Source organism: Bacillus sp. CFBP9009, assembly GCF_036541465.1.
Taxonomy (GTDB): Bacteria; Bacillota; Bacilli; order Bacillales; family DSM-1321; genus Peribacillus.
Window position 1 is genome coordinate 1 of record NZ_JAZHFU010000022.1, and the last position, 53870, is coordinate 53870.

42 protein-coding genes, 3 pseudogenes, 1 riboswitch and 1 other annotated feature are annotated in these 53870 nt (G+C 40.5%); of the genes and pseudogenes, 36 read left to right on the plus strand and 9 right to left on the minus strand.

Annotation, left to right across the window (positions count from 1 at the left end):
- A partial coding sequence (locus V3595_RS25900) for an SH3 domain-containing protein (RefSeq protein ID WP_485910585.1) occupies positions 1–1472 on the plus strand: 1472 nt, incomplete at its 5' end.
- Between the two features lie 44 nt (positions 1473–1516).
- On the opposite strand, the gene V3595_RS25905 is transcribed toward V3595_RS25900, so the two are convergent.
- Positions 1517–1951 (minus strand): Rrf2 family transcriptional regulator, encoded by a 435-nt coding sequence (locus V3595_RS25905; protein WP_485910587.1) that lies wholly within the window; start codon positions 1949–1951, stop codon positions 1517–1519.
- A gap of 314 nt (positions 1952–2265) precedes the next feature.
- Here V3595_RS25905 and V3595_RS25910 point away from each other — a divergent pair, with 314 nt between their 5' ends.
- The 7 genes from V3595_RS25910 (at position 2266) to galE (ending at position 12156) form a co-directional block, all read left to right on the plus strand.
- Positions 2266–2955, plus strand: a complete 690-nt coding sequence (locus V3595_RS25910) for a DsbA family protein (protein ID WP_402906118.1) — start codon at positions 2266–2268, stop codon at positions 2953–2955.
- A gap of 2 nt (positions 2956–2957) precedes the next feature.
- Positions 2958–3368: a disulfide oxidoreductase gene (locus tag V3595_RS25915; protein WP_402906120.1), complete on the plus strand. Its 411-nt coding sequence runs from the start codon at positions 2958–2960 to the stop codon at positions 3366–3368.
- Between the two features lie 225 nt (positions 3369–3593).
- Positions 3594–4235 (plus strand): NAD(P)-dependent oxidoreductase, encoded by a 642-nt coding sequence (locus V3595_RS25920; RefSeq protein ID WP_485910590.1) that lies wholly within the window; start codon positions 3594–3596, stop codon positions 4233–4235.
- Between the two features lie 206 nt (positions 4236–4441).
- Positions 4442–6184 (plus strand): phospho-sugar mutase, encoded by a 1743-nt coding sequence (locus V3595_RS25925; protein ID WP_485910592.1) that lies wholly within the window; start codon positions 4442–4444, stop codon positions 6182–6184.
- A gap of 255 nt (positions 6185–6439) precedes the next feature.
- On the plus strand, positions 6440–7327 hold the full coding sequence (gene galU / locus V3595_RS25930; RefSeq protein ID WP_101224801.1) for a UTP--glucose-1-phosphate uridylyltransferase GalU: 888 nt from the start codon (positions 6440–6442) through the stop codon (positions 7325–7327).
- Between the two features lie 156 nt (positions 7328–7483).
- Positions 7484–11086: a CDP-glycerol glycerophosphotransferase family protein gene (locus V3595_RS25935; RefSeq protein ID WP_485910595.1), complete on the plus strand. Its 3603-nt coding sequence runs from the start codon at positions 7484–7486 to the stop codon at positions 11084–11086.
- A gap of 98 nt (positions 11087–11184) precedes the next feature.
- Positions 11185–12156, plus strand: coding sequence for a UDP-glucose 4-epimerase GalE (gene galE, locus V3595_RS25940; protein ID WP_485910597.1), 972 nt, complete (start codon positions 11185–11187; stop codon positions 12154–12156).
- 406 nt (positions 12157–12562) lie between these two features.
- Here the strand turns inward: galE and V3595_RS25945 are convergent, their stop codons facing one another.
- Positions 12563–13387, minus strand: coding sequence for an ATP-grasp domain-containing protein (locus V3595_RS25945; protein ID WP_485910599.1), 825 nt, complete (start codon positions 13385–13387; stop codon positions 12563–12565).
- Between the two features lie 63 nt (positions 13388–13450).
- Positions 13451–13703, minus strand: a binding site (T-box leader).
- A 147-nt stretch (positions 13704–13850) separates the two neighbouring features.
- On the opposite strand from V3595_RS25945, the pseudogene V3595_RS25950 reads away from it, so the two are divergent.
- The 4 genes and pseudogenes from V3595_RS25950 to V3595_RS25965 all read left to right on the plus strand — a co-directional run bounded on the left by V3595_RS25950 (position 13851) and on the right by V3595_RS25965 (position 18033).
- Positions 13851–14740 (plus strand): annotated as a pseudogene (locus tag V3595_RS25950) (PhzF family phenazine biosynthesis protein).
- A 375-nt stretch (positions 14741–15115) separates the two neighbouring features.
- The gene (locus V3595_RS25955) at positions 15116–15736 is read left to right on the plus strand and encodes a class I SAM-dependent methyltransferase (protein ID WP_485910601.1); all 621 of its coding nucleotides are present in this window, start codon (positions 15116–15118) and stop codon (positions 15734–15736) included.
- A gap of 394 nt (positions 15737–16130) precedes the next feature.
- Positions 16131–16835, plus strand: coding sequence for a methyltransferase domain-containing protein (locus tag V3595_RS25960; protein WP_485910603.1), 705 nt, complete (start codon positions 16131–16133; stop codon positions 16833–16835).
- Positions 16836–17199: 364 nt separating this feature from the next.
- Positions 17200–18033, plus strand: coding sequence for an STAS domain-containing protein (locus tag V3595_RS25965; protein WP_485910605.1), 834 nt, complete (start codon positions 17200–17202; stop codon positions 18031–18033).
- 122 nt (positions 18034–18155) lie between these two features.
- On the opposite strand, the gene V3595_RS25970 is transcribed toward V3595_RS25965, so the two are convergent.
- Both V3595_RS25970 and V3595_RS25975 read right to left on the minus strand, forming a co-directional pair.
- Positions 18156–18815 (minus strand): potassium channel family protein, encoded by a 660-nt coding sequence (locus tag V3595_RS25970; RefSeq protein ID WP_485910607.1) that lies wholly within the window; start codon positions 18813–18815, stop codon positions 18156–18158.
- A gap of 23 nt (positions 18816–18838) precedes the next feature.
- On the minus strand, positions 18839–20176 hold the full coding sequence (locus tag V3595_RS25975) for a TrkH family potassium uptake protein (RefSeq protein WP_485910609.1): 1338 nt from the start codon (positions 20174–20176) through the stop codon (positions 18839–18841).
- A 174-nt stretch (positions 20177–20350) separates the two neighbouring features.
- Positions 20351–20493, minus strand: a riboswitch (cyclic di-AMP (ydaO/yuaA leader).
- Between the two features lie 332 nt (positions 20494–20825).
- Here V3595_RS25975 and V3595_RS25980 point away from each other — a divergent pair.
- A complete protein-coding gene (locus V3595_RS25980; RefSeq protein ID WP_076370632.1) occupies positions 20826–21017 on the plus strand; it encodes a hypothetical protein in 192 nt (63 codons plus the stop codon).
- Positions 21018–21375: 358 nt separating this feature from the next.
- Positions 21376–22635 (plus strand): MFS transporter, encoded by a 1260-nt coding sequence (locus tag V3595_RS25985; protein WP_485910612.1) that lies wholly within the window; start codon positions 21376–21378, stop codon positions 22633–22635.
- 45 nt (positions 22636–22680) lie between these two features.
- Here the strand turns inward: V3595_RS25985 and V3595_RS25990 are convergent, their stop codons facing one another.
- A complete protein-coding gene (locus V3595_RS25990) occupies positions 22681–23280 on the minus strand; it encodes a TetR/AcrR family transcriptional regulator (protein WP_485910614.1) in 600 nt (199 codons plus the stop codon).
- A gap of 118 nt (positions 23281–23398) precedes the next feature.
- Here V3595_RS25990 and V3595_RS25995 point away from each other — a divergent pair, with 118 nt between their 5' ends.
- The 6 genes and pseudogenes from V3595_RS25995 to V3595_RS26020 all read left to right on the plus strand — a co-directional run bounded on the left by V3595_RS25995 (position 23399) and on the right by V3595_RS26020 (position 29734).
- Positions 23399–24124: an ABC transporter ATP-binding protein gene (locus V3595_RS25995; RefSeq protein WP_485910616.1), complete on the plus strand. Its 726-nt coding sequence runs from the start codon at positions 23399–23401 to the stop codon at positions 24122–24124.
- On the plus strand, positions 24121–25137 hold the full coding sequence (locus V3595_RS26000) for an ABC transporter permease (RefSeq protein WP_485910618.1): 1017 nt from the start codon (positions 24121–24123) through the stop codon (positions 25135–25137). The genes V3595_RS25995 and V3595_RS26000 overlap by 4 nt, the downstream gene beginning before the upstream one ends.
- Positions 25138–25396: 259 nt before the next feature.
- Positions 25397–26050 carry a VanZ family protein gene (locus tag V3595_RS26005; protein ID WP_485910620.1) on the plus strand — a complete coding sequence of 218 codons (654 nt, stop codon included), beginning with the start codon at positions 25397–25399 and terminating at the stop codon, positions 26048–26050.
- Positions 26043–27445, plus strand: a pseudogene (locus V3595_RS26010) (aminoacyl-histidine dipeptidase). The gene V3595_RS26005 and the pseudogene V3595_RS26010 overlap by 8 nt, the downstream one beginning before the upstream one ends.
- Positions 27446–28154: 709 nt before the next feature.
- The gene (locus V3595_RS26015; RefSeq protein WP_402906154.1) at positions 28155–28853 is read left to right on the plus strand and encodes a GntR family transcriptional regulator; all 699 of its coding nucleotides are present in this window, start codon (positions 28155–28157) and stop codon (positions 28851–28853) included.
- A 323-nt stretch (positions 28854–29176) separates the two neighbouring features.
- Positions 29177–29734, plus strand: a complete 558-nt coding sequence (locus tag V3595_RS26020) for a hypothetical protein (protein ID WP_485910621.1) — start codon at positions 29177–29179, stop codon at positions 29732–29734.
- Between the two features lie 52 nt (positions 29735–29786).
- On the opposite strand, the gene V3595_RS26025 is transcribed toward V3595_RS26020, so the two are convergent.
- Entirely contained in the window at positions 29787–30371 is a 585-nt protein-coding gene (locus tag V3595_RS26025; protein ID WP_485910623.1) for a TetR/AcrR family transcriptional regulator, read from the minus strand.
- A 154-nt stretch (positions 30372–30525) separates the two neighbouring features.
- On the opposite strand from V3595_RS26025, the pseudogene V3595_RS26030 reads away from it, so the two are divergent.
- Both V3595_RS26030 and V3595_RS26035 read left to right on the plus strand, forming a co-directional pair.
- Positions 30526–31442: pseudogene (locus V3595_RS26030) on the plus strand (ABC transporter ATP-binding protein).
- Positions 31442–33046, plus strand: coding sequence for an ABC transporter permease (locus V3595_RS26035; RefSeq protein ID WP_485910625.1), 1605 nt, complete (start codon positions 31442–31444; stop codon positions 33044–33046). The pseudogene V3595_RS26030 and the gene V3595_RS26035 overlap by 1 nt, the downstream one beginning before the upstream one ends.
- A 78-nt stretch (positions 33047–33124) precedes the next feature.
- On the opposite strand, the gene V3595_RS26040 is transcribed toward V3595_RS26035, so the two are convergent.
- Positions 33125–33874, minus strand: a complete 750-nt coding sequence (locus V3595_RS26040) for a sulfite exporter TauE/SafE family protein (protein ID WP_485910627.1) — start codon at positions 33872–33874, stop codon at positions 33125–33127.
- A 315-nt stretch (positions 33875–34189) separates the two neighbouring features.
- Here V3595_RS26040 and V3595_RS26045 point away from each other — a divergent pair, with 315 nt between their 5' ends.
- Positions 34190–34975 (plus strand): PhzF family phenazine biosynthesis protein, encoded by a 786-nt coding sequence (locus V3595_RS26045; RefSeq protein WP_485910629.1) that lies wholly within the window; start codon positions 34190–34192, stop codon positions 34973–34975.
- 232 nt (positions 34976–35207) lie between these two features.
- Here the strand turns inward: V3595_RS26045 and V3595_RS26050 are convergent, their stop codons facing one another.
- Entirely contained in the window at positions 35208–35792 is a 585-nt protein-coding gene (locus V3595_RS26050; RefSeq protein ID WP_485910631.1) for a LysE family transporter, read from the minus strand.
- Positions 35793–35895: 103 nt separating this feature from the next.
- Between V3595_RS26050 and V3595_RS26055 the strand changes: the two genes are divergently transcribed.
- The 10 genes from V3595_RS26055 (at position 35896) to V3595_RS26100 (ending at position 49132) form a co-directional block, all read left to right on the plus strand.
- A complete protein-coding gene (locus tag V3595_RS26055; protein ID WP_485910633.1) occupies positions 35896–36450 on the plus strand; it encodes a helix-turn-helix domain-containing protein in 555 nt (184 codons plus the stop codon).
- 186 nt (positions 36451–36636) lie between these two features.
- Complete coding sequence (locus V3595_RS26060; RefSeq protein WP_485910635.1) at positions 36637–37110, plus strand: MarR family winged helix-turn-helix transcriptional regulator; 474 nt, start codon at positions 36637–36639, stop codon at positions 37108–37110.
- A 70-nt stretch (positions 37111–37180) separates the two neighbouring features.
- Positions 37181–38032 (plus strand): pirin family protein, encoded by an 852-nt coding sequence (locus V3595_RS26065; RefSeq protein WP_485910637.1) that lies wholly within the window; start codon positions 37181–37183, stop codon positions 38030–38032.
- A gap of 293 nt (positions 38033–38325) precedes the next feature.
- Positions 38326–38451 (plus strand): hypothetical protein, encoded by a 126-nt coding sequence (locus V3595_RS26070; RefSeq protein WP_485910639.1) that lies wholly within the window; start codon positions 38326–38328, stop codon positions 38449–38451.
- 448 nt (positions 38452–38899) lie between these two features.
- Positions 38900–41710 carry a bifunctional metallophosphatase/5'-nucleotidase gene (locus V3595_RS26075; RefSeq protein WP_485910641.1) on the plus strand — a complete coding sequence of 937 codons (2811 nt, stop codon included), beginning with the start codon at positions 38900–38902 and terminating at the stop codon, positions 41708–41710.
- A 54-nt stretch (positions 41711–41764) separates the two neighbouring features.
- Positions 41765–46096, plus strand: a complete 4332-nt coding sequence (locus V3595_RS26080) for an endonuclease (protein WP_485910643.1) — start codon at positions 41765–41767, stop codon at positions 46094–46096.
- Between the two features lie 300 nt (positions 46097–46396).
- Positions 46397–47059 carry an L-serine ammonia-lyase, iron-sulfur-dependent subunit beta gene (gene sdaAB / locus V3595_RS26085; protein WP_054399153.1) on the plus strand — a complete coding sequence of 221 codons (663 nt, stop codon included), beginning with the start codon at positions 46397–46399 and terminating at the stop codon, positions 47057–47059.
- Positions 47060–47098: 39 nt separating this feature from the next.
- On the plus strand, positions 47099–47974 hold the full coding sequence (sdaAA, locus tag V3595_RS26090) for an L-serine ammonia-lyase, iron-sulfur-dependent, subunit alpha (protein ID WP_485910645.1): 876 nt from the start codon (positions 47099–47101) through the stop codon (positions 47972–47974).
- A gap of 316 nt (positions 47975–48290) precedes the next feature.
- Positions 48291–48449 carry a YuzK family famiily protein gene (locus tag V3595_RS26095; protein WP_230177757.1) on the plus strand — a complete coding sequence of 53 codons (159 nt, stop codon included), beginning with the start codon at positions 48291–48293 and terminating at the stop codon, positions 48447–48449.
- A 164-nt stretch (positions 48450–48613) separates the two neighbouring features.
- Entirely contained in the window at positions 48614–49132 is a 519-nt protein-coding gene (locus V3595_RS26100) for a DinB family protein (RefSeq protein WP_485910647.1), read from the plus strand.
- A 201-nt stretch (positions 49133–49333) separates the two neighbouring features.
- On the opposite strand, the gene brnQ is transcribed toward V3595_RS26100, so the two are convergent.
- Positions 49334–50674, minus strand: a complete 1341-nt coding sequence (gene brnQ, locus V3595_RS26105; protein WP_063596029.1) for a branched-chain amino acid transport system II carrier protein — start codon at positions 50672–50674, stop codon at positions 49334–49336.
- A 278-nt stretch (positions 50675–50952) separates the two neighbouring features.
- Between brnQ and V3595_RS26110 the strand changes: the two genes are divergently transcribed.
- From V3595_RS26110 to V3595_RS26120, 3 genes are all read left to right on the plus strand, one after another.
- Positions 50953–51477, plus strand: coding sequence for a hypothetical protein (locus V3595_RS26110; protein ID WP_485910650.1), 525 nt, complete (start codon positions 50953–50955; stop codon positions 51475–51477).
- A gap of 609 nt (positions 51478–52086) precedes the next feature.
- Positions 52087–52989 (plus strand): alpha/beta hydrolase, encoded by a 903-nt coding sequence (locus tag V3595_RS26115; protein WP_485910652.1) that lies wholly within the window; start codon positions 52087–52089, stop codon positions 52987–52989.
- 146 nt (positions 52990–53135) lie between these two features.
- Positions 53136–53681, plus strand: coding sequence for a TetR/AcrR family transcriptional regulator (locus V3595_RS26120; protein WP_485910654.1), 546 nt, complete (start codon positions 53136–53138; stop codon positions 53679–53681).
- Positions 53682–53870 lie beyond the last annotated feature (189 nt).

The window sequence follows — 53870 nt, forward strand, 5'->3', positions numbered from 1 at the left end:
TCAAGGTAAATGGGAAGGATGGGTATGTCAGTACTGACTATCTTTCGACGACAAAGCCTGGAATGGAATCCAAACCATCCATACCTGAAAAAACGACAACGAAATATGTAAATGTCAGCACGGGTTCACTGAATATGCGGAATAAGCCGTCAGAAAGTGCTTCTGTCATTGTGAAATTGGCAAGGGGTGTAGAGGTAGAAGTCATCTCGGAATCAAATGGCTGGTCTAAAGTTAAAGCGTATGGCGGGGAGGGTTATGTCAATACGCAATATCTATCAGCAACGAAGCCTGGTCCTTTACCGGGGCTGAATCCAGACGAAGAAGGAAACACGTCAGTTAAATATGTAAATGTGAATGATGGCTCCAGTCTAAATATGCGATCTGCTGCATCAGCTTCCGCTTCAATTATAGCCAAGCTTGTAAACAATACGGCCGTAACGGTTTATTCAGAGTCTAATGGCTGGTCAAGAATCACGGCCAATGGAAAAACCGGATATGTCAGTACGCAATATTTAACGGCCAAAGCACCGGAAGGTCCGGGAAGTTCGAATGGATCGATAATCAGGATCGATAAAGAGTATAATCTTACGATGGAAAAGATGGTTGAAATTCAAATGGCCGTAAACGGTCAGACGGATAAGAAGTATAAAACCTACATACGTGAAGATGGATTAACTTTGATCAATTCAACAAAAGGTACGGTTAAAGGAACCGGATGGCGTGTCAGGGGCGGAGCTGGTTCTAATTATTGGGTAGTCGGTCCTGTCAGCAATAATCAATCATTGAATATTAAATCGAAAGTAAAGGGCTCTGATGGATACTATTGGTATGAGGTGGACTATAACAAGACATGGGTAAATGCCAGTCCGGAAGATATAGAATATAATCTTAACCCAAATAATTTTGTGAATGATCCAGTAAATTCATTCCAATTCGTCAAGCTTTCCCAAGTCACCAACATGAACGTTTCAGAAGTGAATAATAGAATCCTTTCAGGTAAAGGGATTTTACAAGGCCAAGCTGCAACCTTCACTGCGGCAGGGGAAAAATATGGGGTCAATGAAATCTACCTGATATCACATGCTTTGCTGGAGACCGGGAATGGAACATCACCGTTAGCGACTGGCGTAAAGGTGAACGGGAAAACGGTCTATAATATGTATGGAGTGGGAGCATTTGACGGAACGGCGCTAAGCAGCGGCGCTCAATACGCCTATAATGCAGGTTGGTTCACTCCGGAAGCGGCCATCATAGGCGGTGCCGAATTCATCGCCAAAGGATATATCTCTGCTGGACAGGACACGCTTTACAAAATGAGATGGAATCCTACAGCTGCAGAGAAATATGGATATGCTTCACACCAGTATGCCACTGATATTGGCTGGGCAACAAAACAAGTGAAACAGATTTATAATTTGTATAGTTTACTAGATTCCTATAAATTGAGGATTGAAGTTCCTAAGTATAAATAAGAAAACAGGAAAAAACACATGAGTCCGACTCATGTGTTTTTTTGCTAATTAGTTTTATCCTTTTCCAGAATACCCCTGACGACATCCTCGATCGTCACCACTCCCAATGCCTTTTCCAAGGCAAGTTCAGCGACTGAAAAGATAGGCTCTATTGTATCTTGTATATTTCTTCCAACAGTGCATGCTGGATTAGGATTTTCATGGATTCCAAATAATTCTTTATCGGAGACAACGTTGACAGCCTGATAAACATCGAGCAAAGTGATATCCGATAATTCCTTGGCCAATGTCGCTCCGGCGATACCCGGCCGAACATTCACTAAACCAGCATTCTTCAGCATGCCGGTGATTTTTCTGATTAAGGCTGGGTTGGTGTTTACACTTTTTGCTATAAAATCAGAAGTGTTAACGCCTTCTTTGTTTATTTCTAAAAGAGATAATATATGGATTCCTACGGAAAAGCGGGTACTGATGGACATCTCTTTTTTCTCTCCTTTAAAATCTCTATTCTTATATAGTATAAATTATTTAACATGTAATTCAAGTGGTTACAAGTTATAATGGCCTGCAAGAATAATATTTATCCATTAACCGTTTCCTTGTCAAGTCACGCCGTTTCTGCAAAGGCGAAAATAAAAGGTATGTGTAATTGACAAACCAGCATGGTGAAACTTATATTATAACGTGTAAATGAATCAGTTACAGGTGACAGGTGCAGGAAGGGGGAACTTGAAATCGGCCGCTATGGCTGGATAAGGAATATCGACACAACTACAAGTAATGGAGGTATATGATGGCTAATAAAAAAAAGGGTAATCAAAAACAATCTTCTGCATTCACGTTTTGGATCATCGGGCTAATCGCTGTAATCATTATTGGCTTTATATTTTTAGCAAATGGGAAGGACGAAGATACAGCCGTTAATGAAATCGATTATAAAGCACAGCCTTATTTGGGAGAAAAATCGGCTCCTGTCCAAATAGTGGAATTTGGGGATTATAAATGTCCAGTCTGTAAGACATTCGAGGAGCAATTCTTCCCTTCTATACAAAGTGAATTGATTGATACAGGAAAAGCGCAATTTTATTTCATGAATTATTCGTTTATTAACGTCGATTCAACCAGATCCGCTAAATTCGCGGAAAGTGTTTATCAGGAATTAGGTAATGATACCTTTTGGAAATTTCATGAGCTTTTGTACGATAAGCAGCCAGCTGACCTGAAATATGAAAAGGAAGATGTCTTTACGGACAAATTCTTGGAAGAAACATTGAAAGAAATCGCAAATGACAAAGATGTGAAAAAGGTCGTTACCTCGTTTAAAGACGAAAAGTCCGAGGACCAATGGAACAAGGATATGGAGCTGGCAGACGAATTGGGCGTTACTGGAACTCCTTCCTTATTTGTCAATGGCAAGAAGTTTGAAGGAAATACAATCGATGATTTAGTGAAAATGGTTGATGATGCAGCGAAGGAGAAATAGTGATGAACAAGCCACTATTATTTTCTTGGATCCTGTCCATCATCGCCACTGCTGGAAGTCTCTACTTTAGTGAGATTCTCCATTATGTACCCTGTACCTTTTGTTGGTATCAAAGGATCTTGATGTACCCGCTCGTTATCTTATTGGGCAGGGCCTTTTATGAACAGGACTTGAAAATTTATCGATACATCCTTCCATTATCGATTTTGGGCATGTTGGTGTCAGGGTATCACTATAGTCTGCAAAAAATTCCAGCACTACAGCATTTCGAAATGTGCCAAAGCGGTGTTCCCTGCTCAGGTGAGTATATAAATTGGCTAGGATTCATCACGATCCCGTTTTTGGCCTTTATCGCCTTTACTCTCATCACAATCTGCATGGCACTGCTAATGAAAAAGAAAAAAAGCATGTAATTAAGCGGCGCACCATTCTAAAAGGAATGGTGCTTTTTTATATATATCGACGAAAATTGGATTATATCTCCGAAAATTGCAATATATCGACGAAAACTCCAATATATCTCCGAAACTCCCCAAAATAATAATGTTGACAAGATGCATCCTGTAACTTATATTATTACATGTAATCAATTAAGTTACAATTAAAGTTTTTAAAACAATATATAGGAGGAATTTAATATGAAAATCGGTATTATTGGTGCGAGCGGAAAAGCTGGAAGTCTGATTTTAAAGGAAGCATTGACTAGGGGACATGAAGTTACGGCCATTGTCAGGGATGAAGCCAAAGTCCAAATTCAAGGAGCATCCGTACTGGAAAAAGACGTATTCGATCTGAAAGCAGAAGATATTAAAGAATTCGATGTGGTTGTGAATGCCTTTGGCGCTGCTCCGGGGAAAGAACATCTGCATGTCGATGCAGGAAAAATCCTGATTGACGCAATGAAAGGGGCGCCTCAAACTAGACTGATCGTTGTTGGCGGAGCTGGAAGCCTTTTCGTTGACGAGGCAAAAACGATCCGTGTACTGGATACGCCTGAGTTCCCTAAAGAATACTTTGCAACAGCCTTTAATCAATCCAAGAACCTTGGAGATTTGCAAAATGCGACTGGGATTCAATGGACGTTCATCAGTCCTTCCGCCTTCTTTGATCCGCAAGGAAATAGAACAGGTGGTTATAAACTTGGTAAAGATAACCTTCTTGTAAATTCAAAGGGTGAAAGCTATGTAAGTTATGCCGATTTTGCCCTTGCAGTACTTGATGAAATTGAAATTCCAAAGCACATCAACCAACGCTTTACCGTTGTTGCCGAAGCTGAATAATTAAGTGGACGTCGCTCCTTGTGGTGACGTCCATTTTTTCGACCTATTATGTACAACAAATTTTTTCCAAAAATATTGACTGATGTCCATTTTTTGCAGATAATATAGCAAGAAAGTCCTATAGATGCTTTTTTTATTAATTTGTATTGTTAGATTTTAGTAGAAACATCTAGATTTCCCAACAAAGAAAGAAGGACTATGCGAAGATGAATTGGAAATGTTCTTACGACTCATGGGTGAATTTCGAAGCCCTTGATAATGAAATGAAATCATTACTTAATGAGATGCAAGATGATGAAAAAAATATAGAAGATGCGTTTTATAAGAACTTGGAATTCGGCACAGGCGGTATGCGCGGGGAAATTGGGGCAGGTACGAATCGGATGAATCTATATACAGTCCGTAAAGCAACATTGGGATTAGCCCATTATCTGCAATCGATGGGTGATGAAGCAAAACGCAGAGGTGTCGCGATTGCCTACGATTCACGTTTTAAATCGCCTGAATTTGCCTTGGAAGCAGCCAAGACCCTGGCTACAGAAGGAATCAAGGCTTATCTATTCGATGAGTTAAGACCAACGCCGGAGTTATCCTTTGCCGTTCGTGAACTGAATGCATATGCTGGGATCGTTATTACAGCAAGTCACAATCCCCCTGAATATAATGGCTATAAAGTGTACGGGCCAGATGGTGCACAGCTTCCTCCGGCAACGGCTGATGTAGTGATAGAATTCGTGAATGCGATTGAAAACGAACTTGCCATTTCGGTAAAAGATGAAGAGACATTGAAAGCGCAAGGCCTCATTGAGATTGTCGGAGAGGAAATCGATACCGCTTATAATGATAAATTGCTTACTGTGCCCGAAAACAAAGATTTAAGTGAAGAAGTGGATGTGACAGTTGTATTCACACCGCTTCATGGCACGGCAAATAAGTCTGTCAGACGTGCTTTACAAGATCTGGGATACGACAAGGTACACGTTGTAAAAGAGCAGGAATTGCCTGATCCCAATTTTTCGACAGTTCAATCCCCGAACCCGGAAGAGCATGCAGCTTTTGAAATGGCCATTGAATTAGGAAATGAAGTATCGGCAGACCTTTTGATTGCAACAGATCCGGATGCAGATCGACTCGGTATCGCCGTTAAAAATAAAGATGGCGAATATGTGGTGCTTACAGGTAATCAGACAGGTGCACTAATATTGGATTATCTTTTAAAAGAAAAGAAAGCGAAAGGCACTTTACCTCCCAATGGAGTTGTCCTAAAAACGATAGTAACTTCTGAAATCGGGCGCAGAATCGCTAAGGAATATGGTTTAGGGACCGTTGATGTATTAACGGGTTTTAAATTCATCGCTGAAAAGATCAATGAATATGAGGATAGCGGCAAGCACACGTTCATATTCGGATATGAAGAAAGTTATGGCTATTTAATCAAGGATTTTGCCCGTGATAAAGATGCGATCCAAGCGGCCGTTCTTGCGGTGGAGGTTTGTGCCCACTATAAAAAACAGGGCATGGATCTATATGTAGGATTGCTTACCATCTTTGAAAAGTACGGATATTATCTGGAGGGACTTCAGTCATTGACCTTAAAGGGGATTGAAGGCGCCGGGCAGATTCAAGGGATACTGAATCAGTTCCGTGAGGCTCCTCCAAAGCAAATTGCCGGAAAAGCTGTAACGATGCAGGAGGATTATCAAAGAGGTGTGAAGTGGACGGTGGGCACCAATAAGGAAGAAGTCATTGATTTACCTAAATCAAATGTAATTAAGTACTTCCTTGAGGATGGCACATGGGTATGCTTGCGGCCATCTGGTACAGAACCTAAAATCAAATTTTATTTTGGGATCCAAAGTGAAACGATGGAAGAAGCCGAGTTGAAATTGAAGCAGGTCATGAATGCTTTCATGGAAAATATTCATGGTATGATCAATAGTGCTAAATAAATATTTCTAAGTCCTTGGACCTACCAGTCATATAATTAAGAAAAATAAGGCCTTTTCCTGGAATATCGGGGAAAGGCCTTATTTTTCGGGATATCGCATTGGGTGGAAGTTTAATTTATGGATGCGTTTACAAATGAAGGAATTTTTTCTGTTAAGATATTTACAAAAAACGAGTCTATGTTACTATAAAAAGGATGATTCAGAAAAAAATGGGGTTTTTTGTAGATTTATCTTAATATGAAGGAGTTACAAAGAATGAAAAAAGTTAAAAAGGCCATAATACCTGCAGCGGGATTGGGCACTAGATTCTTGCCCGCAACGAAGGCTATGCCTAAAGAAATGCTGCCAATAGTCGATAAACCAACTATACAATATATTATAGAAGAAGCCGTGAAAGCGGGAATTGAAGATATAATCATTGTCACAGGAAAGAATAAACGAGCGATAGAAGATCATTTTGATAATGCTTACGAACTAGAGAATAACTTGAGTGAAAAAGGGAAATTCGATTTATTGGAGAAGGTCCGATACCCATCCAATTTAGCTAATATTCACTACATTAGGCAAAAAGAACCGAGAGGCCTCGGACATGCAGTTTGGTGTGCACGTAACTTTATTGGTGATGAGCCATTTGCCGTCCTTTTAGGCGATGATATCGTAGAAAGCGATGTGCCTTCACTACGCCAATTAATCAACGAATATGATGCGACAGGTTCGTCCATCATTGGTGTGCAGCCTGTAAATGAGAGCGAAACGCATAGGTATGGCATCATTGACCCGCTTACGCAAGAAGGCAGAAGATACGAAGTGAACCGTTTCGTCGAAAAACCAAAACAAGGAACGGCACCATCCAATCTAGCCATCATGGGAAGATACATACTGACTCCGGAAATATTCGATTTCCTGGCCAAGCAGGAAACAGGGGCTGGCGGTGAAATCCAGTTAACGGATGCCATCCAAAAACTGAATGAAATCCAAAAAGTCTTCGCTTACGATTTTGAAGGAAAACGCTATGATGTCGGAGTTGTCGATGGCTTTGTGAAAACGACAATTGAATTTGCCCTGCAACGTCCAGATTTAAGAGACGACATCATAAAAGTAATGGAAAATATCCTCGAAATGCATAAGGCAGTGGACAAATAAACTCTTACTGCCATTCATAATCTTTTAATTTAATGTAGTAATCATCTTTAAAAAATCTCCAACTATTGATCATTCATAGTTGTTATTTTTGGTTAATGAAAGGCAAACATAATTTTGAATGGTGAATATAAATCCATAAAAGGGGATGCCTATTTAGTGAATAAGAAGGTAATAAAAAGAAAAGTCGATTTCCTTAAACAACCTATCGCTAATTTCCTATTAAAGGAAAATCATCAGCGCGTAAATAGATATGCAAAGTATTATGAGAAATTAAGCGTGCAAAAAAACACAATTCTATATGAGAGTCGTGATGGAAACAGTATGACTGACAGTCCATATGCGATGTTTAAATATATGCTGGAAAATCAGGACTATCATGATTTTATGCACATTTGGTCCATCCAGGATTTCAGTGTCCTCTCAGGTGTAATAGCGAAGTACAAGGATATGCCGAATGTTCAATTCGTTCAGCGTAATTCAAAGGAATATTTAAAATGGTTGGCAACAAGTGAGTATTTAATCAATAACTCCACATTCCAGTCTTTCTTCATCCCTAAAAGTGAGCAAATTTACATCAATACCTGGCATGGAACGCCCCTTAAGAATATGGGCTTTGATATACCGGGTAATCCTTCGGTCTCCCAAAACGTTGTCAGGAACTTTTTGAGTGCAGATTACATTTTGAGCCCTAATGCCCATACTACCAACATTTTTACACATAGCTATAAGTTAAATGGATTGTATAAAGGTGAAATTATAGAAGAAGGATATCCGAGGATCGATTTGACGCTGAATACGAATCCGGGGGAGTATAAGGATTATCTAAGGACTCTAGGGTTGAAAGTCAGTGATGCTAAGGAAAATATTTTATATGCCCCGACTTGGAAGGGGACGAACCTTGCCAAAGTGGATAACGATCTTCTTCAAATCATTGCCGATATTAATTATTTACAAAGTCAAATCGGTGAACAATATAACCTATTTATTAAGGTACATCCATTTCTATATAAAGAAGCGGCCAAGCATTCGGAAATCAAGGATGTGCTAATACCTGACTATGTGGATACAAATGAATTGCTTGCTGCAGTTGATTTGCTTATCACGGATTATTCCAGCATATTCTTTGATTACCTTGTTACCGATAAGCCTATTCTATTTTACACATGGGACACGGACGTTTATGCAGAGCAAAGGGGACAATATCTCCAAAATGACGAACTTCCGGGACCGATGCTTTTTAACTCAAAAGAACTGGCACTAGCCATTAAAGATATTAAAAATGTGGAATTAAGATATTCCGATAAATATAAAAAAATGCAGGAAAAATTCACGAACCATGAGGATGGAAAAGTAACAGAAAGAATAGTCAATAATATTTTCAATAAGTCTACGAAACAACTAAATACAATTACTGGGCTGGATTCCGCAAAGGAAAAAATATTGATTTATCCGGGCGGATTGAGGGATAACGGAATTACATCCTCTTTCCTTAACTTAATGAATAATATTGATTATGATAAATATGATGTCAGCTGTTTTACTGCCACCCCTCACTCGTACGAGGTTTTGAAAAATATGGGCAAGGTCAACAAGAATGTGCGTTTTCTATTCAAACCTGGCTTGCCTGTGTATAAATTTTTGGAAGTCTACAAAGACAAATTCATCCATAACAGAGGGGAAAGAGGTTTCTTAGGGAAGAAGCTTTACCCGGAAAATGCTTATATTAGGGAGCATGCACGTTTATTCGGTAAAACAAAGTTTGATTTTGTTATCGATTTTAGCGGTTATAGTCATTATTGGGCTAAATATCTGCTGGCGGCAGATGCAAAAAAGAAAGTTTGTTATATGCATAATGATTTGCTTTCTGATAGTGAGCGCATCATTAATGGAAAGAGACCTCACCGTATTAATCTAAGAGGGATTTTTTCGGTATACAATCGATTTGATAAACTGGTAAGTGTTTCTGAGGGAACGATGGAATTAAACCGAAAGAATCTATTGGAGTATGCAGACTTCGATAAATTCGATTATGTAATGAATTCTATCAACCCGGATAAAATCCTTCAAATCGAGTCAAATGAACCTGAAGTTATCGAAAATGATGAAAAGGCAATGATCACAGAAAACTTCAAAGCAAGGGCGATATTAAACGATGTCAAGGATAATCATGTTTGGAATACCCTTCCGGGAATTTCGAATGCCATCCGATTTCCACTGGAAGAACGTTTTGAAGGTGCTGAAATCGTGATTTCGAGAAAAGCCCATGCTGATCAAAAGACATTTTACAAATTCAGTCATGACAATCAAATAATAGGCTGGATTAGTGAAGAAGCTGTGGAGCTGTTGCCAGACAGCATCATTTATGAAAAAGAAGTGGATAAAATTGCAAGGTTAGTAAGACCTCGATCGAACTATATTTGGTCCTTGCCGTATAAAGTCGAAGGAACGTACAAAGTTTCCGGCAGTCATGATTTTAAAGGAATCATTGTAAAAGTAGATAGGGAAGCAAAAACCCAGCATTCGATTTATAGCAGAATATCTGTAAAAAACAAGATAATAGGCTGGATAGATAATTCAGCTTTATCCATGCTTGAACATTGTACAATCAATGAAGACATGAGCTTTAATGACAAGCTGCAAATCATGATGAAAAGAAAGTATATAATATCCAGAAACTATAAAAATAATAAAAAGTTCATTGATAAGATTGAGAATAGAACGCTGAAGGAAATAAACACCGGTAATCAGAAGTACGGAAAAATAACTAACCCGGAAGACCATACAATCTGGACGAAGGCATATCCGAACTACAAGGCTAAAAGAGTGAGCAAGGCAATCGATTTTGAAGGGCAAATCGTCAGAATCATAAAATATAATAGAACCAACAAAGGCGGCTATTACCTATTCGAAATCGATAATAAGAAAATTGGCTGGTTAAATACGGGGGCATTCGAAATCATAGAAGAGCCAATCCTGTTAAAAGAACAGGAAGTGCGCGGCACTGCCGAAATTAACTTAGGCGACTATAATATTTGGGATAAGCCGTATGGATTGCAGGATGCCATGGTCTTGGAAAATGGGCCAACCTTTAATGGGCGGATTGTGGAATTCGATAAAGAAGCGGTTACTCAACTTGGTACTTATGCCCATATATTATTGGACGGGATATCTATAGGCTGGATCGATAAACAGGCATTAATCGTACAAGAGGTCCATGGATTGGAAGTGAATGATCAATTCGTTCCATATCCTGATAAAAATGATTTTAACTTTGTCAATATGGGAAGATTATCTCCTGAAAAAGGTCAAGATAATTTGATTCGCGCATTCGCAGGCTTTCATGAGAAACACAAAAATAGTAAACTGTATATTTTGGGACAAGGACCTTTAAAGGAAGATTTGCAGGCAATCATTGATGAGCTGGAATTAAATCATTCCATTCATCTTTTAGGCCAGCTTGAAAATCCATTTTCGTTCATGGAAAAGTGTGACTGCTTCGTTCTCTCCTCACATTATGAAGGGCAGCCTATGGTATTATTGGAGGCAATGACTTTAGGAATGAAAATCATGGCTACTGATATAGTGGCTAACCGAACCGTTTTGGAAAATGGTAAATATGGTTTACTTGTCGAAAATAGCATAGATGGACTGGAAAAGGGCTTATCTACTATGGTTAATAATGATAATCCTGAACTAGCGAAGTTTGATTACACTCAATATAATGGATTGGCCATGGAAACTTTCAATAAATGCCTATAAAATGAGGGAGATTCTTATAATTAGAAGAGCCTCACATATATAGGTTGCGAGATTTGGCAATGATTCATTTAAGCTTAAAGTAAAAGGAGAAATTCTATATGATTTTGGTCGTTGGCGGTGCAGGATATATTGGAAGTCATCTTGTAAAAGAGTTAGTGAATACTGAAGAGGTAGTCATTCTGGATAATCTCTCAACCGGTTTTCGTTCGCTGGTTGATTCGAAGGCCATCTTGGTGGAAGGGAATTTAGGGGACGAAGAAGTTTTGAATGAAATATTCCTTAAGTATCCCATTAAAGCTGTTATGCACTTTGCCGCTAATAGCTTGGTTGGGGAGTCTGTTAAAGATCCTTATAAATACTATGATAATAATGTAGGTGCAACTCTTACATTATTGAATACCATGCTCAAGCATGATGTTAAGAATTTCATTTTCTCATCAACGGCAGCTACGTACGGGATACCAAATGTTGATATGATTGATGAAGATCAGCCAACCAATCCGATTAATCCATATGGCCGCTCGAAATTGATGGTAGAGCAGATCTTAGGGGATTTTGCAAATGCATATGGACTTCATTATGTCGTCTTGCGTTACTTTAATGCGGCTGGAGCACATACGTCGGCAGAAATCGGTGAAAGTCATGATCCGGAAACACACCTGATTCCTATTATTTTACAGCATTTATTAGGTCAACGTGAGAAGATTTCCGTGTTTGGAACGGACTATGACACAGAAGATGGCACTTGCATTCGTGATTATATCCATGTAACGGATTTAGCCCAAGCTCATATAATCGCCCTTCAAGCCCTATTATCCGGGAAGAAGGATACGGCCACCTACAATCTTGGGAATGGAAAAGGATTTTCGGTTAAGGATGTAATCGACACTTGTGAAAAAGTCACAGGAGTGAAACCGACCATAGAGTATGCAGACCGTCGCCCTGGAGATCCAGCCCGCTTGGTTGCTTCGGCAAATAAGATATATGAAGAGCTTGGATGGAAAGCATCGATAAATTTGGAAGAAATCATTGAAAGTGCGTGGAAATGGCATAAATCTCAAATGAATTAATGGTCCCTTGGGACTCGGTAGTCGTTTCAGACTGTAGACAAACTCAAAGAAAAGCGAGTTTGCCTGCAGTTTTTTTATTTAAAGAACGTTGCAGGTGATTTCTTTAATCCATTGAGGTTTTTATCATATAAAACAGTAAAAAAACATGTAGTATAACCAAGTCTTGTTTTAAAATCCTGGTACGCACCTTATTCGACCATTTCCGCCAGTTATTCGACCTACCGCGGACTTTATTCGACCATTCCCGCCAGTTATTCGACCTACCGCGGACTTTATTCGACCATTCCCGCCAGTTATTCGACCTACCGCGGACTTTATTCGACCATTCCCGCCAGTTATTCGACCGTCCGTGCACTTTATTCAACCTACACCACACTTAATTCGGCCGTCCACGAATTTTTTCATTCTAAGCTTGCAAAGCTTTTTGGATTGATTTTTTCATGGCTTCTACAAAATTCTGACGTGTTTCATTCTTTAATTCCAGCAGGGACAGATAGGGGTTTAAATCTTCCAGTTCTACTAATAAAAGTTCACCTTGCTCATTCCGGCAGGCATCAACTCGTTGGATACCCCAATCAAGATTGTTCCATTCAATAAATCGTTTAGCAAAGGCCAAGTCTGCTTCAGTAGGTATATATTCTTTTAATTCCCACCTTTTCTCTTTATTAGGCGCATAAAGGGCATACTGAAATTCCATATCGATAAAATAAAAAGAGACTTCATACTCAAAGTTGATAAATGGCTGTACCAATGTGTTCTTTGATTCTGAATCCATTTTATCTCCCAATTCTTCTTTCGTGGCAAATTCCAAACCGATGGAATCTGCGCCGTCCTTCGGCTTCACTATAAACGTTTCCACATTAGGAAGTTTATTTAAAGATTCAAGTGTATCGATGGTCGGAATGACGGGGAATTGAGCATTCGTCAGTTCAATTAAGTATTCCTTCCCGTTCATATCAGCCTTTCCAACAAATGAATTGTATGTTTTCAAATGACCAGCAGCCACTCTATTACGGAATGCTAGATACTTATCTTTAAAATTGGCTACTGGACCGGCATTTCGAAAGACGATCAAGTCAAAATCCTTTTCAAACGTTTCAATGTCTTCAGGATGGCAAAGTACTAACTGAAAATCTTCTCTAAGCTTCGAAGTAAGAAACAAATCCTCCTCATAATAATTTCTTCCTTTTGCTTCATAGTATAAATCCGTTACGAATAATAGTGTCTGCATGACTCCTGCACCTGCTTACCGTTATTTTTATTGATTAGGTTAAAAACAAAAAATCCCGTCTCATTAAGAGACGAGATTTGAACTCGGGGTACCACTCTTGTTTAATAAAATGCTTCGAGAGCATATTACTACCCTTTACAAACGCACAATAATACGTTGTCCCATATAACGGGGGAAACCGGTAAAGCTTACTGAAGATTCGGCTTTACTTCTCGGGGATGATCTTCGGTTATATTCTGGACACTGGCTTTCAGCAAAGCACCAGCTCTCTTTGGAACAGAAACGATAACGTACTCCTTCCCTTCATGGAATTTTACATTTTGGTGAATTTGAGTAATTGTACAATAGTCAGAAAATAAAATCAATGGTTGTTTCACTTAGTATAGGACGAAAAAGGGATATTGATAGAGATATAGAATTACTATTCAAGAGAAGCACCATTATTTAATAGGAGATGTTAGATTTGAAAATGGTAAGGGTTTTTCATTACGATGCGTTCAGTATTAAACCGAATAAAGGAAATCCGGCAGGTGTTGTTTTAGATGCGGATGGGCTGACGGAAAAGGAAATGCAGGATATAGCGCTGAATGTGGGGTTCAATGAAACCGCTTTTCCCATGGAGTCCGATATTGCCGATCTTAGAATCCGTTATTTTACACCGGGACATGAAATGAATCTTTGCGGACATGCGACAATGGCTACTATCCATGCACTGAAGACCAGGGGATTATTGGATAAAGATGAGCTGATGATTGAAACAGGAGCGGGAATATTGCCAATCAAGATCCATTCGACGGCGGATCAAGAGATATATATTACGATGAAGCAGGCCGCCCCGCAGTTTGAAGCGTTTAGCGGAGATAAGGGTGGCTTAGCCAGTTCCCTCGGACTTGATATAGAAGATCTGGAAAATGAATTACCTATTGTTTATGGAAGTACAGGTTTATGGACTTTACTGGTTCCGGTAAAAGAGCGCAATTCATTCAAAAAGATGAAGGTGAACAATAGACTGTTTCCGCAATTATTAAAGGAAATGCCAAGAGCTTCCGTTCATCCCTTTTGCCTGGAAACGGACGATAGTGATGCCCATATGTATGCCCGGCATTTTTCCTCGGATTTTCAGGTACGCTTGAAGACCCGGTTACAGGAACGGCTTCAGGTGTAATGGGCGCTTATTATGCAAAATACATAAAGGATGATCTTGAAGATGAGGTGCATCTGTTAATCGAACAGGGACATGAAATCGGAAAGGATGGCAGGGTTCGCGTTACGGCTACCAAAAACGATGAAACATACGATATTGAAATCACCGGGAATGCTGTCTACGTTAAAGAATTTGAAGTGGAAGTCTAAATGTTCATGCAAAGGAGGATGGGCGGTTGAATGATAAGCATAAATGAAAAAGGTATATTGAACACGTAAGAACCCTGTGCTAAGACGTTTCATGTCTTAGCACAGGGTTCTTGTGAATCATTCTCCCATGCTCATTCTTTTTAAAACGACCGCAGTCAGAAACACGGTCACGCAAATGATTGAGGTGGATACGACAATCGCTGTCGGTATAGTCATTGGAAATTCTTCCTTTAGATGATGGTCACGCCGCTAAGATCACTTTTGCTCCATGTAAAAAGCATACTATTTTTAATTTTACTAATTTGCCAGATATAAAATCCGCTTGGAAGGGATTTATCATGCTTCATGGAAGTAGTATGTAAGGGGGTGGGAATGTTGAACAATTCGTGGAATAAAGTGATTTATAAATTTTGGTCTCCAATTTATGACAAAATCTTTAACTCTCATTTCTTTTTAGATGCCAGGAAAAGAATGTTTGAAGAGATGCATTTTCATGATAATGCAAAGGTTCTGTTTGTGGGCGTAGGTACGGGGGCCGATTTGGAGCTGATCAAGAACCTTGACCTTGAGATAACGGCGATAGACCTGTCAGCCGATATGCTAAAAAAAGCGATGGGGAAATTTGATGATGCATCGATCAATTTCCTCGAGATGGATGCACAGCATATGGAATTCGATAATGAATCGTTTGACTATATAGTGGGAAGTTTGGTTCTTTCCGTCGTACCTGATGCCAATGAATGCCTTCGGGAAATGATCAGAGTTTTAAAAGGGGATGGAAAAATAATACTATTCGACAAGTTTATTTCTAAAGATGAAGTGCTTTCACTACCCAAAAAGCTTCTGAGGCCCATCATTCGATTTTTAGGAACGGATATTGGCTTGAGGTTTGAAGACTTGTTCAGTAGGCATGTTAAGAATATGAAAATTGAAGAAGATCGACCGATCATGCTGAATGGAATGTATAGAAAGATAATCATTAGTAAACGGATGTGACAGGAAGTTGGCGGAGGGATGTTTCAGAAGTGGATTGGGAGTCGGATTCAAAGACATCTGGATACATCACAGAGCTGAGTTTTGTTGTTTGGAAGCTTAACCTAATTTGCTGTAAAGAGCATGTAATATTTTACATACTTATATAAAACCCATGTCCTTTCTAACATGGATAATGAGCCGATCATCGGGTTATTAAGTAAGAATGTAACATACTATCAGAAGGCTGTTCGAACGCATCTTTGATACCTTTAAATTCCAGTGATCATCATATAATCAACAAGTCCAATCGTGTCTGAACGTCCTATGTCACGCATTTTTGATGCAGCTGTTACATAGGCACAGGCCAAAATCAGTATAATTAAATGGTGGGATACAATGGGAAGAGGTGATGGTTTTGTCCGAGACGATAACAACCTATGAAGATCTATTGAATATGCTCGACTCGTTATTGCGTGAGCCAACTGGATTCTGGAATGGTTTTTATGAAGACCGCTCAAAAGGGGTTCCCTTTTTCGGAAATTTCCCTGATGAAAATTTGGTTACATATTTTGATGGTGGGTTAATCCGGCCAGGAAAGGTTCTTGAGCTTGGGTGCGGACCTGGAAGAAATGCCATTTACCTTGCTCAAAAGGGCTGTTCCGTTGATGCGGTGGACCTTTCGAAGGAAGCCCTTGAATGGGGGAAAGAACGAGCGGCAGAAAAGAACGTGCACGTGAACTTCATTCAAAGGAATATATTTGATTTGGACATTGAGGAAGGGCGATATGACTTCGTCTATGATTCAGGTTGTTTTCACCATATTGCCCCACATCGAAGGATCAATTATTTGGACATGGTGGAAAGGGCGTTAAGGCCTAAGGGATTGTATTCGATTACTTGTTTTGTCGAGGGCGGCATATTGGGTGGTGCCGATATTTCAGATTGGGAAGTATATAGGCAAAGAAGCCTTAAAGGCGGATTAGGTTTTACGGAAGAAAAACTCAGAAAGATCTTCACGGATTTTGAAGTGATGGAAATACGGAAAATGAGGAAAATGGAACAATCGGATGAAACCTTTGGGGTTCAAGGTTTATGGACGGCCTTATTTATGAAAAAGTAATTCTTATAAGAAAGTCGAAATGGGGTTTAAACGGAGGATCAGGAATCAGGTCCTTTTTTTTGTAAAGGGGTGATTTGTTAACAAAAATTAAAAATGGTAAACTATAATAATAGATGAACCAGAATAGTAGATGAAGGTTTTACTGAATTTTTTTTGAAAAACAGTGGTTGTATGGTTTCAAAAACAGCTGGGAAGGTATATGGAAAGAGGGGCCATTGGGCTTTTAGATCATAAGGTTTTTTAAGTATGGAAGAGGTTTTCTTCGATGCTTACTTTGTTGATAATTTTTCAATACCCTGACAATGCTGATTTCAGCGTTAGATTTATCGACTGCTTTTTATAAAAAACTAAATAGGAGGAGTTTATGCACAGAAATAAAGAATTATATTCCTTTTTATTGGGTGTGGCAGCACAATTGACTGAGGAATGGTACGCAACGTTGAATAAAAACGATAAGGCGGGGGTTTACAGCTCACTCGATCCCAATGTGATTAAAAAACTTAAGCAGCAAAATAATGAATTCCATTTACGTTTCTTTCAGGTCTTTGATACAGAGGAGAGGGAATTCTTTGAGCAGCTTGGTGAGTGGATTGAAGAAATCGGTCAGGATGAGCAGCATTTAAACACACCTATCTATTTTATATTGAGGGAGTTTTTTCGAACGCAAGAGCAATACCTGGATTATATTGACCGGTTTGTGGGATTGCATGGAGATAAATATACGCAGGCGGAAATAAATTCCTGGTATCGGATAGTGGTGAAGGTGTTCAGCGAAGTGATGGAGAAGTTTACGGAAGCGAATCATAGGTATGCTAATAAAATCATGAAGGCCCAACAGGCAACGATCGATGAATTGAGCACGCCCATCATTTCCCTTAAAGATAATACGGCGTTACTTCCCCTGATAGGCGATATTGACACGGCGAGGGGCATGTCCTTGCTTGAAAACACATTACAAAAGTGCGCCGAAAAAAATGTCACCAGGCTTTTCATTGACCTCTCGGGCGTTCATGCAATAGATAGTGCTTCCGCCCACCAGCTGTCGCAATTGATTGAATCCTTACATTTGATCGGAATTCAAACAACCCTTTCAGGACTTCGGCCGGAAATAGCCATGACTGCCGTTAAGCTTCAACTGCCTTTTGATAAAGTGACGATAAAGTCCACTCTTGCCCAAGCGATCAGTACGATAAAATAATACATACATATTCAGGGCATGGGGATACTCGTTATAAATTTCATCGAGAAGATCGCCATATGGCGGTCTTCTCGCATGTATAATGCTTGCATTCAAATGAAGAAGAGCCGGAACCTGCCGGGTTATTCAATATTGGCAAAGAAGGCTAGATCTTCTTTATTGCCAACCACTAAAAGCATATCTTTTTCATGGATATCCTGATCCGGTGAGGGTGCTATGATAATTTCCCCATTACTCACGATGGCAATGACGCTGATATTATATTTTGCCCGCAAATCAAGCTCCCTGAGGCTTTTTCCCTTCATGCTCATGGGGAGGAGGATTTCCTCGATATTGTATTCTTTGGAGAGCTCTATATAGTTCAGCATGTTAGGGGAAAGAAGCTGATTCGCGACCCGTTCCCCCATATCCCTCTCAGGATAGATGACCCAGTCGGCACCGACCTTAGTGAGCACCTGACCATGATTTTTATTAAGTGCTTTGGCAATGACCTTTTCGACCCCAAGCTCTTTTAAAAGCAAGGTAGTTAAAATGCTGGATTGCATGTCATTTCCGATGGCTACGATGACACAATCGAAATTACGGATTCCGATTGATTTCAATGTCTCTTCTTCAGTCGTATCCGCCATGACCGCATGGGTAACGCTAAGTTCCGCATTCTCGACTCTTTCCTCGTTGACATCAATACCCAATACCTCTTGGCCGGCCGTATATAATCTATGGGCCACACTGGTTCCGAATCTGCCTAAACCGATCACGGCATATTGTCGTTTTATTCCCATCCTGTACACTCCCTCATTTATGATTAACCAATCATGATTTTCCCTTTTGGACGGCGGAAAGGATCTGGTTTGCGCCTCATGGCGATAGCAAAGGCCAAAGTCAAAGGACCCACACGGCCTGCAAACATCGTGAAAATGATGAGCATCCGGCCAACCGGTGATAATTCTGGGGTCAAGCCCATTGAAAGTCCCACTGTGGCAAATGCTGAAGTGGCTTCAAATAAAATCATCAAGAAATCAGTTCTGCTTTCAGTGATGGTCAGCAGAATGGAGATGATTGAAACCATGAATACGCCAATGAATGTAACGGATAATGCTTTAAAAATCGTTTCATTCACAATGCGGTGACGGAATAATACCACATCACCCTTTCCTTTAATCTGTGACCAAACCGTACCGACAAGCGTCGCCAATGTAGTCGTTTTAATCCCGCCGCCAGTCGATCCGGGTGAAGCCCCGACGAACATCAGAAAAATGATGAGCAGTAATGTTGGCTGAGTTAAATCAGGGATATTCAGCGTATTGGAGCCTGCCGTCCTTGGTGATACCGATTGAAATAATGATGACAGCGTTTTACCCATGAGAGATAAAGGCTGCAATGTCTTGGCATTACCGAACTCGAATAAAAAGATTAAAATTGCACCTGTGATTGTAAGGGTCAAGCTAGTCGCGAGAACTATCTTCGTATGTACGGATAAACGATGGGTGTCACGATATTCGTATAGTTCATTCATCACGATAAAACCTATTCCACCAAACGTGATGAGGAAGACGACGGTAAGGGTTACGAATGGATCCGATACATATGGGGTCAAACTCCTGAATTCCCCCATTAAGTCAAAGCCGGCATTATTGAAATTCGATATGGAATGAAAAACCCCGTAATAGATCGCTTTGCCGAATGGCATGTCAAAAGAGAAGCGAATCGATAAGATAAGAGCACCTATGCCCTCAATGATGGCCGTGAAAATTAGTAGCCGTTTCACTAACCTGACTACACCTGCCATGGATAGATTATTTAAGGACTCCTGCAAGAGTAACCTGCCTTTTAAAGAAATCTTTTTGCCTAAAAGGAAAAAGAAAAACGTCGCAAATGACATGAACCCTAAGCCGCCTATCTGAATCAGTGTTAAGATGACCAACTCACCAAAAGTGGTGAAGGTCGATCCCGTATCCACTACGACCAGCCCTGTTACACAAGTAGCGGAGGTTGCGGTAAATAAAGCATCCAGAAAAGAAAGGCCATTCCCACTTTCAGTGGAAATCGGCAGGGTCAATAAATAGGACCCGATAAGTATCAGGATGGCAAACCCGAGTACAAGTATTTTTGGCGGATCCAACAAATTTTTTGCTTTTATCAAATTGATCATCCCTACCTATAAAAATGAAATGTGTAAAACTGTATGAATATCTTAACCATCAATCCTCATTCCGAATCTTTTTAAAGGCATAATAAAAAGACCTGCGAAAAACCTCGAACGGCTATTTTGTCACAAAAAGCGTGCAAAATAAGCTCCCGAAATAGGCGGTCTTATGACCTCCTTCGCTTTAGCCGACGAAGTTAGCTGACGGGTAGGATGGCGAAAGAGCTGATCTCATCCCTTCTGCAAGGCAGAATTAACCCCAAATGATTGGGTCCTCCGTACTCAAGTCCCTTGAGTTTAGGCCGAAATATATTAAATTGATAAACGTATTCTACTCCCATCATTTAGCAGTTGTAAACCCCTAAATCGTAAAAAAATATTTCTTTAACAAGACTGAAAATTTACGTTTTATTTACATTTAAAAAACGTATTGACAAATATTAGTTAGCACATTATGATAGGTTCGATTAATCCGATTATGATAACCGGCATCGATGTACTTTATTCAATACTTTCAAGCAGAACAAGCTATTGCCAATCAAAATTTGTAATATATATATTATGTTTCTTTTGTAAAACATAAAGAAAAAAGCATTGCATTTCGTATTTAAAGATTCAATACATTTTATTAAAAAGGCGGGCAATTATGGAGAAGACGTTCAATAGATATGTTATTAATGCTACAGGCAAGGGTGGCCAGACATATTTAACACAATGCCAGGATAAAGATGCACTAAGGAAATGGATAGCCGATCATGAGGATCAAATCATCATGGATGAGTTAAGGATAACGGATAAGAAAAAGAATCCGTTTTTAAAATTGTTTTCCCTAAGGTAATCAACTGAATCCAACATTCATTAGCGGTATTCAAATTATGTATTCCCTGTGTTCTATCCGGAACGCTGAGCGAAAAATCCATATCTTGTTTTGCTTTGAAACTCATTTATTTTGAATGAGTTTTTTTGCGTTATGTACATTATAAAACCATTAATGTTAAAATTTAGTAATGGAGAATGTAGACGTAAAGAGGAGAAAAGTAAATGAAATAACCACTTTCCAAAAGAGCCTCGAAAGCAGCCGAGGATAGTTTGGGATGTATGGTGACGCATAGAGGTGGCACCGCAAATTGACCTCGTCCCGAGACGCATTGCTTGGGGACGGTTTTTTTTATTGTTCGGTCAAAGGGGGAGAAGCGATGACATTAAGAAATAAATTAGTATCCTGGAAATACCCATCCATTCTATTGTGCGGAATTGGTATCTCCAACTTCGGTTCTTGGGTTTATTTCATTGCACTTAATTTAATCGTTCTGGATATGACTGATTCAGCCTTGGCGGTAGCTGGACTTTATATCGTTAAACCGATGGCTGCCATATTTACGAATGTGTGGGCAGGCAGCGTGATCGATCGGATAAATAAGCGGAATCTTATGGTGGCACTTGACCTATTTCGCACGGTATTCATAGCCTTGCTGCCATTGACTTCTTCTATTTGGGTCATCTATTCCCTTGTCTTCGTGATCAATATGGCAGGGGCCATGTTCGTAACAACATCAAGGTCGTATATTACAAAATTAATTCCCGTTGAACAGAGGAAACGATTTAACTCATTACGAAGCTTAATGGATTCTGGAGCTTTTTTGATTGGACCGGCGCTAGCGGGGATCCTTTTCTTGATTGGTACGCCCGTTTTGGCGATTTATATTAACGCGGCTGCCTTATTACTATCCGGTATCATCACTCTATTCATGCCTAATCTTGAAAAGGATCATCCCCTTGAACAATCCAGTCACTACCTGTCTTGGACCATCATGAAAAAGGATTGGGGCATCGTCCTGGACTTCAGCCGGAAATCTTCCTATATCATGCTTATTTATTTCTTATTCAGCTGCATGGTGGTGATGGAAACGGCGATCGATTCCCAAGAAGCTGCGTTTGCCAAGGCTGAGCTCCTTTTGTCGGACAGCGATTACGGATTCCTTGTAAGCATCGCCGGGGCAGGCATCATTGCGGGTGCCATAGTCAATGCCGTATTCATCAGTAAAGTGCAAATCTCGCACCTAATTGGTCTTGGAACTTTATTTGTCTCGATAGGTTATATGATCTATGCCTTTTCGAATTCCTTTTCACTGGCCGCCATCGGATTTTTTATCATTGCCTTTTCATTGGCTTTTGCCAACACAGGCTTTCAAACCTTTTATCAAAATAATATTCCGGTGGAAATCATGGGCAGGGTCGGAAGTGTTTTTGGTTTGTTAGAAGCTTTGTTGATCATCATGTCTACCGCAATTGTTGGTGTTTCAGCTCATTTCATTTCGATTAGGTTCGTGGTGATTTTAGGTTCCATGATCATGTTCGCTTTATCAATTTTATTGTCGTTGCTTAGTATGAAGTCCTCGAAGAGCAGATATTATTCCGTTGGTGATGTAGAGGTAGAAACGAAGGAAAAGTTGTAATCTGATTTAAAGGCATGTTGATTGAACATGCCTTTAATGAATCGTTCATTGGATGAATGTGCGCAATTGACTGATGAAGTTCAAGATTTGAAAATGGATTTTCGCCATTTCTTCCGCCGTTTGTTCTTCACAATTCTCCAGCCACTCCTGAATCACCCCTAAAATCGCCGATGTCAGGAAGGCGTGCATATACATGCGGAATGCTTCATCTTTAGCTGCTGGATGCAGGCTGATCAAACGCTCCAACAGTATTTCACCGAATACGCGCTTAATTTTTTTGGCAAAAGAAGGATCGCCCTGATCACCAAGAATGGCCCTTAATGCGTTGGCATGTTCACTGATGAATTGAAAAATCGCTACGAAAGGCGGGTAAAGTTGCTGTTGATGAAGAGCCAAAAAAGCCTCTTTCGGCAAAATGGCAGTAATGCGGGTTTGAAGTTCATTTAACAATTCCTGCTGTAAGTGATCCATCAATTCATATTTATCTGTGTAATGCAAATAGAATGTGCCCCGATTAATGTTGGCACGCTCTGCAATTTTCTTCACTGATACATGTGAGAACCCCTCTGCATCAACGAGTGCAATAAAATGATGTTGTATCTGCCTTTTCGTCTTTTGTACCATATCCTCATGAATCGATGCCATGGAATGTCTCCTTCACTAAACATTTTTCCAAATGTGTTGATTGTATTAGAACAAATGCTACCTTAGAATGATGTTACACTCAACACCGTGTTAATTAAAGAGGGAGGATGTGTGTGCAATGAGAAATGCGATTTCCATTGAAGGAATTGCTAAGGGTTTTCATCAGAAAAAGGTCATTCAGCCATTGTGCCTGAATATTGAAAAAAACGGAATTTTCGGCTTATTAGGTCCATCCGGATGCGGAAAGACGACCTTGATTAAAATGATTGTCGGATTGATTAAGCCTGATGCGGGTAAAGTCATGGTTCTGGATCATGAAGTGCCAAATGAAGCACTGTTAATGGATGTCGGCTATATGGCACAGTCCGATGCTTTATATACAGAACTGACGGGAGCTGAAAACCTCGAATTTTTTGCGAAGCTATACCGTTTTTCGAAAAAGGAACGAAGGGAACGCATTCAATATGCAGCTGAAATCGTACAGCTGACGAATGATTTGAAGGTTCGGGTTGCGCATTATTCCGGGGGAATGAAACGCCGTCTGTCATTGGCGGTTGCACTCATCCAAAATCCGGAGATTCTCATTTTGGATGAACCGACAGTAGGAATAGACCCTTTACTGAAACAATCGATTTGGCAGGAACTTGAGCGGTTAAGAAATGAAGATCATAAGACGATCATCATCACGACGCATGTGATGGATGAAGCTGAACGATGCGATAAACTGGCAATGCTGCGTGAAGGTGAAATCATCGCGGCAGGAACCCCCGCAGCTTTAAAAACACAATTTGCCGTGGATACGCTTGATGATGTTTTTTTAAGGATTGGAGGCGGCCTAAAATGAGAATTGCCTCTCTTGTTACTCGAATTACACAGCAGATGCGCCGGGATCGAAGGACGCTCGCTTTATTCTTCCTAGCTCCTTTGCTCATTTTAACGCTCATGTATTTTATTTTCGATACAGAAGCAAGTGATTTGAAAATCGTTGTTACAGGCAGTGATGAAGCTATCGTTAAAGCATTGAAGCAAGCGGATTTTCAAGTAACGGCTGCTGAGGAATTTTCACAGAAAAAAATGATAGAAAATGATACGGATGGCTGGCTGCATGTTGAAAATGGGAAAATAAAGCTGACACTATTGAACGACGAACCGACCCGTGCAAAGGCTGTTCAAATGCAAATGATGCATGGCTTGCAAGGGAATGAAAAAAACACTCCTTCCATTGAGGAGCAATATGTATACGGAGATGCCAACACCAAGAGTTTTGATACTTTCAGTCCGATGCTCGTGAGCTTTTTCGTTTTCTTCTTTGTATTTTTAATAGCGGGGATCGCGCTTTTGAAGGAGCGCACAAGTGGTACGTTGGAACGGCTGCTTGCCACCCCGATTAAAAGATACGAAATCGTAGCGGGCTATGTGATTGGATATGGCTTATTTGCTCTCGTTCAAACCACAATTGTCGTACTATATGCTGTCAATGTATTGGATATCGTCCTTGTTGGCTCCATTTGGCTCGTTTTACTGACGAATATACTGGTCGCGCTCGTTGCATTATCGCTTGGTACATTACTATCGAGTTTCGCGACTTCTGAATTCCAAATGGTACAATTCATTCCGCTGGTCATCGTGCCGCAAGTCTTCTTTACAGGGATTTTCCCATTAGATGGCATGTCAGACTGGCTGCAAAAAATCGGCAAGATCATGCCTCTCTATTACGCATCTGATGCCATGAACGGCATTATGTACAAAGGCTTCACGTTCAATGAGATTTCACTGGATCTGCTCATTCTCCTGGCCTTTGCCGTCGTTTTCATCACCATCAATATCATTAGTTTAAAAAAATACCGTGCACTATAACTCTTTAAAAAAGAAGCCGGATTCCTGGAACATGAGGAACCGGCTTTTTTGTTTTACTGGAGAAGATCCGATTTTAGTTGAAGGTCGAATTATCTGGATGCAGGTCGAATTATCCTACGAATCGGTTGAGTTATTCGAAAAAGCTTCTCCTTGCCGGGTTTCTAATGACAGGTTAATGCAGTTTGTTGACGGGTTGTTAAAGTTGTCCTAGGATATAAGGATATGAATTGATTTGGTAATAAATAGAAGGGGGAGTTATATGTCTCTAAAATCGGTCATGCTTTCCCTTTTGCTGTCGCAAGCAATGTTTTTGTGCTGTTTGCCTTTTTTTCTTCAGCTTCTATTATATTTGAATCCTTTGGTGATCATGGTTGTCTGGTTTTGTATACTTCTTTTCGTTTCGTTTGCGGTTCTTTATTTTCGAGGTGAAACGATCAGAATTCCGCGCCTTTTATGGCAGTCAGTATTGTTTGGCTACAGTTTATCATTATTGGTTTTGCTGTTCTTTCGACCAGAAGGGCAGGTATATTCGTATAATTTGATTCCTTTTTCTACGATTCTTTCATATTTAACGAATGAAATGAATGGGCTTGTATCATTTTATAACCTTAGCGCCAATGTGGGGCTGTTCATTCCATTCGGCCTGTATTTGTTGTCAAGGGAAGGGAAAGAGCCCTCCGCTAAAAGGAAATTTCTATATCCATTACTTTCGATTTCAGTCATCGAAATCTGTCAGTTTGTTTTTCGGCGCGGAAGTTTGGATGTCGATGACCTGATCCTGAATGATTGGTGTTTACCTGGGGTATATTCTGCATCCTTTGTTCAAGAAAGTCGTAGTGTTCCGTTCTGGAAAAGTAAAAGGATGAGAGGCCGTACAAATATTTTAAATGAAAGGGTGTATTTCCATGTATAGCACGTTAGAAGAATTATCGAGCCATCCGGTGTTTCATTATTTTGCAGCGATTTCCAAAATCCCGAGAGGATCGGCTAATGAAAAAGCGATCAGTGACTATCTGGTTCGCTTCGCTAATGATAGGAACCTGGAGGTGATCCAGGATGAGGAGCTGAATGTGATTATCAAAAAGCCTGCCACAATCGGATATGAAAGTGCACCTACAGTCATTATCCAGGGGCATATGGATATGGTTTGCGAAAAGAACAAGGGAACGCTTCATGATTTTGAGAAAGATCCGCTTCAATTAAGGATTGTGGGAGATATGTTGTATGCAACGGATACAACATTGGGGGCGGATAATGGAATTGCTGTTGCTTATGCTTTGGCATTATTGGATGCCAATGATATTCCGCATCCCTCTCTTGAAATAGTCATAACGACTGAAGAAGAAACGACAATGAACGGTGCACTTGCCATTGATCCGGCTCACTTCAAGGGGAAAATGATGATCAATATCGATTCGGAGGAAGATGGAAAGCTGCTGGTCAGCTCTGCTGGAGGAATACGCGTGCGGCAGGTCCTGCCAATCGGATGGGAAACGGCTTCTATTGTTGATGCTGTATCTTATAACATCAGGATTAAAGGGTTGAAGGGCGGACACTCCGGTATGTCCATCCATAAGGAAAGAGGGAACTCCAATAAACTTTTGGGCAGAGTATTACATGAATTAACGACAGACTTCCCTTGCTGCATACAGCAAATGAACGGGGGCTTGAAAGGGAATGCGATTCCTCGTGAAGCAGAGGCCACTGTACTGATTTCTGTAGTAGATGTTCAGAAGATAACGGAGAGACTCCAGAAATGGGAGGATATTTTTAAAAATGAACTGCAATCTTCCGACCCTGAAGTATCGATTAGGTTTGAAAAGATTGAAACAATTTCTTCAAACGTTTTTTCCAAAGAGACGGTGTCTAAAGCCATTACCTCCTTACTGGTAATCCCGCATGGCGTTCAAGGAATGAGCATGGGGATAGAAGGATTAGTGGAAAGTTCGACGAATCTAGGGGTCGTTACAACAAATGAAGCGGAAATGATATTCGAAAGTGAAATCAGGAGTTCGGTCAAAAGCATCAAATATAATTTGGTCACGCAGGCAAAGGCGATTGCCGACATGCTTGGGTGCAACCTGAAGAGACATACAAAGAAAAATATCATGAAGATATTGAAATCATCGCAGTACATGCAGGGATCGAGTGCGGGGTATTCATAGATAAGATACCAGGGCTGGATACTGTTTCAATCGGACCGGATATGTTTTCCGTGCATACACCTGAAGAACACTTAAGCATCCCTTCGACCATAAACAACTGGGAATACTTTGTTTACACATTAAAGAGAATGAAGGATTTATAAACAACTGCATGTCTGGGGACAGTTGAATTCAATAGATTTGGAGACATCCTACCGTTAATCGATAGGATGTCTCTTTTTTAGTTGAAATGAGGAACAGCCCGATGATATAAACATTACACTTTATTGTTTTGTACTTTTCTTAGCTAGCCATTTATTTTGCAGGAGTGTCACAATTTCTTCAATCGATTGTCATACAGTAAAAAGCCAGAAAGTGTAACCTAGTCTTAATCAAGGTTGGGGATGAGGCCATTCAGAACTTTTGTCGACAAAAGGAGTTCTATCTAAATGTAAAACAAAGTTGATTGGAGCGGGTGTGCGAGACTCCTGCGGGAAAAGCGCGTCCAAGGGAGACCCCACAGGCGCAAAAGCGCCGAGGAGGCTCCCGGACCGCCCGCGGAAAGGGAGCGGATTTCTGAAATCAGCTGGAATGTTTTCTTGAAAAAACTGTAGGCTGGTCTCATCCCGAATTATGTTTAAGACTAGTTTATCCTTTAAGTTTTTTTACTGTAAATCTTAGCGGATTTCTAAAAATCAACTGGAACGTTAAATAAAAAAACTGCAGGCAAACTGGCTTTTCATCGAATTTTTGTCTACATTCTGAAAGAAACTGAGATTTCTTTACAATCGTTATAAAATAAACTATTGTAAAGAAAACCTATCATTAATTATTGTTCGAAATCATTATGTATAGAGGAAGGTATATGGAAATATGGGTGTAAAGTATAGAATGGTCGTAGAACAAATGGAGAAAGAAATATTAGAAGGAAAATATACATTAAATACAAAGTTACCTACTGAAGAAGAGTTGATGAAGAAGTTCGATGTCAGCAGGAATACCATTAGAAAAGCAATCAACATATTGGTTGAGCAGGGGTATATCTATCAAGTGCAAGGAAGCGGCATATTCCTAAGGGAGTTTTCCAGACCGGGCTGCATTTCGATGAGGGATATGAGTGGCTTAACCAAAGTGTTTCCAAATGATGAAATGAAAAGTAAAGTGTTGAAGTTAGAATTAATTGAAGCTGATGAAAAATTGGCCAAGCAAATGAAATGCAATGTAAAAACCAAAATATATAACCTCAAACGGGTTAGATATTTAAATGGTGAACCCATTGTAATAGAAGAGTCTTTTTTCAATAAAGATATCATTCCCATCATAAATAAAGAAATTGCAAATGGTTCCATTTATGAATATATAGTCGAGGATTTGAAGTTGAATATTGGTTTTGCAGATAAAATCATTTCGTGTGAAAAACTAAATGACGATGATGCCAAGCTTTTGGACTTGCAGCCAGGAGATCCAACCTTAATAGTTGAAAGTACGGTCTTTTTAAAAGCGGGAGCCGTTTTTGATTTATCAATCGAGAAGTATAATTATACTTCAGCCAAACTGTTAACATTGACTTAATGAGGGCAGGAAATTCTTTCAGGATTTATATTAAAAGATTCCGGAGATATGATCGATTAACGATAACAGAGTATAATATTCAAACAAAGAGCGACTGCATTAATTAGCAATCGCTCTTTTATTTATTTTAGTATTACTTGATTTATTATTAGTGAATTCATATATTCCTGCCCCATTGAATACCTGATAAGTACTGGAAATTTCATTAAACAGAAAAGAAATTTATAGCGGAATTAATGAAACAGAAAACTTTGTTCTTCGTATATTAAATATATGGAAAAATAAGGAGGGGTTAAAATTCAAGAAGATTAAAGATTAATAGATTGAGGAAATTTGTATTCTTATCAATCGATGTATTGGAAATGGGGAATCTTATGCAAAAAAGGATGAAAAGAAAATTATTTCATTTATATACAGGAGAATTGATGGCAACTGTGATTTTTGCTGTACTGTGGGTTTTGTTTCTGGTGCAGCATGATTGGTCCGAATCCTACTTAACTTCATTTTCATCTGTGTATGCGTTCGTCCTACTGGAATTTATTTTGCTTCAAGGAAGTTTATATTGGTTTCTTAAATGGAAACGGGCAAAAGAAAACCATTACGCTCATTTACCTTATACGCAATTACGGATTTTTCTATTCTTTAAAAGGTTCAACCTATTCCTTATTGCCATAGGAATAGCAGCCTTTTTTTATCAATTAAAAGCATTTGAATCAGGAGTTTTTTGGTTTTCGTTTCTTTATGTTTTTGCCATCATCGAGCATATTAATTATTATCACTTCAGGCTTTCCTATCAAAGTCCAGAGGAAATGAGAGAATTCATTCGCCAAAGAGGTTTAAGGAAATCCATTTTAGCAAAGGAATTGAATGAGCTTAAATAAGATTTATTCGGTGTGAATGGGAGATATCGATTCACACCGTTTTTTTAATTCATTACTCTTTTTCCCCAACGATCCCATAAAACAAAATCTTCATAATATCCTCAGTCAAAGGCAGGATGCTTTGATAAACCTCTTCCCGTTGAATATATTCATTCATCGCTTTTATATAAAATAAAATCGCTTCATTAGATAAGTCCGGATCAACATATCCTTGTTCCTTTCCCTGGTTAAACAGATCAATAAAGCGTGGCAGGGCCTTTTCTGTATATATTTTTTCCATATAATTGATTCCGGAAGTATATTCCCTCATTAAATATTGATAAAAATCTTCATGAATTTGTTTCGCAGTTTCATTCTTCGTGAACATGAGTTGCTTTATTTTTTCAGGGAAAGCAATGTTGCTGGCAAGTATTTGTTCAAATTCATCCAATGCCTTATCTGTATAATAAACAAAAACCTCATGAATTAGATTATGTTTGCTTTCGAAGTAATTATATATCGTTACTTGAGATACATTCGCTTTTTTGGCTATTTCTCCAATCGAAATCTTTTGGACACCATACTCCATGAACAAAGCTAAGGCAGCCTCTAGTATATTCAATTTTTTTTGTTCCCTGCGGCGTTGAAATCCGTCCATTTATTTCACCTCAACCTTAGTTTAATTAAAAATATGTAATAGAACAATAAAATAAGTTCATAAACTATTGTCAGGAATTATTATTTTATATATTATGAACTAAATCGATAAAAATATTTCATAATTTCTTTTCAGAGGAAGAGGTGGATGAGGAATGTCAGTATTGAAAACAACGAATTTAACGAAAAGTTTGGAAAGTTTACCGCTTTAAATGGTGTAAACATTGAAGTGAATAAAGGTGAGGTATTTGGATTCATCGGTCCTAATGGTGCTGGAAAATCGACAACGATCCGTGTGCTGCTCGGGATTTTAAAAGCGACGGATGGAGAAGCGAAGATTTTTGGGAAGGATGCATGGAAAGATGCGGTTGAAATTCACAAGCGAATCGCGTATGTTCCGGGAGATGTGAACCTATGGCCCAACTTAACAGGCGGGGAAGTTATTGATCTATTTGTTGAATTACGCGGGGCGAACAATAAAAGCAGACGCGAAGAACTAATAAAAAAATTCGATTTGGATCCTTCCAAGAAATGTGGAACATATTCAAAGGGGAACAGGCAAAAGGTTGCTTTGATTGCTGCTTTCTCATCTGATGCCGACCTTTATATCTTGGATGAACCAACATCAGGTCTAGATCCATTGATGGAAAGGGTTTTCCAGGAATGTGTGATGGAAGCGAAAAATGAAGGGAAAAGCATTTTACTTTCCAGTCACATTCTTTCTGAAGTGGAAAGGTTATGCGATAAAGTAGGCATCATTCGGCAAGGACAAATCATTGAAACGGGAACATTGGATGAGCTGCGTCATTTAACGAGAACAAGCTTGCTTGTCGAAACGAAGCAGCCTATTCCTGCTTTAGGGAGTGTAAACGGTGTTCGGGATATCGTGAAGAAAGACGAAGCATTTTCATTCCAAGTGGATACAGATGAATTGGATAATGTCATGAGATATATAAGCCAATTTGGAATTGTGAAATTGGAAAGCGCGCCGCCTACATTGGAAGATTTATTCATGAGCCATTATGAAGGTGAAAGGAAGACTTCTGATTCTGGGGCGGGAGGTGCGTTATAATGGCGAATCAGTCCTATCAGAATACAGGAAGACTCTCCCGATTCATCGTACGGCAAGATCGGATTCGGATCCCGGTTTGGATAATTTCCCTATCTGTCCTTTCATTTATGGTTGCAATGGCATTCACCGATCTGTACCCGACTGGGCTAGAAAGGCAAACCATTGCAGAAACGATGAGGAACCCTGCAATGACAGCGATGGTGGGGAAAGGTTACGGCCTGGAGGACTATACAAACGGAGCGATGATGGCGCATCAAATGTTACTTTTAACCGCTATGGCAGTTGGGATAATGAGTATTTTACTTGTTACGCGCCATACACGCGCAGATGAAGAGGACGGCCGTATCGAAATGATCCGTTCTTTGCCGGCTGGCCGGTTGGCTAATTTATATGCAACCATTTCCGTATCGTTTGGTACGAATGCATTGATCGCGTTAGTAACGGGTTTCGGATTGTATGCTCTGGGAATTGAAAGCATGGATTTGGAAGGTTCCCTTATGTATGGAGCTGCGTTAGGGGCAACCGGTATTTTCTTCTCGGCGATAACGGCATTATTTGCCCAGCTTACGGAGAGTGCGCGAGGTACGATTGGTTACTCCATCACTGTATTGCTTCTTTCTTATCTTATTCGGGCGATAGGGGACGTCAGCAATGAAACACTTTCCTGGTTTTCACCATTGGGTTGGGTTTTAGGTTCAGAGGTATATGTGAATAATTATTGGTGGCCAATCATCCTTACGATCGGTGCGGCAATCATTTTGGTTGTACTATCTCTATATTTGAATGCCATCCGTGATTTGGAAGCTGGATTCATACCGGCTAAGCCTGGCAGAAAATATGCTTCATCCTTTTTAAAAAGTCCGCTTGGTCTCGCGCTAAGGCTTCAGCGTACAGGATTAATTGCGTGGGCAGCCGGGATGTTCATTTTAGGAGCTTCTTACGGTTCCGTTTTAGGTGATTTAGAATCCTTTTTTGCAAAAAATGAAATGATGGCCGAACTATTGACGCCAGTTGAAGGCTATTCCCTGACGGAACAATTCTTGACAATGTTGATGTCAGTCATCTCCATGATATGCACCATTCCGCCATTAATGGCGATGTTAAAGCTTAAAGGGGAAGAAAAAAAGAATCTTACTGAACATCTACTGAGTCGCGCTGTATCCCGTACAAGGCTTATGGGCAGCTATCTTATCATCTCCGTTATTGGCGGTTTTCTTATGATTACGCTTGCTGCAATCGGTCTTTGGGCAGTCGGGAATTCAGTGATGGATGAAGGGATTGCTTTCGGCACTTTATACAGTGCAGCAATGGTCTACCTGCCTGCGATGTGGATCATGATTTGCATTGCAGTGCTGTTCATTGGCTTTGTACCAAAATTATCTGGCTTGACTTGGCTTTACTTGACATACTCAATCTTAGTCGTTTATTTAGGGGGAATGCTTCAATTCCCTGAATGGATGGGTAAACTAACACCATTTGGCCATATTCCGAAACTTCCTGTTGAAGATATCGACTTCATGAAAGTATCCATGCTTACCATCATAGCCGTAGTATTACTGGCTGTTGGCTTTATCGGATATAACAAACGGGATATCCGAGGTTGACGATTCAACTATGATTCTATTATTCCTGAAAAAAGCCTGATTCCTCGTTGTTTCAAAGAGAAATCAGGCTTTTGGTTATTAGTCATGGGAAATTAATAATAGTACACCTAGCGCAATGATGATAAAGAATAAATAGCTTTCGAATTTCTTCGCAGGAATTCGCTTATTCATGAAGATACCGAGACCTGTCGCAAGTAATATGGCTGGAATGGAATAAGCATATAGAATAAATGAATCGGCGGTCCACAGTCCGCCTAGCGCATGACCCGTCACGACCAGGATTCCGGAAATAAGAAAATGGGCTTGCAATGTTCCGCGAAATCGATCTGGATTCCATCTTCGTAACGTTCCATAGACGACAACCGGCACTCCGTTAAAATTATAGGCGCTGCCAAGGACTCCCGACGCAAAACCGAACGGCCATACCCAGCCCTGCGAGTTGAGTAAGGGTTTATCCACAGCCTGAAAAAGTTTTTGCTTTAGAAGAGAATATCCTCCATATGCAATCAAAAAAACACCGAGTGCAGAAGTGACGATCATAGAAGGTGCGTAATGCAGCAAAGCGAGGCCGGCTGGTATGCCGATGACCGTTGAAGCCGCCAACCTGATTAAAACCGAGCGTTCGATATGCCGCCATCCGCTAACGACGGTTAGCGAGGCAACGGTAAGACCAGCCAATCCAATCAGGGAAACCGAAGTATTAAGCGGAATGTGAAGTAAGGCAAGCAGCGGCATGCTGACAATCGCTTCACCGAACCCGAACATTGTCCGCATCAAGGCGCCGATAAAGACTGCCGCCACCACCAATATGATGCTGCTGATCGTCATTTTTTCACCTCCTGAAGCAAAAATTATCCTTTCTGTAATTATACCATACCAATCCATAATTATATTGAGGTAACTATGTTTTGAAAGAGGTTATACAAGATCGTTTACGCTCTTCGTGAAGTGTTTGAATTGGTTTTTAATGGAGAGATACACAGAATGGTTTTAAGTGCTCAGGGAGCTGAAATAAGAGGGATATAGTGGGGCCGATTCTTGAGAAGTGTGGTCGGGAATTCTAAGATAAATGGGGGGAACACAGGATTGTTGTCTTTTTTGTGGAAATGTATTACGGAGAAGCCCATTTAAGGAGGCGTTTTTTTGGAATTAACCATCATTAATACGTTTACAGATCAACCTTTTAAAGGAAACCCTGCTGCAGCCTGCCTTCTTACAGTGGAAAGTGACACCGAGTGGATGCAGCGAATAGCTAAAGAGATTAATATGCCTGTTACCGCTTTTATTCAACCTCAAAATGGTGAATGGAAGCTGCGATGGTTCACACCTTCCATTGAAATCCCGATTTGTGGACATGGGACGCTGGCAAGCTCTTTCTTTTTATGGGATAAAGGATGCGTGCCAAGGAATCAGCCGATTGCCTATCATACGAAAAGCGGGCTTCTCACTGCAAAATTCGTTGAAGGGATGGTTCAGTTGGAATTTCCGTCATTAAGGGAGAAGGAGACCGCTGCCCCTGATTTACTGATAAAGGCTTTAGGTGTTGTGCCTGCGTATGTTGGGCAAAACAAATGGGATCTTCTAGTCGAAGTTCAATCAGAGCAAATCGTAAGGAATTTAAAGCCGGATATAGATTCCATTGCCCAATTGCCGGTTCGGGGCGTCATTGTAACGAGTCAATCGGATAGCAGTGAATATGATTTCGTTTCACGTTTCTTCTCCCCTGCCCAAGGCCTTGACGAAGATCAAGTAACGGGCTCGGCCCATTGCTGTCTGGGACCATATTGGAAAAGAAAGCTGGACAAAAGTATTTTTATAGCCTATCAGGCATCGGAAAGAGGCGGACTGCTGAAGGTTGAAGTAACGGAAAACACAGTTAAACTTTCTGGACATGCCGTGACAATATTCGAAGGGAACTTAACCATTTAATGCAGGGGAGGGTTTGAGAGGGTTCAATCTAAATCTTAAAACAAAGTTGATTGGAACGGAAGGTACGAGACTCCTGCGGGAAAAGCGCGTCCAAGGGAGACCCCACAGGCGCATAGGCGCCGAGGAGGCTCCCGGACCGCCTGCGGAAAGCGAGTGCCTGGAGTGGAAATGAACGTTCGAAATTTACAACTCGGCAATCCTTCTTAATGAAGGTTTGCGCCCTTTACCCTTTTTAGTGTACAAGAATCGAAATGGCACTATACACTAATAACAAAGCCATGATTACATTAAACTGACTTCTATACTTTGATAAAAACGTTTGAAAAACAGAACCGAACATACTCCAGCAGAACGTACTCATAAAACCAACAAAAGCCAGAAATAATGAAAAGAATAGTAAGCTGAAATTTGAAGAGTGATAAGGTAGTATGAAGGTCGATATTGCCGTGATGCCATATAAGATGCCTTTTGGATTTATGAATTGTAAAAGCATGCCAGCTATAAAACTGTTGTTCCTGTCATCATTATCGTCCTTATCTTTATTTGAACTGGAAATGATTTTTATGGCCAGATACAGCATATAAATTGCACCTAGAATCGTCATGATAAATTCAATCTTTGGTATGAAATTTTCAAGCAAAACATTAAAATAACTGCACAATAACATTATTACAAAAAAACCGGCACCTACCCCGAAACAAAATTTAATAGTCTTTTTTAACCCGTACTTGTTCGCAAATAACATGGCCATGATGTTATTTGGACCTGGAGTGAAACTTGTAATAAAAACAAATAGCATAAAAGATAGTAAAGGCATGGTTGACTCCCCTTTGTATGTTATAATGACCAAAAGTGACATTATAACGACTTCCTTTTTATTGTACAATGCGGACGTTATATTGTAAATAAGGAGCATTTTTATGGAAGAGATAAATTTTATTATTGCTAACAATTTAAAATCCATCAGGGAAAGTAAAAAATTAAGTCTTGAAAAGGTTGCAGAATTAACTGGAGTAAGCAAAACGATGATCGGACAAATAGAAAGGGGAGGATCGAGCCCTACGATTACAACAATTTGGAAAATAGCCAATGGATTAAAGATTTCATTTTCTTCATTGATAAATAGTCCGCAGCCGGATACAAAAATTGTTTTAAAAAGTGAAATTCAATCATTATCTGAAGATAACGGCAAATATCGAGTTTATCCCCACTTTCCCTTTGAGGATGAGAAGCGCTTTGAAGTATATTCAGTCGAGATAGAAAAAGGTGGATTCCTAAGTTCCGATTCGCATAGGGAAGGAACGGAAGAGTACATAACTGTTTTTGAAGGGGAAGTGACTGTACGTGTAAATAACGAAGAATATACAGTAAGGAATGGTGATTCTATCAGATTCAAGGCTGACAGACCGCATGCCTACCATAATTCAGGGGAAACATTAACTCGATTAAGCATGATCCTATATTATCCAACTTAAAAAAAGGGAGTAATGTTGTTCTGCTTATTATATATCTTTGCAAAGTGAATATCCCCTATAGATTGACTGGTGGTATGGTCTGCCTGTTGGGGATACTGCTTCAACAAGTCAAAGGCTCAACGATTTGACTTGTTATCAAATTACTAGTAAACTGAAGGTGCATCAAAGATGGGAGGTAGGCTTAACATGGATAGACGGGGATTTTCGGATGAGAACAAATTGAGTTTGCTGATTTGGCTGAGAATGGTTCGTTTTTATCAAAGAAGCAATCAGCTTTCGAATGAACACTTACAGCATTTCGGCGTCACCGCTGCACAATTCGATATGTTGGCACAAGTGCTTATCCATCAGCCTGTTTCACAAATCGAATTAGCGGAGCACCTAACGATAAGCCGTGGAGGCGTATCACATATGCTGACAAGGCTGGAAAAAGAGAACTTGATCGTCCGTAATCAACAATGGAAGGTTAAATATATTTCATTAACGGAAAAAGGGAAAGAGTTAATGGAAAAGGTCATGCCTATTCAATCCGATTTCCAAGCTTCATTATTCGATATATTGGATGATCAAGAAAAGAAGCGCATGCATGAGATGATGATAAAGATTCATAGACATAGTTTACAGATGGAAGTGCCTAATCCCAGCCAGGAGGAATCCTAAGACTGGATCAGGCAGCCATAATGATAGCATTTTTATCAGTTTACTAGTAACTTAAGGGAGGAATGGAGTAATGAAAAGTGAAAATCATTATAAACGAGATATTGTCGAAGTGAAAGATGTGAAGCTTCAAAGGTATAGTCCGATTCATACGGCCGGACCAGTCATAGAACCAGGAAACTGGGAAAAGAGTGATCCGTTCCTTTTAATGATGGAGGATAAATTTCAAAAGGGATCATTCGATATCCACCCGCACAGGGGAATCGAAACCGTTACATTCGTCATTGACGGAACGATCGAGCACTATGACAGTCATACCGGGGATGGAGGGATACTTGGACCTGGTGATGTCCAATGGATGACAGCGGGAAGCGGCGTTGTGCATAATGAGGTGCCTTCCGAAGGTGTGACTGCCCATTCCCTTCAGCTTTGGGTCAACCTTCCCCGGAGTGAAAAGATGACGACACCAAGATATCAAAACTTAATGGCAAAAGATATGCCGGTCAGAAAAGAAGAAGGAGCACTGATCCGTGTCTTTTCCGGATCATCCAAGGATGTTATCTCGACAACGAAAAACCATGTTCCCGTGACGATGGTGGAGATGGTCCTGGAGCCTGGAGCATCGGTTACACAGAATTTACCAGGAAGCTACAACGGAATCATCTATCTAATAGAAGGAAGCGGAATCTTCGGTAACAACGAAGTGAGAGCCTCAAAGGGACAGGTCTTATGGCTGGGTGCTTGTAAGGAATCAGGGGAAAGTGAAGTTGATATAACGGCAACTGAACCTTTAAGACTTGTTTTATATGCAGGAGAACCTTTAATGGAGCCTGTTGTTGCCCGCGGACCGTTTGTCATGAATACTGAAGAGGAAATCGATCAGGCATACCTTGAGTATCGGCAAGGCACTTTCTTGAAGCATTAAGATGGAACTTTCGACAAGGGCATCGTAACTGATGCTCTTTTTTTATTTTTTTGAGGGTTTGCAAAATTACGTTGATTGGAACGTAGGGCACTCGCTTTCCGCCGGCGGTCCGGGAGCCTCCTCGGCGCCCTTTGCGCCTGCGGGATCTCCCTTGGAAGCGTTTTTCCCGCAGGAGTCTCAAACACCCGCTCCAATCAACTGGAATGTTTTTTTAGAAAAACTGTAGCTGGTCTCATCCCGAACCACGTTTAAGACTAGTTTATACTACATGATTTTTCACTGTTTTATATAAGATGAACACTCATAGGATTGAAGAAATATGCGACACTCCTGCCGAAAAACTGGCTAGCCGAGACCCCACAGACGCTTGCGTCGAGGAGGCTTGGCTGACAGTCGGCGGAAAGGGAGCGGATTTCTGAAATCAAGCTGGAACTTTTTTAAAGAAAAAACTGGAGGCTAACTAGTCTTCTTCGACATTGTCTGCAGTCTGGGAGAGATTTAAATCTCTCCCTTTTTTGCTTTTTAGCAATTAGGTAGAAAGACTACGTTTAGATTTAGATAAAACTGATTCTATTTTACCATTAAATAATTTTCTTGATATATCATCAATTAGCCACTAGGTATTTTGGGGTGAATATAATGATAATATTCTGTTAATATTCGATGTTGTGTTGTAAATTTGTTTTAAAATTGGATTATTTTGTTGTAATATAGGAGATACACGGATCTTTAGAGGAAAAAAGTAGGGTGGATTTGTGTATGGGTAAGTCAATTTGTCGGAATTCAATTTTTGGAAAAGCGCGTCAATTCTATGGATAAGTTAACAGAATGTTATGCCAGTATAGAACTTATGGGGGGATTACTATAATGGGGAAAAAGAAAATCGTAAAAATTGCATCAGCTACCATAATGGCTGCGACAACGATCGTAGCAGTAGCACCGGGACCATCGGATGCTGCGACTAGCCTTAATAGTAAAATCAAAACGGCCAAGGCCGCCATCAAAAAACCATTCGATACCTATTTCTACACTTCTAAACTCGCTTCAGTGTCCACTGTTGAAAAACAAATCAAGTCTGCAAAACAAGCAAAAAAAGACATCAACTCTACCATTAAAAAATCAATGTTAAGCAAAAAAGAAAAAGATGCCAAATACAAAGAAATCGAAGCTTATGATAAGTACATCACTCGTTCAGAAGGTTATGTAAAAGGATATAAAGCGGCTGAGAAAGCAAAAGCTGCACATGGCAAATCGATTGGCAACCTTACGAATTCAATACTTGCCAAGAAATCCATTGATATCAGGAATCAATACGAGGCATTGGATAAAGCCGTGAAAAAGGCAGATAAAGATATTAAAGATACGGTTTACGGTGCGAAAATCGAAAAGCTCCTATACGATAAATTCACTAAAGCGACCAAAACAGCTTTGAACGGTGACCTGAAAGTTCCATACTACTATGAAAAAGCTGCTTACTGGGTGAAGAAAGGTGATTTAAAGACCGCGGACAAGCGGCTGCAAACCGTTTCTTCGCAATTGAAGAAGGTCAGCAAAACATCCAAGCTCGGAAAAGCCATACACGCCTATGTTAAAGAAGTGAAAGGTAAGTATGATGATGCGGTATATGCAGAAAAGAAAAAAGAAGTGGCAAAGCAGGTCAATGCCTATGTAGCTCTTGCCAATGGGGAACTTAAAACGAAAGAACAGATAAAAGCGGCTAAAAAGGCCAGAGCCGACATCCATTTAAATGGGATCAAGGAGTCGGACCGAAAGGAATTCGAAACGAAAATAGCATTGGCGGATAAGAAAGTAGCAGTTGCTAAAGAAGCTTTGAAAAATCCAGCGAAGGCAATCACACTTTCCTTGATGCATACGAATGACACGCATGCCCACTTGGACAATGTGGCCAAAAGGGTGACAGCTGTTAAGGAAGTGCGTAAGAGTAAGCCGCAAGCTCTTTTGGTTGATGCAGGTGATGTATTTTCGGGAACTCTCTATTTTAATGAATTCAAAGGGCAAGCGGATCTTCGCTTCATGAACTTAATGAAATATGACGTCATGACATTCGGGAATCATGAGTTTGATTTGGGTTCAAGCGCCGAAGGGCATCAAGCTTTGGCTGACTTCATTAAAGGGGCAAAGTTCCCGTTTGTCAGTTCCAATGTGGACTTCTCCAAAGATGATAAGTTCAAGGGACTATTCTCGGATTTGATTTCAAGTAAGCCAGAGCAAGGGAAAATATACAATGGCATCGTAAAACAAGTGGATGGCCAAAAGGTAGGGTTCTTCGGGCTTACAACTGAAGAGACGAAAGATATTTCAAGTCCAGGAAGTATAGAATTTGAAAATTATCTTGAAGAAGCCGAAAAAGCGGTCAAGGCGTTCAAAGGCATGGGTGTCAATAAGATCGTTGCCGTATCCCATATCGGTTACGATGACAATGCAGCCTATGACAATGATTTAACATTAGCTGCCAAGGTCAAGGGCATCGACGTGATTGTGGGCGGACATAGCCATACGCAGTTAAACGCCCCCGTTGTTATTGATAAGGATGATAAGGGGAAAACGAAAGATCCGACAGTCATCGTTCAAGGGTATCAGTATAGCGACTTTTTAGGAACGATCGATGTGGAATTCGATAAGAAAGGCAAGATTGTCGGACAAGCCGGTCAGCTGATTAAGCTTTCTGAAAAACAGGATGATGCTGAAGCGGCAAAAGTGCTCGAAACATACTCCTCGAAGATTAAGGAGCTGAAGGAAACGAAGACGGGTGCAACAGCTGTAAAGGCCTTGGAAACCCCTCGTGATTCAGGTGATGAAACGAAACCGAGTGTTCGTAAAAATGAAACCGAACTGGGTAATCTAATTACGGACGGAATGCTTAGTAAAGCAAAGGAATTCAATAAGGATACGGTAATCGCATTCCAAAATGGCGGGGGAATCCGCGCTGGCATCGATCAAGGTGAGATCACTTTAGGGGAAATCCTCACCGTTTTACCGTTTGGGAATACGTTAGCTACGATGAAGCTTACGGGTGCAGAAATCAATGAAGCATTAGAGCATAGTGTAAGCCTCGCCCCTAAGGAAAATGGCGGCTTCCTGCATGTTTCCGGAATGAAATTCAGCTACGACAGTTCGAAGGAAGCAGGCAATCGTGTGACAAAGGCAGAAGTCCTTGGACAAGATGGAACATATTCCGAATTGGATCCAGCGAAGGAATATACTGTGGCGACCAATGCTTTTACAGCCAAGGGCGGAGATGGATTCATCGTTTTCAAGAAGGCTTATGAAGAAGGAAGAGTGACGGATATCGGCCTCGCTGATTGGGAGAATTTACGTGATTATGTAAGCGGGCTGAAAACTGTCGATCCAAGCATCGAAGGACGCATCAAGGATGTGGCCGGAAATGATACAGACCCGACTGTGGTATTGGCTAAAGACTTTGGCGGAACGGCTGATGCGCCAAAAACACATGAAGGCAATGTAGTTGTGGATATCACGGATATTGCTTCATTGGAACATGCAGTGGTTAAAGGGAATCTTACATTAACGGGAACTCCTCCGGAGGATTTTACTTTTTCAGAGGTTACAGTAGAGGGTGATTTGGGTTTATCGGGACTTATCGGTAAAACCGTAAGCCTGAGCGGTGTCACGGTGAATGGCGAAACCAGTCTTTAAGCGGTTTTCAAATGATTGCTGAGCCTATGGAAAAAAGTTGGAGGGGTTGAGATCTTGAAGAAGAACGGGATAAGCAAGCTTTTCTTTGCCATACTGATCGTACTGTCAATGGTTCTGCCAAATGCAGCCGCAGCAAATGCCGAAGGGACAATATCGGTCATGGAAGCGATTAATAATAACAGCGGAACGGCGACGGTGAAGGGATATATCGTCGGTACAGCTAAAAGCGGTACAAGCTATCAACAAACATCGCCTTTTACTGAAAGTACGAACATAGGCATTGCCGATAGTCCGGATGAAACGGATGTTAAGAAAATCATGCCTGTTCAGCTTCCAGCCGGAAGTATCCGAACGGCCTTGAATTTGGTCGAACATCCGGAATTACTTAAAGCGCAGGTGACGATTACGGGGAAGCTGGAAAAGTACTTTTCAGTACCCGGCCTGAAATCCGCAACGGATTTCACGATCATCACTGATGGGGGAACAACACCTGAACAGCCTGATGTGAAGGTTCTGGATTCCATTGCCGAGGCGCGCACGAATACGGAAGATGTCGTGCAGGTCGATGGGGTGGTCACGACGGGACTTGGTTATTGGGGAGGAAAAGGTTTTTATATCCAAGATGAAACGGCAGGGCTATATGTTTATGGTTCTTCGTGGCCTGCGGAAGTAAAGCAAGGGGATAAGGTTAGATTAATCGGACAAGTATCCGCTTATAATAAGGAATTACAAATCCAACCAACTTCCCTTGAAGTCGTATCTTCTGATAATGAACTTCCTGAAATCCAAAAAATTGATGCATCTGGCGTAAATGAGGATACACAAGGTGAGCTGGTCACCATCGATAAGGCGACCATTACAGAATTGGCGGCATCGGGCACATACGGAACTTTCGAATTCAAAGCGGAAGATTCTGAAGGGAAATCCGTCATCGTTCGCCATGATAACCGGACCGGTTCGAGCTATGAAGATTTCGTGAAAAGCTTTAAAGCAGGGGATGTCATTTCCGTAACCGGAATCGGATCGAGGTTCAATGACACGTACCAGTTGAAGCCGCGTGGTATTGAAGATTATGAACTGGTGAACAAACCAGCCGTTTACACGGATATTTTCCCTGGTACGGTTAGTGAAAATACAAAGATATCACTTGAATCTGGTTGGGAAGAAGCGAAAATCCATTATACGCTGGATGGATCCGCACCAACATCTTCAAGTGCTGTGTACACTGAACCTATCATTTTAACGAAAGATACGGTCATCAAGGCAATTGCTGTCAACGACAGGACATCGGAAGTTTTCACATTTGCCTATACCGTTAACAAAACCACTGAAGTGAAGATTCGTGACATTCAGGGGATGAATCATTTTTCATCTTATGAAACTCAACTCGTCTCAGGTGTGGAAGGTGTCGTCACTTATGTTAAAGATGCGAATAACTTTTACATGCAAGATCCCAACCCGGATAAGGACTTAACGACTTCCGAGGGAATACTTGTGTACAACAAAGCACATGGCCTAAAAGCGGGAGATCATGTCAAAGTGGCAGGTAAAGTCGCCGAATGGTATATCGAAGGATACGCTGAAATGAAAACGACGGATCTTCCAACAACTGAATTGACCAATACTACGATTGAAAAGCTTGGCACTGCAGCAATGCCAGAACCGATCGTCATCGGAAAAGATGTCATTCCGCCGTCTGAGAACATCGATGATGATAGATTGACAGACTTTAATCCGAGCGAAGACGGCATTGATTTCTACGAGAGTCTGGAAGGAATGCTCGTGCAAGTATATAACCCGAAAGTGGTTGCTCCTCAAGACTATGGTGAATTGGTCGTGATTCCAGGGAATATGGAAACGACGACTGCAGTTGGAGGCGTCAAAATAACGGAAACGGATTTCAACCCTGAAAGAATTACCCTGGATATAAATGATGAATCATTTGCAGCCAAAACGGGTGATTTCTTTGAAGGCTCGGTTACGGGTGTCATTAGCTATGGATATAGCAACTATAGGGTAGTTACGGATGAAGCTCAGCTGCCGGCGTTAAAGGATGGCGGTACGGCTCGGGAAGTGACATCTTTAGAGAAGGATGCTGATAAGCTATCGATCGCTTCCTATAATATAGAGAATTTCTCCACTCAAACCGCTAATTCGAAAGTTGAAACGATCGCAACATCCATCATTACTAATCTTAAACAACCCGATATCATCGGGGTAACGGAAATGCAAGATAATGATGGGGCAACGGATAGCGGGACAACAGATTCTGCTCAAAGTGCCAAGAAGTTAACTGACAAAATAAAAGAGCTGGGCGGACCGCAATATCAATTCATCGATATCGCACCGGAAGATAAACTTGATGGCGGTGCACCCGGCGGAAATATCCGGGTAGGCTTTTTATATAATGTCGACCGTGTCAAATTGACTGAAGGAACGAAAGGAACGGCAACACAGTCCGTGGCCTTCAAAGATGGAAAACTTACTTTGAACCCTGGACGAATCGAGCCTGCCGATCCCGCCTTCACTTCAAGCAGGAAGCCTTTAGCCGCTCAATTCGAATTTAAAGGTGAAAGCGTAGTGGTGGTAGCCAATCATTTTAATTCCAAGGGCGGTGACCAGCCGTTATTCGGCAAAAACCAGCCTCCTGTCCTTTTAAGTGAAACGCAAAGGCTTCAAATTGCCTCTATCGTCAATCGGTTTGTCAGTGATATCAAGTCACAGGATGCCAAAGCGAATATCGTCCTGCTTGGAGACTTTAATGATTTTGAGTTTTCGGCTCCGCTTAAAACATTAAAGGGCAAAGACCTAACCAATATGATCGAGAAAGTTCCATTTGAAAAACGTTATTCTTACACATATCAAGGCAATTCACAAGTACTGGACCATATCCTAGTTTCGAATAATATGGCCGCGGCAACGAAAGTCGATATTGTCCATATTAACTCATCCTTCATGGAAGTTCATGGAAGGGCTAGCGATCATGACCCTGTATTGATTTCAACCTCTTTATCTGAATCTGGCGGAGTCGAAACTCCTGCACCAGAAAAAACGTATAATTTAACAAACGTTAAAACAAAAAGACTTACGATTGCTTCACCTAGTGTTTTGATCGATCTTGACGAAACATCCAACATTGAAGAAGGTATCTGGTTAAAAGGTTCATATGCTGTACTCAAAGGCCTTGGCCTGAAGAATACTGCGGTGACGATAAAACCGGATAAGGAAGGCGCAATCATTGATTTTGGAGGCATGGCGGTGAAGGAAGTCATCATTGATAACGCCAATGTAAAAGAAATCAGGGGAGCTGAAAATGTTCAGAAATGGTCGGTAACAGAAGGTGTCGACACATCGAATATCAAGTTTGTCGATTCGAAAGGGGAAGCAATTGCTTCCCCTTTCGACCCTAAAGAAAACCATGCGCCCGTCGTAACGAAAAACCTGGAAAATCTTGAAGTGAAAACCGGTTCCAAGGTCACCATCGATTTGAGTGAGCACTTCTCAGATCCAGATGGAGATAAGCTGACCTTTTCATCCACTATCGGTACAGTCACCGGCCAGACGTTAACCCTTCCTGCAAATGAAGCTGGAACATACCTTGTCGCAGTTAAAGCCGAGGACCAGCAATCGGAAGCGGTTGCCCGTTTCATGTTGACCGTATCGAATGATAAGCCGCTTGAAGCTTATTACGAAACGGCGGCAGGAAAATCGGGAACGGAATTGAAATCGGTCCTGCACTCGATAATTAAGGGTCATACGATGTTATCTTATGATCAAGTGTGGAATGCCCTTAAAGAAACGGATGAAGATCCGGTGAACAAACAGAATGTCATCTTGCTTTACTCTGGAAAATCCATCTCGAAGAACGCGAATGGGGGCAATACCGGACAATGGAACCGTGAACATGTTTGGGCAAAGTCCCACGGTGATTTTGGGACAAGCAAAGGTCCCGGGACAGACCTTCATCACCTCCGTCCCGCTGATGTGACAGTGAATGGGAAACGGGGCCACCTCGATTTCGACGAGGGAGGTCAAACATATAGCGGATGTGAATGTAAGTTTGATTCAGATTCATGGGAGCCGCCAAATCATGTTAAAGGCGATATAGCACGGATGCTATTTTACATGGCCGTCCGTTATGAAGGAAACGGCGAGTTGGATCTTGAATTAGCCGATACAGTCAATACGTATCCGAAACCGCTTCATGGAAAGCTATCGACACTTTTGAAATGGAATGAACTCGATCCAGTCGACGATTTCGAGAGCCATCGCAATGATGTCATTTATGACTGGCAAAATAACCGCAATCCATTCATTGACCATCCTGAATGGGCATCCGAAATTTGGGGTGCCGCTAAATCCATCGATGAGAAAAAGGCGAGTTAAATCGGAGTTGGAAGGGGAAAGCAGCCTGATGGCTGCTTTTTTCATGCTTTTCTACAAATTTAATGATCGAAAGTTAATTATCTTAATATACTGAAAAATCAAATATTATCCCTAAGTTAAATAATAAAAATTTTGGTAGGTATGTTATGTAATATATGTTAATATGGGATATGCAATGAAAGGGTTTTCATTGCAGGAATGATAAAAATATTTTAATATAGTAATTATGCCGCTTTTTGATCTTCATTTACCCTTAAAAGACGGTTGAAAAATATATTGCCAGAAAAGGGGCATTACGCGATGAAATACAGATCTGCATTTGATATAATCGGTCCCGTCATGATTGGACCTTCAAGCTCACATACAGCAGGAGCTGCCAGAATTGGCAGAGTAGCAAGGACATTATTCGGAAAGCAACCGAAGAAAGCCATTATTTCTTTATATGGTTCTTTTGCAAAAACTTACAGGGGACACGGTACGGATGTTGCTGTCGTAGGGGGGATATTGGATTTCGATACGGATGATGAACGAATCCCTGCCTCTTTAACGATAGCGGAAGAAGCCGGTATGGACGTTTCCTTTACAATCGAGGATACTGTGATGGATCATCCTAATACAGTCAAAATCAGACTGTTCGACGAAGATAAAGAATTGGAACTTGTTGGGATATCGATTGGCGGCGGAACGATAGAAATAACGGAGCTGAATACGTTCAAGCTTAAATTGTCGGGTGAAAACCCAGCCATTTTAGTCGTGCATAACGATGTGTTTGGAATCATATCTTCCGTTTCGACAGTATTGGCGAATCATGAAATAAACATTGGTCATATGGAAGTTTCACGGAAAGAAAAAGGTCAAATGGCCCTCATGGTGATTGAAGTCGATCAGAAAATCCAGAGCGATGTCATGAAGGAAATTGAAGGATTGGAAAACGTGTCACAAGTCATAAGGATGGTTGAATGATCATCATAAAAGTGTTGGCATAGATATGGAGGTAAAAACATGTTCCGAAATGTAGCAGAGTTGGTTGAACTTGCTGAAAGTAAAAATGTAAAAATCGCGGAAATCATGATTTTACAAGAAATGGAGTTCTCGGGCCTGTCGAGAGAACAGATCATTGAAAAGATGGACAGGAATTTGACAGTGATGGAACAAGCGGTGGAAAGAGGTCTGAAAGGTGTGCAATCCGTGACAGGCCTAACGGGCGGAGATGCCGTTCTTTTGCAAAATTATATCAAGTCGGGCAAGGCACTGGCCGGTAATTTATTATTGGATGCCGTCAGTAAGGCTGTTGCAACGAACGAAGTGAATGCAGCAATGGGAATGATTTGTGCCACTCCGACTGCAGGTTCTGCTGGCGTTGTTCCCGGTACATTATTTGCCGTGAAAGAAAAATTAAACCCGACCCGGACAGAGATGATTGAATTCCTTTTCACTTCCGCTGCATTTGGATTCGTTGTTGCAAACAATGCTTCCATTTCCGGAGCGGCTGGCGGCTGCCAAGCAGAAGTGGGCTCGGCAAGTGGAATGGCCGCAGCTGCGATAGTGGAACTGGCCGGCGGTACACCAAGCCAAGCTGCAGAAGCGATGGCGATCACATTGAAAAATATGCTTGGATTGGTTTGTGACCCAGTGGCTGGATTGGTTGAAGTTCCTTGCGTGAAACGTAACGCAATGGGTGCATCCAACGCGATAACGGCAGCTGATATGGCACTTGCAGGCATTACGAGCCGCATTCCATGTGATGAAGTTATCGATGCCATGTATAAAATAGGATTGACCATGCCGGTTGCACTTCGTGAAACGGCAGAGGGCGGCCTGGCTGCGACTCCTACTGGGCGTAGATTGGCAAAGGAAATTTTCGGTTCATATAAATAAACATTCAGTCCCATTAACAACAGATTTGTTAATGGGATTTTTAATTTGTATTAAAAAAACAACTCCAATCCCTCAACCTGCCCAAAAATAAGATTATCTTTTTATAAATGAAAAAAGGAAATTAGAGGAAGATGGAGGGATTTGGCGTTTATGGACACGGAGATGGAAACAGTCGTTCAAAAATCTGAATTATCAGTGAATATGGAGCCATAGCAACTTTGTTAGTTATCACTTTCAATGATAAGATGAGTACGAAATTCACTATGGGAAGGATTGATTCTTCATTAATTTTCTCGAATTAACGTACACGTCGGCAATGGAAAAAGCGATGTTTCAAGCTCATGGAATCGGCTATGCACTATATGCTCAAAAACTGGAGCAGCGCATGATGGTTGAACAAGAACGGGAACAGGATTATCTAAAAAGCAGGCGTATATCAGACGAGATGAGAGCCAATCTTTTTTTGGGGAGTTAAATTCGAAGATTTCGAATAACATAAAACGAAAAAAACATGAACAAGCGAAAGAGCAATCTTAAAGATTGCTCTTTCGCTTGTTCTAAAGGGTAATTTTCTATTAAAAAGGAGGAGACAACACGTTTAAATAGAATGTATGTTGATGAAGAGGAGGATTGATCTTAGTGGAGAGAAGAGCATTACTGGTATCTGCATTACCGGGATATGAAGAAGAAATTGGGCGGTGGCTATGGTGTTTAGAGGATGTTCGCCGTACGCTTATAACGAAATTGACTGGAATCAGCCAAAATATACTTGATACGAAAATCGATGAAAGGCAAACGATTGGCTCGATGTTATATCACATAGCTCTGATAGAGGCAGATTGGTTATACGAGGAGGTCCTTGTTTCGGAATGGGATTCGGAAATACGCGCGTTGTTTCCATTAGGATGCCGTGCTGAAGATGGCTCCCTAAACCACATTGAAGGACAAACATTAGAAGAACATTTCTACCGCCTCAATAAAGTACGTGAAGTATTTTTATCAAACTTTCGCACAATGGACCTAACGGATTGGCGTAAACCGAGGGTACTTAAACAATATGACGTCACGCCTGAATGGGTCGTTTACCATTTGATTGAACATGAATCACATCATCGAGGACAGATTTTTCAGTTGCTGAAGAAATTACGGAATGAATGAGAAGTTAAAGAAATGTGTTTTTTTGATGGCCTGCTATCCATATCAGTTTGTCGACAAATCTTCCGAATAACTGCTTGGCAGACGGTCGGCGGATAGAAAGCGGGTTTCTGAAACGGTTGTCAAAGAAAAAAACTGTAGACAAACTCGCTTTTCCTCGAGTTTTTGTCTACAGTCAATTTGCTTGGACTGATTTATATTATTTTAATCTATTTGGTGATTATGACCGAATTTCGACTTTAAGACGCTGCTGGCATACCCAATGAATCCTCCAACAATGGCAGGGATGACCCATCCTAGTCCTGCCTCATACATAGGAAGTATTGCAGTGAAGAAATCATTGATGAATGAAATGTGTACACCTGCTCCATTTAATCCATCAAATAAACTGACGATGAATGTTAAAAGTAAGCTGCCTTGATAAACTTCCGGTCTTCCTTTAAATAAAGAATGAAGAAATGTTAGGAAAATCAAAACAATGGCTAATGGATAAATGGCTGTCATAACAGGTACAGAAATGGCAATTAACTCGGTTAGTCCAATATTGGCAATGATTGCACTGAATACGGATAAACTTATGGCAATCGTTTTGTAAGGCAGATTTGGAAATAGCTTATGGAAGTATGTCGAGCAAGATGTAATGAGTCCTACGCTTGTCGTTATGCAAGCCACTGTGATCATTAATCCTAATAATAGCCCACCATATGCTCCAAAGTAATAATCCGAGACTTTCGCCAAGACAATGCCTCCATTATCCAAGCGTCCAAGTTCCCCAACGCTTGAAGCACCCATATAAGAGAGAGCTGTATAAATGGTGGCAAGGATAACAGCCGCAATGGCAGTCGCTTTCCCGCAAACGATCATTATTTGTTTTTTTGTTTTAGCACCTTTTTCTTTGATGGCATTAATGATGATGATGCCAAAAACAAAAGATGCAAGAGTATCCATGGTTAAATAACCTTCTCTGAAACCATTGAAAAATGGTTGAACCATATAGTGCTCTGCAGGTGCTTGAAAATCTCCAATTGGATTAACAAAAGCGACTACCACCAGGATTCCAATGAATGTCAACTTGATTGGTGTTAAAACTTTCCCCACAATTTCGACAATTTTCGCAGGATTGAGCGAAAGAAGGCACGAAACTGTAAAAAAGATGATGGTGAAAATAAGTAAAGGCAATGGACCTGAATCTTCAGGCAAAAAAGGTTTTACACCGATCTCAAAAGAAACGTTTCCTGTTCTAGGCATTGCGAATAATGGACCAATGGCTAAGTAAAGAACGGTTGTGAATACAATACCAAAGACTGGGTGGACACGGCTCGCTAATGATTGTAAGTCATCTTTTCCAGAAAAACCGAGTGCCAGCACACCAAGTAACGGTAATCCTACTCCTGTGACCAAAAACCCTGCATTAGCTGACCAGATATTCATACCTGCTGATTGACCAAGCATTGGCGGGAAAATTAAATTCCCTGCCCCAAAGAAAAGGGCAAATAACATGAACCCAATCACTACTATAAATGAAGATGGTACCTTATTAGACAAAATAAACCCTCCGAAAAAACCAAAATTTGCTATTTTAGAAAATTATTAAATTTTCTAAAAATTATATACACAGTAATACTAAGACCGTATCGTATTATAACTAAATTAAATTGATATTTCAATATATTTTTTGTTTTTTATTATTTACCTTGATATCAGTGGTCCGCCCTAACCTTATTTTGAACATCTAAGAGCTGCTCATACTAATGAAATTCATTTTGAACAAATGAAATTTAAACGGAAATGAGGGTGCAAAAATTAATAATTTTCTTAGCTTTTTGTTGTTTATCGCAGTGTTTTCATGTATTGGTGCATGTAACAAGGAAGTGGTCAAAGAAAAAGGTGAAATTACAGAGAGGAGCCTTGTTAAAGAGGGAAATGTGGTCAAATTGGGAGAGGCAGAAAAGGTATTTAAAGGCTATTATACTGCACAATATACCATTAATGATCCAGCCAATCCTCCAACCTTTGATGAAATTGCAGGTAATATTAAAGGATATTTATCAGAAGATGAATATAATGCCCAAATTCTTAACCGTTTTTATTCAATGCCTGCACTGGTAGCCAAAGAAATCAATAAAAGCATTGAAGTGCAAAGTGTGAAGCTTGAAGAACAAAGCATAAATGAAGATGGCACAGTAGATTACACATACATAACTGTATTTAAGATTTATGACGAGAATTCATCCAAGATTTATGAGAAAGAAGGAGAGCTCACGATAACCATCATAGATAATGAATTAAAAGTCACCCGTGATTGGAGCAGAGGGATAAAAATTGACGGTTTAGATGGCGGGCTTTAATTGAATTTTGCTGTCTATTTGGCAGGGAACAGTGAAGGAGGTGTTTTAGAATGGGAGTATTTTTTGAAAAAATACTAGGATTGTTTTTTGAAAAACGGAAACAAAGCAAAAAAGATGTTTTATTACTAATTTCCATATTCGCGCGCTTTCTATATTGAATGTGGTGGAGTATATCACGGATATGGACTTATTTCGGTTATCTGGTGTTGTATTAATTGCAATCATTGTTCTATCGGCATCCCTATATTTTGAAGGAAAAAGAAACAGGGAAAATGATAATTAAACTTCGGTTTTTGTGGAGCGGATTTCTGAAAACAACTGGAACATTTTCTAAAGAAAAAAGCTGCAGGCAAACTCGATTTCTGAATTTGTATACAATCTGAGACCTGAATAAGGTCTTTTTTTATTTCATTTTATAAAACGTCAGAATAATGGATGAAGGTATATTACACAATTTCACTCAAATTGTGCACTAACGCACGAATCGTATTCAATTGGTCATTGAAGATATCCTGCTCCCGTATATAATGTTACACAGATGCTCCTTATTGCACATGAGTGCAGTTTATTCTTGGGGCATCGAATTCTTTATAAAAAAGGGGAAAAAACATGAAAAAATCAGTAACGTTTAAAAATGGAAATTTAAAGATGGCAGGGAACCTTTATTTACCAGAGGGATTTGACGAAAGCAAAAAATATTCCGGGATTGTTGTTATACACCCCGGTGGTGGAATAAAAGAACAGACTGCAGGGACATATGCACAAAAGCTTTCTGACAATGGTATTGTTGCGTTAGCATTTGACGCATCTCATCAGGGAGAGAGCGACGGAGAACCACGTTTGCTTGAAGATCCGAATGCCAGAGTAGAAGATGTGCGTTGTGCGGTGGATTATTTGACGACTCTTCCGTATATTGACCAAGAAAAGATTGGGGCACTTGGTATTTGTGCAGGTGGCGGTTATGCCGTAGCTGCAGCTTCAACTGAACGCCGCATCAAGGCAGTAGCGACTGTAAGTGCGGTGGACATCGGTGCTATGTTCCGAGGAGAAGGCAGCATTGAAACACAATTACAAACACTTGAGGCGGTTGCTAAGCAGCGTACTGCAGAAGCAAATGGAACAGAAGCGCATTTCCTTACTTATGCGCCTGATACGCTTGAAGAAATTGATGAAAATACACCTGTGCTTATGCGTGAAGCTTTTGACTACTATAGAACGCCTAGAGCACAGCACCCTAATTCTCCAAATCGATTCCTATTTACAAGCGTTGACAAGCTCATGGCATTCTCGGCATCAAGCCAAATTAGCACCTACCTGACTCAACCTATGTTATTGATTGTAGGAACCGAGGCTGACACACGCGGTTACAGCGAACAATTCCATGAATCTTCGAATGGACCAAAGGAGTTGTTCTGGGTTGAAGGTGCAACGCATATTGCTATGTATGATATCCCAGAATATGTAGATCAAGCTGTAACTAAGTTAACAGAGTTCTTTGGCAAGAATCTTTAAGAAATAAGAAAGTAGCATCCAACACGTGTTTTAAAAAAAACAGAAGCTTGGTATCATTAAGAATAAAGCCGTTTTCCCAGTACTTTTAGGAAAACGGCTGTACCTTATAGCACAAGGTTTTTCAAGAAAGTTTGGTGACTCTCACAATGTCTAACGTGGATAGAAGAATACTCAAATCTCAAGAAGCAATAAAAAAAGCTTTTATTGAGCTGATGTCTGAAAAGAATTTTGATCAGATTACGATACAGGATATTGCCGACAGAGCGAATGTTGGCCGAAGAACCATTTACTCTCATTACTTGGATAAATATGATCTGCTCGATAAGCTCATTGAAGAACATATTAACGAACTAAGAAAACTTTGTGAATCCTCAACAGAATTGAGTTTTACAGATGCTCTTCTCATTTGGTTTGAATACTTTGAAAGTCATTATTCCTTCTTTTCAACCATGTTGGCAGACAAAGGGGCACCTTTTTTTCGCAGTAGCTTTCTTGAGCTTGTCGTTGAAGAAGTAAAGAATGAAGTAGATGTAAACGAAGGGAAAAATCAAGGATTGAGTAAGGAAGTTATCATTCAATTTTTTGGAGTAGCTATTGTAGGGATAGTAGAATCGTATTTCATGAATGGAATACCTGATCCACCCCAAGTCTTGGCAGAACAATTGGGGATTTTGTTAGAGAGGAATTTATAATAATAGGCGTTTCTGCAGAACCGGGACGCCTTTTTTCTCATTCTGAACAAGTACTTAAACTAATGGGTACTTTATTTCAATAAAGGAGCTGCTTTTGAACTGCACCCCAATTGTTAGACAACATCTAACAATTGGAGGTGCAGTTTTTTTGACTAAATATACGATAGACGAAAAATCAAATGCAGTTTT

Coding starts and splice junctions, on each gene's coding strand:
- V3595_RS25905 (WP_485910587.1), bottom strand. CDS start 1,951: ATGTCCATCAGTACCCGCTTTTCCGTAGGAATCCATATATTATCTCTT.
- V3595_RS25910 (WP_402906118.1), top strand. CDS start 2,266: ATGGCTAATAAAAAAAAGGGTAATCAAAAACAATCTTCTGCATTCACG.
- V3595_RS25915 (WP_402906120.1), top strand. CDS start 2,958: ATGAACAAGCCACTATTATTTTCTTGGATCCTGTCCATCATCGCCACT.
- V3595_RS25920 (WP_485910590.1), top strand. CDS start 3,594: ATGAAAATCGGTATTATTGGTGCGAGCGGAAAAGCTGGAAGTCTGATT.
- V3595_RS25925 (WP_485910592.1), top strand. CDS start 4,442: ATGAATTGGAAATGTTCTTACGACTCATGGGTGAATTTCGAAGCCCTT.
- galU (WP_101224801.1), top strand. CDS start 6,440: ATGAAAAAAGTTAAAAAGGCCATAATACCTGCAGCGGGATTGGGCACT.
- galE (WP_485910597.1), top strand. CDS start 11,185: ATGATTTTGGTCGTTGGCGGTGCAGGATATATTGGAAGTCATCTTGTA.
- V3595_RS25945 (WP_485910599.1), bottom strand. CDS start 13,387: ATGCAGACACTATTATTCGTAACGGATTTATACTATGAAGCAAAAGGA.
- V3595_RS25965 (WP_485910605.1), top strand. CDS start 17,200: ATGCACAGAAATAAAGAATTATATTCCTTTTTATTGGGTGTGGCAGCA.
- V3595_RS25970 (WP_485910607.1), bottom strand. CDS start 18,815: ATGGGAATAAAACGACAATATGCCGTGATCGGTTTAGGCAGATTCGGA.
- V3595_RS25980 (WP_076370632.1), top strand. CDS start 20,826: ATGGAGAAGACGTTCAATAGATATGTTATTAATGCTACAGGCAAGGGT.
- V3595_RS25985 (WP_485910612.1), top strand. CDS start 21,376: ATGACATTAAGAAATAAATTAGTATCCTGGAAATACCCATCCATTCTA.
- V3595_RS25990 (WP_485910614.1), bottom strand. CDS start 23,280: ATGGCATCGATTCATGAGGATATGGTACAAAAGACGAAAAGGCAGATA.
- V3595_RS25995 (WP_485910616.1), top strand. CDS start 23,399: ATGAGAAATGCGATTTCCATTGAAGGAATTGCTAAGGGTTTTCATCAG.
- V3595_RS26000 (WP_485910618.1), top strand. CDS start 24,121: ATGAGAATTGCCTCTCTTGTTACTCGAATTACACAGCAGATGCGCCGG.
- V3595_RS26005 (WP_485910620.1), top strand. CDS start 25,397: ATGTCTCTAAAATCGGTCATGCTTTCCCTTTTGCTGTCGCAAGCAATG.
- V3595_RS26015 (WP_402906154.1), top strand. CDS start 28,155: ATGGGTGTAAAGTATAGAATGGTCGTAGAACAAATGGAGAAAGAAATA.
- V3595_RS26025 (WP_485910623.1), bottom strand. CDS start 30,371: ATGGACGGATTTCAACGCCGCAGGGAACAAAAAAAATTGAATATACTA.
- V3595_RS26035 (WP_485910625.1), top strand. CDS start 31,442: ATGGCGAATCAGTCCTATCAGAATACAGGAAGACTCTCCCGATTCATC.
- V3595_RS26040 (WP_485910627.1), bottom strand. CDS start 33,874: ATGACGATCAGCAGCATCATATTGGTGGTGGCGGCAGTCTTTATCGGC.
- V3595_RS26050 (WP_485910631.1), bottom strand. CDS start 35,792: ATGCCTTTACTATCTTTTATGCTATTTGTTTTTATTACAAGTTTCACT.
- V3595_RS26055 (WP_485910633.1), top strand. CDS start 35,896: ATGGAAGAGATAAATTTTATTATTGCTAACAATTTAAAATCCATCAGG.
- V3595_RS26060 (WP_485910635.1), top strand. CDS start 36,637: ATGGATAGACGGGGATTTTCGGATGAGAACAAATTGAGTTTGCTGATT.
- V3595_RS26065 (WP_485910637.1), top strand. CDS start 37,181: ATGAAAAGTGAAAATCATTATAAACGAGATATTGTCGAAGTGAAAGAT.
- V3595_RS26070 (WP_485910639.1), top strand. CDS start 38,326: ATGAACACTCATAGGATTGAAGAAATATGCGACACTCCTGCCGAAAAA.
- V3595_RS26075 (WP_485910641.1), top strand. CDS start 38,900: ATGGGGAAAAAGAAAATCGTAAAAATTGCATCAGCTACCATAATGGCT.
- sdaAB (WP_054399153.1), top strand. CDS start 46,397: ATGAAATACAGATCTGCATTTGATATAATCGGTCCCGTCATGATTGGA.
- sdaAA (WP_485910645.1), top strand. CDS start 47,099: ATGTTCCGAAATGTAGCAGAGTTGGTTGAACTTGCTGAAAGTAAAAAT.
- V3595_RS26095 (WP_230177757.1), top strand. CDS start 48,291: ATGGAAAAAGCGATGTTTCAAGCTCATGGAATCGGCTATGCACTATAT.
- V3595_RS26115 (WP_485910652.1), top strand. CDS start 52,087: ATGAAAAAATCAGTAACGTTTAAAAATGGAAATTTAAAGATGGCAGGG.
- V3595_RS26120 (WP_485910654.1), top strand. CDS start 53,136: ATGTCTAACGTGGATAGAAGAATACTCAAATCTCAAGAAGCAATAAAA.